General features: G+C 41.3%; 50 protein-coding genes, 1 tRNA gene and 1 pseudogene (1 of these 52 running past the window's edge). 20 read left to right on the top strand and 32 right to left on the bottom strand.

Annotated elements, in window-relative coordinates; genetic code table 11:
- The 3 genes in view from AC1DCD_RS04910 to dgt are tightly spaced (at most 43 nt apart) and all read right to left on the bottom strand, a layout consistent with a single transcriptional unit that may run on beyond the window.
- Positions 1-1,529: the 5' portion of an AAA domain-containing protein gene (locus tag AC1DCD_RS04910; RefSeq protein WP_464640591.1), read on the bottom strand. 1,879 nt of this gene lie to the left of the window's left edge; the window shows 1,529 of its 3,408 coding nt (coding positions 1-1,529); the start codon lies at positions 1,527-1,529; its stop codon lies off the left edge, out of view.
- 43 nt (positions 1,530-1,572) lie between these two features.
- Positions 1,573-2,559 carry a YqiA/YcfP family alpha/beta fold hydrolase gene (locus tag AC1DCD_RS04905; protein WP_464640593.1) on the bottom strand — a complete coding sequence of 329 codons (987 nt, stop codon included), beginning with the start codon at positions 2,557-2,559 and terminating at the stop codon, positions 1,573-1,575.
- 9 nt (positions 2,560-2,568) lie between these two features.
- Positions 2,569-3,906 (bottom strand): dGTP triphosphohydrolase, encoded by a 1,338-nt coding sequence (gene dgt / locus AC1DCD_RS04900; RefSeq protein WP_464640655.1) that lies wholly within the window; start codon positions 3,904-3,906, stop codon positions 2,569-2,571.
- 179 nt (positions 3,907-4,085) lie between these two features.
- On the opposite strand from dgt, the gene dut reads away from it, so the two are divergent.
- From dut to AC1DCD_RS04865, 7 genes are all read left to right on the top strand, one after another.
- On the top strand, positions 4,086-4,523 hold the full coding sequence (dut, locus tag AC1DCD_RS04895; protein WP_036855784.1) for a dUTP diphosphatase: 438 nt from the start codon (positions 4,086-4,088) through the stop codon (positions 4,521-4,523).
- A gap of 48 nt (positions 4,524-4,571) precedes the next feature.
- Complete coding sequence (locus tag AC1DCD_RS04890) at positions 4,572-6,293, top strand: tetratricopeptide repeat protein (protein ID WP_197053059.1); 1,722 nt, start codon at positions 4,572-4,574, stop codon at positions 6,291-6,293.
- A complete protein-coding gene (gene lolB1 / locus AC1DCD_RS04885; RefSeq protein ID WP_464640596.1) occupies positions 6,290-7,210 on the top strand; it encodes a lipoprotein insertase outer membrane protein LolB1 in 921 nt (306 codons plus the stop codon). The genes AC1DCD_RS04890 and lolB1 overlap by 4 nt, the downstream gene beginning before the upstream one ends.
- Complete coding sequence (locus tag AC1DCD_RS04880; RefSeq protein ID WP_464640597.1) at positions 7,211-9,184, top strand: murein hydrolase activator EnvC family protein; 1,974 nt, start codon at positions 7,211-7,213, stop codon at positions 9,182-9,184.
- 148 nt (positions 9,185-9,332) lie between these two features.
- On the top strand, positions 9,333-10,208 hold the full coding sequence (locus tag AC1DCD_RS04875) for a nucleoside phosphorylase (protein ID WP_060933314.1): 876 nt from the start codon (positions 9,333-9,335) through the stop codon (positions 10,206-10,208).
- An 80-nt stretch (positions 10,209-10,288) separates the two neighbouring features.
- Positions 10,289-11,632 (top strand): tRNA uridine-5-carboxymethylaminomethyl(34) synthesis GTPase MnmE, encoded by a 1,344-nt coding sequence (mnmE, locus tag AC1DCD_RS04870; protein ID WP_464640599.1) that lies wholly within the window; start codon positions 10,289-10,291, stop codon positions 11,630-11,632.
- Positions 11,633-11,663: 31 nt separating this feature from the next.
- On the top strand, positions 11,664-15,062 hold the full coding sequence (locus AC1DCD_RS04865) for a trifunctional glycoside hydrolase family 18/polysaccharide deacetylase/glycosyltransferase family 2 protein (protein WP_464640600.1): 3,399 nt from the start codon (positions 11,664-11,666) through the stop codon (positions 15,060-15,062).
- Positions 15,063-15,089: 27 nt separating this feature from the next.
- Here AC1DCD_RS04865 and AC1DCD_RS04860 read toward each other — a convergent pair.
- Together AC1DCD_RS04860 and AC1DCD_RS04855 are read right to left on the bottom strand one after the other, a co-directional pair.
- Positions 15,090-15,209 (bottom strand): annotated as a pseudogene (locus tag AC1DCD_RS04860) (site-specific DNA-methyltransferase); the annotation flags it as partial.
- A gap of 285 nt (positions 15,210-15,494) precedes the next feature.
- The gene (locus AC1DCD_RS04855) at positions 15,495-16,301 is read right to left on the bottom strand and encodes a gliding motility protein GldB-related protein (RefSeq protein ID WP_008450338.1); all 807 of its coding nucleotides are present in this window, start codon (positions 16,299-16,301) and stop codon (positions 15,495-15,497) included.
- 268 nt (positions 16,302-16,569) lie between these two features.
- Here AC1DCD_RS04855 and AC1DCD_RS04850 point away from each other — a divergent pair, with 268 nt between their 5' ends.
- The 3 genes from AC1DCD_RS04850 (at position 16,570) to AC1DCD_RS04840 (ending at position 18,193) form a co-directional block, all read left to right on the top strand.
- The gene (locus AC1DCD_RS04850) at positions 16,570-17,358 is read left to right on the top strand and encodes a Cof-type HAD-IIB family hydrolase (RefSeq protein ID WP_464640601.1); all 789 of its coding nucleotides are present in this window, start codon (positions 16,570-16,572) and stop codon (positions 17,356-17,358) included.
- Between the two features lie 53 nt (positions 17,359-17,411).
- Positions 17,412-18,059, top strand: a complete 648-nt coding sequence (locus tag AC1DCD_RS04845) for a cation diffusion facilitator family transporter (RefSeq protein ID WP_464640602.1) — start codon at positions 17,412-17,414, stop codon at positions 18,057-18,059.
- Positions 18,060-18,120: 61 nt separating this feature from the next.
- A tRNA-Lys gene (locus tag AC1DCD_RS04840) sits at positions 18,121-18,193 on the top strand.
- A gap of 92 nt (positions 18,194-18,285) precedes the next feature.
- Here the strand turns inward: AC1DCD_RS04840 and AC1DCD_RS04835 are convergent.
- Entirely contained in the window at positions 18,286-18,591 is a 306-nt protein-coding gene (locus tag AC1DCD_RS04835; RefSeq protein WP_008450522.1) for a helix-turn-helix domain-containing protein, read from the bottom strand.
- A 35-nt stretch (positions 18,592-18,626) separates the two neighbouring features.
- Positions 18,627-18,968, bottom strand: coding sequence for a type II toxin-antitoxin system RelE/ParE family toxin (locus tag AC1DCD_RS04830; protein ID WP_008450391.1), 342 nt, complete (start codon positions 18,966-18,968; stop codon positions 18,627-18,629).
- A 442-nt stretch (positions 18,969-19,410) separates the two neighbouring features.
- Between AC1DCD_RS04830 and AC1DCD_RS04825 the strand changes: the two genes are divergently transcribed.
- Together AC1DCD_RS04825 and AC1DCD_RS04820 are read left to right on the top strand one after the other, a co-directional pair.
- Positions 19,411-20,121 carry a DUF4468 domain-containing protein gene (locus AC1DCD_RS04825; protein WP_464640605.1) on the top strand — a complete coding sequence of 237 codons (711 nt, stop codon included), beginning with the start codon at positions 19,411-19,413 and terminating at the stop codon, positions 20,119-20,121.
- A 124-nt stretch (positions 20,122-20,245) separates the two neighbouring features.
- Positions 20,246-20,671, top strand: a complete 426-nt coding sequence (locus AC1DCD_RS04820) for a hypothetical protein (protein WP_464640607.1) — start codon at positions 20,246-20,248, stop codon at positions 20,669-20,671.
- Between the two features lie 375 nt (positions 20,672-21,046).
- On the opposite strand, the gene pyk is transcribed toward AC1DCD_RS04820, so the two are convergent.
- The 5 genes from pyk to AC1DCD_RS04795 form a co-directional block, all read right to left on the bottom strand.
- Positions 21,047-22,492, bottom strand: coding sequence for a pyruvate kinase (gene pyk / locus AC1DCD_RS04815; protein ID WP_008450246.1), 1,446 nt, complete (start codon positions 22,490-22,492; stop codon positions 21,047-21,049).
- A 20-nt stretch (positions 22,493-22,512) separates the two neighbouring features.
- Positions 22,513-22,869, bottom strand: coding sequence for a hypothetical protein (locus AC1DCD_RS04810; protein WP_464640609.1), 357 nt, complete (start codon positions 22,867-22,869; stop codon positions 22,513-22,515).
- Between the two features lie 25 nt (positions 22,870-22,894).
- A complete protein-coding gene (locus tag AC1DCD_RS04805) occupies positions 22,895-23,641 on the bottom strand; it encodes a hypothetical protein (protein ID WP_464640611.1) in 747 nt (248 codons plus the stop codon).
- Between the two features lie 76 nt (positions 23,642-23,717).
- Positions 23,718-24,812, bottom strand: coding sequence for a DNA polymerase IV (dinB, locus tag AC1DCD_RS04800; RefSeq protein WP_464640613.1), 1,095 nt, complete (start codon positions 24,810-24,812; stop codon positions 23,718-23,720).
- Between the two features lie 65 nt (positions 24,813-24,877).
- Complete coding sequence (locus AC1DCD_RS04795) at positions 24,878-25,402, bottom strand: histidine phosphatase family protein (protein WP_353586431.1); 525 nt, start codon at positions 25,400-25,402, stop codon at positions 24,878-24,880.
- Between the two features lie 82 nt (positions 25,403-25,484).
- Between AC1DCD_RS04795 and AC1DCD_RS04790 the strand changes: the two genes are divergently transcribed.
- The 3 genes from AC1DCD_RS04790 to AC1DCD_RS04780 all read left to right on the top strand — a co-directional run bounded on the left by AC1DCD_RS04790 (position 25,485) and on the right by AC1DCD_RS04780 (position 28,776).
- Positions 25,485-26,126, top strand: a complete 642-nt coding sequence (locus AC1DCD_RS04790) for an HdeD family acid-resistance protein (RefSeq protein ID WP_464640615.1) — start codon at positions 25,485-25,487, stop codon at positions 26,124-26,126.
- Positions 26,127-26,234: 108 nt separating this feature from the next.
- Entirely contained in the window at positions 26,235-28,253 is a 2,019-nt protein-coding gene (locus AC1DCD_RS04785; protein ID WP_464640617.1) for a transketolase family protein, read from the top strand.
- 82 nt (positions 28,254-28,335) lie between these two features.
- The gene (locus AC1DCD_RS04780; protein ID WP_008450458.1) at positions 28,336-28,776 is read left to right on the top strand and encodes an RpiB/LacA/LacB family sugar-phosphate isomerase; all 441 of its coding nucleotides are present in this window, start codon (positions 28,336-28,338) and stop codon (positions 28,774-28,776) included.
- A gap of 127 nt (positions 28,777-28,903) precedes the next feature.
- On the opposite strand, the gene AC1DCD_RS04775 is transcribed toward AC1DCD_RS04780, so the two are convergent.
- The 4 genes from AC1DCD_RS04775 to AC1DCD_RS04760 form a co-directional block, all read right to left on the bottom strand.
- A complete protein-coding gene (locus tag AC1DCD_RS04775) occupies positions 28,904-29,563 on the bottom strand; it encodes a four helix bundle suffix domain-containing protein (protein ID WP_008450369.1) in 660 nt (219 codons plus the stop codon).
- Positions 29,564-29,593: 30 nt separating this feature from the next.
- Positions 29,594-29,749, bottom strand: coding sequence for a hypothetical protein (locus AC1DCD_RS04770; protein ID WP_008450479.1), 156 nt, complete (start codon positions 29,747-29,749; stop codon positions 29,594-29,596).
- 27 nt (positions 29,750-29,776) lie between these two features.
- Complete coding sequence (locus AC1DCD_RS04765) at positions 29,777-30,670, bottom strand: RluA family pseudouridine synthase (protein ID WP_036855513.1); 894 nt, start codon at positions 30,668-30,670, stop codon at positions 29,777-29,779.
- 178 nt (positions 30,671-30,848) lie between these two features.
- The gene (locus AC1DCD_RS04760; RefSeq protein WP_464640620.1) at positions 30,849-33,317 is read right to left on the bottom strand and encodes a TonB-dependent receptor; all 2,469 of its coding nucleotides are present in this window, start codon (positions 33,315-33,317) and stop codon (positions 30,849-30,851) included.
- A gap of 245 nt (positions 33,318-33,562) precedes the next feature.
- Between AC1DCD_RS04760 and AC1DCD_RS04755 the strand changes: the two genes are divergently transcribed.
- Positions 33,563-35,230 (top strand): formate--tetrahydrofolate ligase, encoded by a 1,668-nt coding sequence (locus AC1DCD_RS04755; RefSeq protein WP_019035960.1) that lies wholly within the window; start codon positions 33,563-33,565, stop codon positions 35,228-35,230.
- Between the two features lie 132 nt (positions 35,231-35,362).
- Here the strand turns inward: AC1DCD_RS04755 and AC1DCD_RS04750 are convergent, their stop codons facing one another.
- The 10 genes from AC1DCD_RS04750 to AC1DCD_RS04705 all read right to left on the bottom strand — a co-directional run bounded on the left by AC1DCD_RS04750 (position 35,363) and on the right by AC1DCD_RS04705 (position 47,624).
- Positions 35,363-36,157 carry a pilus assembly protein N-terminal domain-containing protein gene (locus AC1DCD_RS04750; protein ID WP_464640622.1) on the bottom strand — a complete coding sequence of 265 codons (795 nt, stop codon included), beginning with the start codon at positions 36,155-36,157 and terminating at the stop codon, positions 35,363-35,365.
- Between the two features lie 15 nt (positions 36,158-36,172).
- Positions 36,173-37,063, bottom strand: coding sequence for a coiled-coil domain-containing protein (locus AC1DCD_RS04745; protein ID WP_464640624.1), 891 nt, complete (start codon positions 37,061-37,063; stop codon positions 36,173-36,175).
- Positions 37,064-37,118: 55 nt separating this feature from the next.
- Positions 37,119-37,967: a hypothetical protein gene (locus tag AC1DCD_RS04740; RefSeq protein WP_464640626.1), complete on the bottom strand. Its 849-nt coding sequence runs from the start codon at positions 37,965-37,967 to the stop codon at positions 37,119-37,121.
- A gap of 329 nt (positions 37,968-38,296) precedes the next feature.
- Positions 38,297-38,809 (bottom strand): isochorismatase family protein, encoded by a 513-nt coding sequence (locus AC1DCD_RS04735; protein WP_464640628.1) that lies wholly within the window; start codon positions 38,807-38,809, stop codon positions 38,297-38,299.
- 60 nt (positions 38,810-38,869) lie between these two features.
- On the bottom strand, positions 38,870-39,295 hold the full coding sequence (locus AC1DCD_RS04730) for a hypothetical protein (protein ID WP_464640630.1): 426 nt from the start codon (positions 39,293-39,295) through the stop codon (positions 38,870-38,872).
- Between the two features lie 18 nt (positions 39,296-39,313).
- Positions 39,314-39,796 (bottom strand): hypothetical protein, encoded by a 483-nt coding sequence (locus AC1DCD_RS04725; RefSeq protein ID WP_464640632.1) that lies wholly within the window; start codon positions 39,794-39,796, stop codon positions 39,314-39,316.
- Positions 39,797-39,961: 165 nt separating this feature from the next.
- Entirely contained in the window at positions 39,962-41,275 is a 1,314-nt protein-coding gene (locus tag AC1DCD_RS04720; protein WP_464640634.1) for a DUF4302 domain-containing protein, read from the bottom strand.
- A 20-nt stretch (positions 41,276-41,295) separates the two neighbouring features.
- Entirely contained in the window at positions 41,296-42,660 is a 1,365-nt protein-coding gene (locus AC1DCD_RS04715; protein ID WP_464640636.1) for a zinc-binding metallopeptidase, read from the bottom strand.
- A 31-nt stretch (positions 42,661-42,691) separates the two neighbouring features.
- Positions 42,692-44,290: a RagB/SusD family nutrient uptake outer membrane protein gene (locus AC1DCD_RS04710; protein WP_464656221.1), complete on the bottom strand. Its 1,599-nt coding sequence runs from the start codon at positions 44,288-44,290 to the stop codon at positions 42,692-42,694.
- A 22-nt stretch (positions 44,291-44,312) separates the two neighbouring features.
- On the bottom strand, positions 44,313-47,624 hold the full coding sequence (locus tag AC1DCD_RS04705; protein WP_480349040.1) for a SusC/RagA family TonB-linked outer membrane protein: 3,312 nt from the start codon (positions 47,622-47,624) through the stop codon (positions 44,313-44,315).
- 385 nt (positions 47,625-48,009) lie between these two features.
- Here AC1DCD_RS04705 and AC1DCD_RS04700 point away from each other — a divergent pair, with 385 nt between their 5' ends.
- The gene (locus tag AC1DCD_RS04700; RefSeq protein WP_480349038.1) at positions 48,010-48,777 is read left to right on the top strand and encodes a glycoside hydrolase family 25 protein; all 768 of its coding nucleotides are present in this window, start codon (positions 48,010-48,012) and stop codon (positions 48,775-48,777) included.
- A 27-nt stretch (positions 48,778-48,804) separates the two neighbouring features.
- Here AC1DCD_RS04700 and AC1DCD_RS04695 read toward each other — a convergent pair whose 3' ends face one another.
- The 6 genes from AC1DCD_RS04695 to AC1DCD_RS04670 all read right to left on the bottom strand — a co-directional run bounded on the left by AC1DCD_RS04695 (position 48,805) and on the right by AC1DCD_RS04670 (position 53,401).
- Positions 48,805-48,897, bottom strand: a complete 93-nt coding sequence (locus AC1DCD_RS04695; RefSeq protein ID WP_154648174.1) for a smalltalk protein — start codon at positions 48,895-48,897, stop codon at positions 48,805-48,807.
- A 40-nt stretch (positions 48,898-48,937) separates the two neighbouring features.
- Positions 48,938-49,435, bottom strand: coding sequence for an HU family DNA-binding protein (locus AC1DCD_RS04690; RefSeq protein WP_480349035.1), 498 nt, complete (start codon positions 49,433-49,435; stop codon positions 48,938-48,940).
- A gap of 440 nt (positions 49,436-49,875) precedes the next feature.
- Positions 49,876-50,331 carry a D-Ala-D-Ala carboxypeptidase family metallohydrolase gene (locus AC1DCD_RS04685; RefSeq protein WP_019035946.1) on the bottom strand — a complete coding sequence of 152 codons (456 nt, stop codon included), beginning with the start codon at positions 50,329-50,331 and terminating at the stop codon, positions 49,876-49,878.
- Between the two features lie 1,756 nt (positions 50,332-52,087).
- Positions 52,088-52,591, bottom strand: coding sequence for a gamma carbonic anhydrase family protein (locus tag AC1DCD_RS04680; protein ID WP_464640645.1), 504 nt, complete (start codon positions 52,589-52,591; stop codon positions 52,088-52,090).
- 302 nt (positions 52,592-52,893) lie between these two features.
- On the bottom strand, positions 52,894-53,028 hold the full coding sequence (locus AC1DCD_RS04675; protein ID WP_308532782.1) for a hypothetical protein: 135 nt from the start codon (positions 53,026-53,028) through the stop codon (positions 52,894-52,896).
- A 205-nt stretch (positions 53,029-53,233) separates the two neighbouring features.
- On the bottom strand, positions 53,234-53,401 hold the full coding sequence (locus tag AC1DCD_RS04670; protein ID WP_464640647.1) for a hypothetical protein: 168 nt from the start codon (positions 53,399-53,401) through the stop codon (positions 53,234-53,236).
- On the opposite strand from AC1DCD_RS04670, the gene AC1DCD_RS04665 reads away from it, so the two are divergent.
- The 3 genes from AC1DCD_RS04665 to AC1DCD_RS04655 all read left to right on the top strand — a co-directional run bounded on the left by AC1DCD_RS04665 (position 53,388) and on the right by AC1DCD_RS04655 (position 57,455).
- A complete protein-coding gene (locus tag AC1DCD_RS04665) occupies positions 53,388-53,627 on the top strand; it encodes a hypothetical protein (RefSeq protein ID WP_464640649.1) in 240 nt (79 codons plus the stop codon). The genes AC1DCD_RS04670 and AC1DCD_RS04665 overlap by 14 nt on opposite strands.
- 2,447 nt (positions 53,628-56,074) lie before the next feature.
- Positions 56,075-56,770, top strand: a complete 696-nt coding sequence (locus AC1DCD_RS04660; protein ID WP_008450500.1) for a hypothetical protein — start codon at positions 56,075-56,077, stop codon at positions 56,768-56,770.
- 478 nt (positions 56,771-57,248) lie between these two features.
- Positions 57,249-57,455, top strand: coding sequence for a hypothetical protein (locus tag AC1DCD_RS04655; protein ID WP_464640653.1), 207 nt, complete (start codon positions 57,249-57,251; stop codon positions 57,453-57,455).
- The last annotated feature ends 216 nt before the right edge of the window (positions 57,456-57,671 follow it).

Here is a 57,671-nt window from a genome sequence, read left to right as displayed (position 1 = left end):
ACACCTTCCTCTATCCCTACCTTACTTATTATCTGCTCCCTAATGACAAACGTTACCATACGTGTAAAGTAAGCCTTTTCTAAAGGAGTAAGAACATGAAGAGGATCAAGGGTGTTTGTCAACATTGGGAGCTTATATTCGTAAAAAAATCTGCTTGATAGTTTTTCTACATTGAGAGTTTCGGGCGTGAGATGAGGTAACACTTTTTCAAAACCATTCTGTGCTATCCAAAACTCTGTAGCTACCACTTGGTTACGATATTTTATAGCTTCAAAAGTAAGCTTTTGCAAAGACTCTATTTCTATAAGTCCATCGGGAAGAGGATATTTAGAATATAACAAGTGTATCTTTGTCTTGCGAGGACTCAAACTGAAGTTATGACTAAGTATGCCAAAATATAGTAATACTTGTACGTAGTGCTTCTCTATATGAATGGACCCGTATCTGTTACACATTCCTTTACGCTCTATATATATGTTCTTACCCGACTTCTGTTCTACAAGTAGCTGCATATCAGTGGTCATAAGGTCTACACGCCCCTGTATGCCAAGCTCCTCACATATAAAAGAAGGCTCTAAGATGGCCTTTGCTTTGTCTATACTATTAAAAAGCTCTTTTACTATTTGCTGCATATTAGCTACCTGCTGTGCTGCGTTTTGCTTAAACTCAGCACTGTCAAAATCGGTCGCGGTAGCAAAATCTAATGCCTTATCACGAAAGTTAGCGTATATGGTTTGTGATAAACTAAATGATGTTTTGTTAATAATATCATCTAAGGCTGCCCCTGCAAAATTACCCAATATGGTATATTTGTTACAAGGCCTGCTGGAAAAACGTTGTAAGGTGTATAGCAAGGGGTGATGACCATAGTCTTCAAAGCAATTGGCAATGGTAGAGATGTCTAATAGGTAATCGGGCTCTATTACTATATTACGCGGAAAGACTTTCTTCCCTTTTACATCACAATCTATTAAGTTAAGCTGCATTCCTTTACGTAATAATATAGCAAGATAAGAAAAGTCTATGTATTGTGGCGTATCCTTATAATCTACGGACAATAGTTCGTCTTCAGACTCTTGATTATGTACTGTAACATATATGAGCTTTTCGTTCCATGACCGCACGCTGCAACGTATATACTTATAGTTAGCTATGGGTAAAGAAGAGCATTGCTGTGGAGCATCGGGCAACCTGCCTGTAAGAAAATGGGGAATGTCTTGCTTAAAGATATAGGATATAAATAGTGCCAAAGACCTGCAATCGTATAGCAAGTCGTTAGGCAATATCGGAGCTATAGTGTTGCTATGGCGGCGCATACGCTGTATGGCAAGTGTCTCTTTAGGCGGAATATTATAATAACGGCATAAAGATTCTACTTGTGAAGACAGGTTGCCAAAGCTGTGGTGTGTATCTTTAAGCCCTTCGTGGCATGCTAATACAAGAGTTTCATGTAAGAGCTTATTCTGCTGCTGTGCAGTAGCTTGTAATATATCCGATACTTTTTTATATAGTTCGCCTGCATTATTCATAAACACCTATCACCTAACACGCATTCACACAAAACACTTTTTTTTACTGTCCTCCCATTCTTTCAAAAAACAAGATAATATCTTCCCATGTTTTAAAATCATCACTACCAAAAGCTATCGTTGTACCAAGAAAATTGTCCGTTTTACTTGTTGTAATAAGATAATCACCATATAGCAGTGGGATATGATTAGTAAACACCACCCTATTCCATGCAGGAGCACTAAAAACATCTTCTATCCATGCTCGCTGTTTATCTATAAAAGATATGTTATTAGTAGGAGCAGGCACAGTGAAAAAGATATTATAATATTCTTGTAGATATTCATATGCCTTGTGAAGGCTCGATTTTGGCTTCCCGTAATCGTCACTAAGAGTAGTATAATCTATAAATATTGTTTTACGCTCTCTGCCCTCTTGCCTGTCATCTATCTGCCTTATTATAGGTATTAGGTAATGATATACCACCTTTTCAAGTAGCTGATGTTCTCCATGAAAGTGTATAGCCTGCGGATAGTAATTTTCAAAAAGCTCAAAAGTATGCACCATAGGGTCCTTATCGCCAAAAAGCCCATATACGCGCGCTTGCTCTTTTTCATCAACATGCCCAAAACATTGCTGCGTCATATCACGATACTCTTTTACAAGACTCTTTGTAACAATAATTTCTTGCACACCATCTTGCCTTTTGTTAGCAAAGGTCTGCTTCCCTATCATATTGTTTTTACTCATAGTATCTCCCATCTGAAAGGCAGGATTCACTAAGATACGGTCATAGCCATATAACATCTCTGCATACATTCCCCCCATAGAAGTGCCTATGATAATATCGGGCTGCTCCTTTTTTACAAGCTCTTTAAGAAGTTCCATTGCTTCTAAAGGGTGCACAGGAAGGTCTGGAGCTATCACCGTAGCCTTAGGCATATACTCTCTTAGCAACACCGCTGTATGTGTGGAACCTGCTGAGAGAAAACCATGTACATATATTATCTTCTTCCCAGACATCAGGCTGGGATAACTTTTCTTTTCCATTCTTTTACGTTAAATAATAGGTAAACTTATTCCGTTTATCTTTTGATAAATATCTAAAGCATATATATCTGTCATACCACTTATATAATCGAGTACTGCCATAATACGTGTTTCTATATTATCGCTTTGTATGTCGTATTGTGAAGAGAAACGCCTTATAAACTGTTGGCTATGAAAATGATTAGGCTCTACCGCTGCTCCTATCAACGACTCCATCAACGTTTCCATTACCTTATAGCCCGAAAGCTCTACGTCTAACACTGTTTTGCTACGGTAAATCTTGCGCATAGACACCTCGCTACAAGCCTTATAAGCCTCACGGGGAAGCTCGTCTATATGCTCAATAAGCGAACCCTTAAAAGTGCCTGCTAATATCTTATCTTCATTTTCCACAAAAGCCCTCACACATTCTGCTTCCAATTTACCCACTGCACATGCACGAAAATATACCACTTGCTCGTTCTCATCGGTAAGATCGTCTTCCTTTATACGCTGCAAAATATCCCTTTTAGTCTGCAAATCGAAAAAGCCTAATAACAAATCTTTTGTTTCTTCAAAAGAAAGAAGTTTTAGCTTATGGGCATCTTCTATATCCATTATTTCGTAACATATATCATCGGCTGCCTCCATAAGATACACTAAAGGGTGGCGAGCATATACCACACCACTTTCATCGTCTTGCTTTTTTATAACGCCTAAATCGTCTGCAATGTGCCTATAGACTGGCTCTTCTGAAGAAAAAAAGCCAAACTTACCATGAGCACCTGCCTTTGTAGAGCTAAAAGGATACTTCACTATGCTTACAAGAGTGGTATAAGTCATTACAAAACCACCCTCCCTTCTCCCTAAAAACTTATGGGTAAGAAGCCTAAAAGCATTAGCATTACCCTCAAAATGGGTAATATCCTCCCAAAAACGAGTACTAACCTTGCCCTCTATAGACCTGCCATTACCTTCTGTAAAGAAAGACTGAATGGCTTTCTCACCACTATGACCAAAAGGAGGATTACCCATATCGTGAGCATAACATGCTGTTTGCACTATGGTACCTATTTCCTCAAATAATGTACCTATAAGCTCGGGGTGCTTTTCCTTTAAAAGATGAGCCACATCGTCGCCTAACGATTTACCCACACTTGCCACTTCTAAAGAATGGGTTAAACGATTATGTACAAAGACACTACCCGGAAGCGGAAACACCTGAGTCTTATTCTGTAACCTCCTAAAAGGAGCAGAAAAGATAAGACGGTCGCTATCACGCTTAAACTCTGAACGATCATCTTTACGCATAGTGTGCCTAACCTCTTGACCAAGACGCTTATTAGAGATAAGTTGCTGCCATTGCATGCTGTTTTGCATATTTTTCTTTTTATTTAAATTCCTATCTGAAGATGTCAAAGGACAATACAAAAGTAATTAAAATAGACTAAAAATAAGGCTTTTTGCTATTTAAAGTGCATCTTTTTGAGCTTTATTCCTTACTTTTGTACCTTATTAATAATATAAAACAGATTACTTTCTACAAAATGATAAAAGTCAGAATAATAAACAAAGGGCATCACCCACTTCCAGAATACGCCACTACACAAAGCGCAGGCTTAGACCTTCGTGCTAATATAGACACACCCATCACGATCCACCCTATGGAACGAAAAATAGTTCCGACAGGGCTTTTCATAGCTCTCCCTGTAGGCTATGAGGCACAAATACGCCCTCGAAGCGGTTTAGCTTTAAAGCATGGCATCACTGTTTTAAACTCGCCAGGGACTATAGATGCCGACTATCGTGGGGAACTGATGGTACTACTAATTAATTTTTCCTCTGAAAGCTTTACTATTAACGATGGCGAACGTATAGCTCAAATGGTAGTAGCCAAACATGAACAAGTGGCGTTTGAGCAGGTAGAAGTGCTCGACGAAACAGAACGTGGAGCTGGCGGCTATGGGCATACTGGCATAAAATAATATTTATTCTACAACATACTCTTTAAAATATTAGGACTAATAGCCATAATGATAAAAAGATATTTCATACACAGAGTAATGTTTTTTGTGTTCTTCTTATGTAATATTACATGCTTAAAGGCACAAGAAAAAGACAGCTTACAACACTATAACTATTTCTTTTTAGAAGGCATCTGCCAAGAGCAAAAAGGCTATCAAAGTGCAGCTTTCGACATGTTTAATAGAGCTTTAGAGCTAAACCCTAAAGCTGCAGAGGTCTATTATAAGCTCGCAAGCTATTATTTCCAGTTAAAAGACACCATTACTACACGCCAATATTTAGCCAAAGCAGCTAAAATAGACCCTCAAAACGACACTTTTCAAGAACGTCTGGCACAGGTATGCACTGCTCAAAAAGACTATGACGATGCCATAAATGCTTATGAACGCCTTTATGCCATTAACAAAACACGCATAGACGTATTGCAAGCATTGCTACAGCTATATGCACAGAAAGATAACAAGAAAATGATGATAGATGTGTTAAACCGTTTAGAGCTTGTTAACGGAACCAGCGAACAGCTATCACTAAGCAAAATGCAGATATATGAAGAGATGGGCGATAAGAATAAAGAATATGAAGAACTAAAAAAGCTGGTAGATAATCACCCATTAGAGCTAAACTACAAGGTAATGTTAGGTAACTGGTTTTTTAACAAAGGGAAAAGAAAAGAAGCACTTGCCATTTACAAAGCCGTATTAAAAGAAGACCCTCAGCAAACTGCAGCCAAGCTATCTTTGGTAGATTATTATAATGCCATTAAAGACAACAACAACGCAGAGGCTTTAGTAGAGGATATATTGCTATCTCAAAAGACAGATACTGATATAAAAATGGCTGTTCTAAGACAATATATTAACATCTATCAAACATCTAACACTAAAGACAGTAAAAAGATATTACACCTTTTTGATAAAGCCCTAACTCCACCACAGAGTAGTGCAGACATCTATATGCTTAAAGCGGCTTTCATGGATATTATAAAAATGCCAAACGATTCTATTGACAACATATACCAAAAAGTATTACAAATAGAGCCTGACAATGTGCCTGCACGAATCAATCTGATATACAATATATGGAACAAACACCTATTTGATAAGGTTATAGAGCTTTGTAAGGCAGCACAGCTATATAACCCTACAGAAATGGTTTTCTACTATTTCCAAGGCTCTGCCTTATATCAAAAACACAAAAACGATGAAGCCTTAGAGGCTTTTAAAAAAGGTGTTACACAAATAAAACCAGACAGCAAACCCGACATCGTGTCCGACTTCTATGCCATTATGGGCGACATTCTTTACGAAAAAGGATTAACCACAGAGGCTTTCAATGCTTATGACAGCTGTCTTAGCTGGAAGCCTGATAATTACCTTGCCCTTAACAACTACGCTTTCTACCTTAGCCAGACAGGTAAAAACCTATCAAAGGCAGAAAGCATGAGCTATAAAACCATTAAGGCAGAACCTAAAAACGGCATATACCTTGACACGTATGCGTGGATATTATTTAAGCTAAAAAGATACGAAGAAGCTAAAATATACATTGAACAAGCAATGAGAAACTATACAAAACAAGATAAAACAGTACTTGAACATGCTGGAGACATTTATAGCATGACAGGAAATACTGATAAGGCTATTGAGTTTTGGAAAAAGTCGCTCGAAGAAGGTAATAATAACGATATATTAAAACAAAAGTTACAAACAAGAAAATACATAGCAAAATGAAGTTTTACAAAATAATAATAGCTACCACTACGGTAGTAACGCTTTTTGCTTGTGGCACAAAGAAAAACATAGAAAGGCAAGCAAAGATCTTACCTGCCAACAGTAGCCATGCCACTACTAACGTTAAAACTAATCATGATGATATTAGCAGGCAAAGGTCTGTGAGCTTCCTACAAAAAGTTTATGAACAAAATCTGTATCAAAAAAATTTAGTTTCCAATCTTACCTTTACACTAACACGTAATGGCAACAGCATATCTGTACCGGGAATACTTCGTATGCGTAAAAACGAAGTTATAAGGCTACAACTACTTATACCATTACTACGTAGCGAAGTGGGAAGAATAGAGTTTACTAAAGACTATGTACTCTTCATGGATCGCATTCATAAGCAGTATGTTAAAGCTAACTATAATGATATAAACTTCTTACGTAATAATGGCATAAACTTTTACTCTCTGCAGGCTCTCTTTTGGAACGAACTCTTTATGCCAACAAATAAATATATAAACAAATACCATATACCAAACTTTGACGTAAAGGCAACTACTCTTCAAGCCCTACAAAGCACAACGCCCATTACTCTAAAAGACGGCAAAATTACTTATACATGGCTTATTTCGAACATCTCTAACCACATAAACAAAACACAAGCCATATACCATGGCTCTAACAACTCCACTTCTACACTCTCTTGGGAATACTCTTCATTCACTCCTTTTGGCTCAAAACTCTTTCCTGCCTTACACTATATCACCCTTAACACTACTATAGCTAATAAGAAAAACAACATTAACATAAAACTTAGCTTAGAAGGATTTAGCGATAAAAACAATTGGGACACAATAACAACACCTTCCTCTTCTTACTCAAGAGTAAAGGCTGAAGACATTCTTAAAACATTAATAAACCTATAAATGAAACGATTTTCAATATCTATCATATTTCTTACTCTTTCATTAATTGCTCTCTTTGCACAAAAAACACATACGCAAATAAAGCAAAAAACAACTAATGAAACATCGCAGAAAACACAAAAAAAGGCTATTAAAAAGATTCCTGCAGCACCAAAGCCTACAATAGAAAAGCTACATAACACCGAAAAAAAGGTAAAAAACATAGCTAAAAAAACTACAAACATTACCCTACGAGCAATATCAAAAAAGCCCGCAGAACAACATTCCTCCCTTAAAGCAAAGCCCACCTCTAACCACTTAAAGGGAAAGGCTGCAAAAAAGGAAAAACAAAATATCAGCCACGAAAAAGGCAAAAAGGCTAACATAAGATATATTACAACATCAGCCATTAAAGATTTGCGAGAGAAAAACCAAGCCATACAAAAAGAAATACAGGAAAACGAGTTGCAGGTAAAGAAAAAACAAAAAGACGTTGATCAGCGCTTGCAAAAGATAATGCTATTAGATACTGAAATAGGACAACAACAAAAGACCATTGACCAAATAGCTACCGACGTAAAAGGCATAAATGGCAACATAGAAGTGTTAAAAGGACAATTAAAGTCGCTTCAAACACAGCTAACAGAACGCCGCAAAAAGTTTATACTATCCATGCGTTATATGGCACGCCATCGTAGTATACAAGACAAGATAATGTTTATCTTCTCTGCAAAAAGCCTTTCACAGATGTATAGGCGATTGCGCTTCGTACGTGAATATGCTTCATATCAGCGCGCACAAGGAGAGCTCTTAAAAGCTAAACAAGCACAGGTAGATAACAAGCATATACAGCTAAAACAAGTACGGGTGCAGAAATACACCTTATTATATAAAGACAGGCAGGCTCATGCACAGATGCAAAGCAAACGCTTAGAACAGCAACAAGTGGTAAACTCTCTAAAAAAAGATCAGCAAACATTACAAACCGTCATAGCACAACGCCGCAAAACGCAGCAGACCATAAACGCACAGATAGACAAGCTGGTAGCTATAGAAATACAAAAAGCACGCATACGAGCACAAGCCGAAGCACGAGCACAAGCTGCCGCACGGGCTGCCGCAGCTAAGAAAAGAGCCGAGGATATGGCACGCAAAAGAGAAGCTGCCATAAAAGCGGCACAAGAGAATGCACGCCGCGTGGCTGAAGCCAAAGCACGAGAGGCTAAGGCTAAAGCTATGGCAGAAGCTGCTGCAAGAGCGGCTGAAAAAGAAAGAAGGGAAGCTGCCGAAAAGGCAGAGAAAGCACGACAGGAAGCTGAGAAGGCACGACAGGCTGCTTTACAAGAAGCATCTGCACGCAGAGAAGCAGCACGCAAAAAAGCTGAAGACGCCGAACGCAAAGCTAAAGAAGCACAGCAACGAGCAGAAGAAAAGGCAGCTGCAGAAAAAGCTTTTGCCTACCAGCAAGCACGTGAGGCAGAGGCTAACCGTATAGCTGCAGAGCGTAAAGCCGCAGCCGACAAACAACGCGCTGCACGCGAAGCAGAGGCTGCCCGAAAGGCTAACACCGCCGACAATAGCCTTACCAATGCTGACCGTGCCATGACAGGTAGTTTTGCTAACAACAGAGGACGCTTGCCCATGCCTATGACTGGCAAAATAGTTACACACTTCGGACAATATAACGTTGCAGGCATGAGTAATATTCGCCTCAACAGCAACGGTATAAACATAAAAGGAGCAGCTGGCAGCCCCGTACGTAGCGTCTTTATGGGAGAGGTAAGCGGAATATTCAATGCAGGAGGGTCTACTATAGTTATGGTACGACACGGCATTTACATCTCCGTTTACTGTAATCTTGCTAACGTTAGCGTACATCGTGGACAAAACGTAGGTACTGGGCAGACACTGGGAACAGTAAACTCTACCGGGGTGCTACACTTCCAGTTACGTAAAGAAACTGCAAAACTTAACCCAGAACAATGGATACGATAGCTTTACAGAGATTCCTTTACAAAAAAGGCTAACACTAATTGTGGAAAAAGTGATTAATAAATATGTTTTTTTATATGGAAATGTTATTGCCATATCAGATAAAAAATCTTATCTTTGTAAATTATAAATATATTAAAACCACATATCTATGAAAAAGAAATTTTTTGCTCCTTCCGAATTAATTATCAATGAAGACGGAAGTATTTTTCACTTACACGTAAAGCCAGAGGATCTTGCTGACAAGGTAGTCTTAGTGGGAGATCCAGGTCGTGTAGTGCTGGTGGCATCTCATTTTGAAAAAGTAGAGAGTGAGGCCAGTAGCCGTGAATTTCGTACAGTAACTGGTATATATAAAGGAAAACGCATTACCGTAGTAAGTACAGGTATAGGCTGTGATAATATAGATATTGTAGTAAATGAGCTTGACGCGCTTGCTAATATCGATTTTAAGACACGAGAGGAAAAAGACAACCTTCGCAGCCTTACCCTTGTAAGGATAGGTACATGTGGCGGATTACAGCCTAACACGCCTGTAGGCACATATATAGCTTCGCAAAAGAGCATAGGCTTCGACGGCTTACTCAATTTTTATGCTCGGCGCAATGAAGTTTGCGATTTAGACTTTGAGCGCGAATTTAAAAGACAAGTAAAATGGGACAACCAGCTTGGCAATCCATACGTAGTTAGTTCTAATACAGAGCTAATAGAAAACATTGCCAAGGAAGATATGGTACGTGGCGTAACCATAGCCTGTGGTGGTTTCTTCGGGCCACAAGGGCGTGAGCTTAGGCTACCACTACAAGACCCTAAGCTTAATGAAAAGATAGAGTCCTTTGAGTATAAAGGCTTGCGTGTTACCAATTTTGAGATGGAGTCGTCAGCCTTAGCAGGGCTTTCTCTATTAATGGGGCATAAGGCTTTAACATGCTGTATGGTAATAGCTAACAGGTTAGCAAAAGAAGCTAATAGCGCATATAAGAACACCATAGATGGGCTTATAGAAAAAGTGCTTGACAGAATATAACCCTCACTGCCCATTTAACACTTTGCATGCTGTTATAATATATAAAACACATATACACTTTCTATATTTAATATTTTAAAATGTATAATACTATCTGTGCCTTAGCCACTCTACCGGGAGGGGCTATAGGCGTTATTAGGGTATCTGGAAAAGATGCTATCATTATTGTAAACAGGATATTTTCTAAAGACATACTATCTATGCCTGCTAATACCCTCTGTTATGGTAATATTATAGATTTGACAGGAAAAGTTATAGACGAGGTAGTTGTTTCTGTTTGGCATGCACCCCACTCATACACAGGAGAAAATGCTGTAGAGATATCATGCCACGGCTCTGCTTATATCCTTAAAGAGGTGTTACACCTATTAATAGAAGCAGGCTGCTTTCAAGCACTTCCCGGAGAGTTTACACAGCGAGCTTACCTCAATGGTAAAATGGATCTTTCACAAGCAGAAGCAGTGGCGGACTTGGTAGCCTCTTCTAATAAAGCAAGCTACAAATTAGCACTTTCACAGATGAAAGGACATTTCAGCAACGAGCTATCCTCTTTAAGAAAACGCCTGCTAAAGATAACCTCACTGCTTGAACTGGAGCTCGACTTCTCTGAACATGAAGACCTTGAGTTTGCCGACCGCACAGAGCTGATAAGTCTAACAGATGAAATAGACAAAAAAGTATTATCACTACTCCACTCCTTTAAGATAGGACAGGCACTTAAAGAAGGCGTTGCCGTTGCCATTATCGGAAAAACAAACGTAGGAAAATCTACCCTCCTCAATGCCCTTTTAGGCGAAGAACGTGCTATAGTATCTAACATAGAAGGCACCACACGAGATGTTATTGAAGATGTAACAGAGATAAATGGCATATCATTCCGCTTTATAGATACTGCCGGCATTAGACAGACAACAGATGAAGTAGAAAAGCTTGGTATTGAGCGCACATACAAAATGCTCGATAAAGCACAAATGGTGATATGGGTAATAGATGATAACCCTTCCAGAAAAGAGTATGAAGACATAAAAAAGAAAGTAGGCGAAAGACCTTTCATCATTGTAAGAAACAAGGTAGACACTATAGTAAATAAAGAGGCTCTGCCTTCTTTCATTACCTTATCGGTCTCTGCAAAGGAAGGAACAAACATAGAAGAGCTTAAGCAAGCTATCTATAAAAAAGCTAACATTCCGGCTTTCAACGAAAACTCGGTCATAGTAACTAATGCTCGCCATTATGATGTGCTCACAAAAGCACACGAAGCCCTATGCCGTGTTCATAACGCCTTTAAAGCAAACCTACCTGGCGACCTTGTGGCTGAAGACCTTAAAGACGTCCTTTCCCTCCTTGGCGAAATAACAGGCACACAAATATCCTCGCAAGAAACACTTAACAACATCTTTAAGCATTTCTGCATAGGAAAGTAAAGCGATTTTTTTTTTGAAATATATTCAGGATATGGATAAGCAGATTTTTCAAACAGACTCACGTTCTCGCTGGAAAAAGTTCCTGTGGAGCATGAGAGTCATCGGGGCAATAATCATATTCTTCGTCATTGTATTCCTAACTTTATTCGCATTGGAAGGCAGTCCTAAGATACCCTTCATACACAACTATCACAAGGTGATGACCGCAGAAAAGCCACTCATGCGCAACAATGAGACGGCAAAAGAATACAAATCCTTCCGCCGCTTCTTTCACGAGAATAAGATGCACAACGCTTATGCAGAGGCTGCTGCCAAAAAGACTCGTTTTACAGGAAAGGGCAACCAGCTCAAAGAGAAATATCTCAGAGAGTGGAACGACCCGAGCATTGGAATACGAGCAGCATGGTACGTAAATTGGGACAAACGATCGCTGCTTTCGCTCAAGCGCAACATCAGACACATCAACCTGCTCATAGGCGAATGGCTGTTCATCAATCCGAAAACCGGAGCGTTAAGTACTCAGATAAATAAGAAAGCCCTTCGTCTGGCGCAGAAGGCAGGCGTGCCCGTTATGGCGATGCTTACCAACAACTATGGCAAAGACTTCAGAAGCGAAGCCATCGGCAACATCATGAAGGATGCAGGCAAGAGAAAACTGTTTACAGAGAAACTTCTCGCAGCTTGCATCAAATATAAGTTATGCGGAATAAACATCGACCTGGAAGACCTACAGATAAACGACAACGCCCTGCTAACAACCTTTGTGAGAGAACTCTCGGCAGTCTTCCATAAGAAAGGACTCTATGTTACCCAGGATGTAGCTCCTTTTAATGAAGACTACGACATGGAGCAGCTCGCCAAGTACAACGACTATCTTTTCCTGATGGCTTACGACGAGCACAACTCGACAAGCAAGCCGGGCGACATCTGCTCACAGCAGTTTGTAGAACGTGCCACCGACTGGGCAGCACGCAATATCCCTAACAACAAGCTCGTCCTGGGACTGGCTGCCTATGGCTACGACTGGTGCGAGAATAAAGATGGAGAAACCGTAACCTTCAACCAAGCCATGGCATCAGCTTTGAACGCTGGTACTCCGATAGACTTTAATGAAGATTCCTACAACCTCAACTTCTCCTACATCGATGGAGAAGACCAGACTCATCAGGTCTATCTCACTGATGCTGCCACATCATATAATATCATGCGCTTCGGAGCAGAATACCATCTTGCCGGATTCAGCGTATGGCGACTGGGTACGGAAGATTCCCGTATATGGAACTTCTACGGTAAGGACATGAGTTACGAAAACTCCTCCAGGTGGAACCTTCAGAAGCTGCTCCAGATAAGAAGTCTTGACGACGTGAACTTCGTGGGCAACGGAGAAGTGTTGCAGGTGGAGTCGGAACCGCAGCCGGGCTACATATCCATAGTGAAAGACAAGGACGACGGACTTATAGCCAATGAAACATACCGCAAACTGCCATCTAACTATACTGTAACAAAAATAGGACACTGCCACGCCAAAGACCTCGTCATCACTTTCGATGACGGCCCCGACAGCAAGTGGACCCCTCTGGTGCTCAGCATTCTGAAGGAACATCACGTACCTGCCGCATTCTTCATGGTAGGTTTGCAGATGGAGAAAAACCTGCCCATTGTGAGGAAAGTGTATGAAGCCGGACACACCATCGGCAACCACACCTTTACCCATCACAACGTGATAGAGAACTCCGACTACCGCACCTATGCAGAGCTGAAGCTCACACGAATGCTTATAGAGAGCATAACCGGACACAGTACCATTCTGTTTCGTGCCCCATATAACGCCGACAGCGACCCAACACAGTATGAAGAAATAGAGCCGATGATCCTTGCTTCACGACGCAACTACCTGATGGTGGGCGAAAGCATTGACCCTAACGACTGGATGCCGGGCGTAACAGCCGACCAGATTTACCAACGTGTTACCGACGGCGTACACCGCGAAGACGGTCACATCATACTGCTACACGATGCTGGCGGCGCCACCCGCAAGGCAACCATACAAGCACTGCCGCGCATCATCACCACCCTACAGAAAGAAGGCTATCGCTTCATCTCACTGGAGGATTATCTGGGAATGAAACGCGAAACACTTATGCCTACCATACAGAAAGGAGAGGCTTACTATGCAATGCAGATGAACCTCACACTGGCAGAATTCATCTACCATCTGAGCGATTTCATCACCGCGCTCTTCCTCGTATTCCTCGTTCTCGGATTTATGCGACTCATATTCATGTATGGTCTTGTCTTCAAGGAAAAACGAAAAGAACGCATACGCAATTATAACAACCTCGACAAGGAAGATATGCCTAAGGTTTCCATCATTGTACCAGCCTATAACGAGGAGGTAAACGTAGTGAACACGATTTACAATCTTATTGCACAAGACTATCCTTCGTTCAATATCGTAGTAGTAGATGACGGAAGCAAGGACAATACCTTTGCCATACTAAAAGAAAAATTCGGCAGCCACCCGAAAGTGGCTATCTTCACTAAGCCCAATGGTGGTAAGGCGGCTGCCCTGAACTTCGGACTGAGCCACACCGATGCCGACTTCGTGGTATGTATAGATGCTGATACGCAGCTGCGCCATGATGCCGTGAGCAAGCTAATGAGACACTTCGCTGCCGACAAGAAAAACCATGTGGGAGCCGTTGCTGGCAACGTGAAGGTTGGCAACTGCCGCAACATGCTCACCAACTGGCAGGCTATAGAATATATCACCTCTCAGAACTTCGATCGAATGGCATACGCTGCCATTAACGCCATCACCGTGGTGCCTGGTGCCATAGGAGCGTTCCGCAAGGAAGCCATGGAGAAAGCCGGATATTTCACAACCGACACGCTTGCTGAAGACTGCGACCTGACGATGCGCATCATCGAGGCGGGTTACGTTATCGAGAACGAAAACTATGCCATAGCAATGACCGAAGCTCCCGAAAATATCAGACAGTTTGTAAAGCAACGCACCCGTTGGTGTTTTGGAGTGATGCAGACTTTCTGGAAACATCGTCGAAACCTGTTCAGCAGCCGTTATAAGGGATTTGGCTTGTGGGCTTTGCCAAATATGCTCGTGTTCCAGTACATTATCCCGACGTTCTCGCCTATAGCCGACGTTCTGATGTTGGCAGGACTGTTCTCAGGCAATGCCTGGCAGATATTCATCTACTATCTGATTTTCCTCATTGTAGATGCAAGCGTATCCATCATGGCTTTCATCGTGGAAAAAGAATCGTTGTGGACATTGTTATGGATCATACCGCAGCGTTTCTTCTATCGCTGGATCATGTACTATGTGATTTTCAAGAGTTATTTCAAGGCCATCAAAGGCGAACTGCAGCAGTGGGGTATCCTGAAAAGAACGGGAAATGTAAAAATATAAAAACCACCAAGCTGGCTTACCTTTCGCCCACTCCCCCTTATCCACACACCACCTTACCACTCTGCAACGATATTCCACCCCATTGGAGAGAATATAAGGGGGAGGAGGCAAATATATCATGTCAAAATAGAAATCAAACTCTTTAAGGTGAGTTTCTTATTCATAAGAACTTTCTATACGTTTTAGTATTCTATATATATGCTTCTTAGGATAATGCCTTTCTTGAAAGTGTTTATGCTCGTCTTCCCAAAGATAATCAACAACGGCTTTAATATCTGCCTTTCTTTCACCAGTGTTAATGACCTTTATAATAGTTATTCCGTTACTTAATTTACCTGCAATAATTTTAGGTGATGTTTCGCCCTAAAAAAGATGACGTTTTACCCACGAAAAGATGATGTTTTACACATGAAAAGATGATGTTTTATAGCCTTAAATAATGCTTAAAAACGGGGAGAAATCGGTATCTTTTAAAAGATCCTCATATTTAATATACAAATTAGCCTTCATATACTTAGACACCATGTCTATATATTTGCCTTGATAATAATTTAAGCCAATAGCCTTATTTACCACCCATTGTATCTTTGCCATATAAACGTCGCGCTCAAACTGTGAACGTAAATCATAATTGGGAAGGGTAAAAATGCTCATAAGGTAAAACGTCAGACAGTCTGGCACAATGTCTTCACGCCTCATCTGAAGACGCTGCTGCTTATCATAAAAACGGCTATAAACAGGATAATCCTTTCCTAAATACTTATCTAAAGAGATGCCTATCTTGCCATCACCCGTTACGATGCTTTGGTCGAGAGCCGAAATCTGTGTATAAACACTTGGCAGCTTAATATCAGGAATCTGCTGCTTAAGCCTCGAAAAAGATATGTTAAGATCCTTTTGTATATCGTCTATCTTGCTAAACTTCGACTGCACTGAAGAGATTATCGTCTGCAACGTAGTGTCTTGATAAAACTTTAAAAACTTAGTGTTTATATCAGGATCGGTTATCTGACCTATCTTGAGCACCTTCTCTATTAAGGTGCGTGTCTCAAAAGGATACTCCATACCCATTTGCTGCAAAGCAGAATAATCGCCCATGGTAAGGTAACGATACTCTAAACGGTCGAAACGCTCTATTTTTATAGAAACACCACCCGGCTTACTCTCATCTGACCAACGCAGCTGGCAACCAACAAGAATAAGAAACAATAACAGCAATATGTAATAAGCCTTCTTCACTATCTACCTAAAAAGATTATTCCGTAATGCAAAAATACTAAAAAAATATATATTTACGCAAACTTTATATAAAAAATCTGCTCTTTTTTCTTAACTAATACTAAAAAAAGACTACCCCGCAGCGTCCACACCTCCGCTAAAAAAGGCTTCTTTAGCAAGAAATGTAGGGCAAAATGGTATTTAATAAAAATTAAGCAGTCTAACCACTACTTTTGATAACACTCAAAAAACTTTTTGTACCTTTGTAAATTAAACACATTAATATTATATGACAATAAAAGCAGCATTCTTCGATATAGACGGCACCTTAGTATCTTTTGAAACACACAAGATACAGCCCTCTACCATAGAGGCTATAAAAGAACTGAAAAGAAAAGACATCAAGATATTTATCTCTACGGGGCGGCCAAAGTCTTTTATTACCAACCTAAAAGATATAGAACCTTTCATAGATGGCTACATATCCTTTAACGGAGCATTAGCACAGATAGGCGAAGAGACAATATTTATGAAAGAACTGCCTAAAGAAGATATTAAAAAAATGATGGCTGACGCCACTTCGCATAATTACACCTTAGCAATATGCGGTAAAGACAAAGTGGCTATACACAATTATAGCGACATCTTTACAGAGCTTTTTGTAAAAGGCTTAGGCGTAGACTCTGTAAACATCAAAGACCCCATAGAGCCTCTGCTTAACGGAGCTGTGCTGCAAATGTCGCCCTTCTTCTCCGAGAAAGAAGAGCAGCGCATAATGCCTACCTTAACGGGCTGTGAGGCTTCAAGATGGCACCCGCTCTTTGCCGATGTCTCGCCAATAGGCATAAACAAAGGGCTTACGCTGCCTAAGGTAGCAAAACACTTAGGCATAGGCATAGACGAGTGTATAGCCTTTGGAGATGGGGGCAATGATAGAGATATGCTAAAGGTAGCAGGCATAGGAGTGGCTATGGGCAACGCTAACGATAAGGTAAAAGAACACGCTAACTATGTTACCACCTCTGTAGACGACGACGGCATAGCAAACGCTCTTAAACACTTTAACCTTATAGACTAACCTCTCTTAGCATACACAACACATGTAAAAGTAAAAAATAAAGAAAGAAGACCATGTATAATAACAATTTCTCACCTTATTATAAAGAGGAACGACGCACACTCTTTGTGATAGTTTTCACCTTTATAATAATGCTTTTAGAGATTATCATAGGGTACCTTTCCAGCTCTATGGCACTACTTGCCGACGGCGTACACATGGGTTCGCACGTGCTGCTTATAGGCTTAAACCTTTTTGCGTATTACTTCGTTCGCAAACAACAGAAAAGGCATAACAACACTTACAACGCCCAAAAAGTAATGCAGCTTTCTGCCTTCACCAGCGGCATAATGCTCATGGTGGCATCTATATTTATTTGCAGCGAGGGCTTTGAGCACATGGAGGCACATCACCACATGACAAGCTACCCCTTAGCACTAAGCATTGCCACTATAGGACTTATAGTAAACTTTATAAGCGCTCGCGCCCTACACTCAAAACACTTTGAAGACAACCCTAACAACCACGCTGCTTACCTGCACGTCATGAGCGACGTGTTAGTAAAAATAGGAGTTATCATAGGCCTCGTATGCTCCCACTTATGGGATATAACATGGATAGATGCTGCCCTTGCCATAATTACAGGCATCATTGTTTTGGTATGGGCTATTAACCTTACAAAGAAGATGGCGAAAGTTTTAACGAAAAATTTTACAAAATAATTTGGTCGTTTAAGAAATACTTATTACCTTTGCACCCACATAACAACTATAATATTTGGGAGACTCGCTAGCTCAGCAGGTAGAGCACAACACTTTTAATGTTGGGGTCATGGGTTCGAGCCCCATGCGAGTCACAAAGTACTAAAAAAAGAGGATTTCAGCAATGAAGTCCTCTTTTTTTTATGTTCAGACACACAGAGAGAGAAAGAGGGGGGGGCATCAATATTTACCAAAGAGCCACCTTGCCTATTTTTCCTAAATCAAGTGATGCCGTTGATACTCCAAGAGCCTTGAACACCCTACTCATAGTGGGAATGCTTATGCTGTACCCTTTCTCCAATCGTGAGATTTGGGCACGCTTCACACCGATGCGCTCTCCCAATTCCTCTTGTGTGAGGTTTTGCTCGATTCTTGCTTTCTTGATGATCTCGCCTATTTGGAAAGCGTGGACAGCATCGGTAACGTTCCTTTCATGCTCGTCCCGGTCTGGAGTACCGATAGTCCCCAATGCCTCATCGAGCACTTCACCCATTGAATACACTTTGAATCTTCCTACTTTTTCCATATCTATTCTCCTTTTTCATTGAAATACTCTATTCTTATTCTCTCCGCCTTGACAATTTCCTTTGGTGGCGTCTTCTGTGTCTTTTTGACGATACCGTGAGTTGCTATCACCAACGTTTCATCTTTCGTGTCCCAAAAGGCAAACAGGCGGTATTGTATGCCATTGTAAAGAGTTCGGAACTCCCAAATGTCAGAGCCTTCCAATTTCTTGAACAACTCTGCGTTCTGCTCTCCCGATGCTATTCTGTGAGCATTGTAGAGTACCTTCTTCATTGGCGATTGAGGAAGACCAAGAACAAACTTCTTTGCTTCCTCAAGCATTACTAACTCAAATCCTTTTGCCATATAAGACTTTATTTGTTGGTACAAAGATCGTGATATGTTTACATAATATGAAACATTTAGGTTTGTTTTTGCTCCGTGTTACTGATTTTTAACATTCAAAAAACTACTTATCAAAAGCTATCTGTCAAAGCGTGTCTGTGTAGTGAACGCTTAGAGCGTCATTAAATGCGTTTATTCGTCCCTTTACCTTGATGTTATTATGAACCTCGTCCTTTGTTTTTAACGTGACTCTTGCTTATTTCTGTAAAAAAGACCACTTGTCCCTAACAATATCTTCCAAACAATTCAAATAATCTTTTTCTTCCATATTGTTTAATAGTTGAAATGATTTACAATACAAAGGTAATGTTTTTTTAAAAAATATTGAGAGTTTACATTAATATGTATTAACTTTGCAGATATAAGTAAACCTCAAATTTCTTTTTTTAATACTAATCGGGTTATGAAGAAATTGTTATTGATGATTGCCTTAGTCATGGCAACAGTATGCGCAAATGCACAGATAATACGTTTAGACGAACTTGAGAAATATGCCAAAGAGAAGTATGGCGGGGAACGGACATTGGATGGCTATGTGGAGTGGACAGAAGCCGCAGAAAAGATCTCAAAGAATGTTGAGCTCGACAAAAACAAAGCCATGACCTTCGTTCAGATAATACCTTGTAATGGGCAGACGGCAAAGCAGCTTTACATAAACCTTAACTACTGGTTTACCGCTACTTTCAACGATGCCAACTCGGTAATAAAGCTAAACGACAAAGAAAGCGGCGTCATCATTGCCTCGGGCTATATGGCAAACATTGCGGAGCATGTTGGGGGCATGAACTCTTACAACGTAAGCATAAGACCCGTTATAAGAGTGGACATCAAAGAAGGTAAGATAAGGGTAACTTACTCTATAGACCATTACGACGTTACGATGCTTGAAGGAGGCGGCATCATGGGAGGTCTCTTTGCAGTTATACCAGAAAGGATAGAACAGAAATGGCTGCTCGACCAGTGCTATCCCTTTGCCAAGAAAGATACGCACCAGGCTAAGATAACATCGAGCAAGGCGTTTGTTATGTCTTACGCTTACTCTAACGTTTTGCTCGACAAGATAGAAGAGGCTGCCAAACACGGCTTAGTGGGTAATGAGAACGACAACTGGTAAAAAACACTGCATATAAAAAAAATTGGTGCTTTTGTTTTCCAATATCAATTAAATTATTATCTTTGCAAGCATATAAAGCTGTAAAAGAAAAAAGGAGCTGAGTAAAAACAATATTATATATATAGTGGAAAGGAAAAATATTTTATCTCTTATGCTCGTTGCCCTTACCATGATGGTAACCTTTAGTGCATGCGAGAAAGACGACTATATAAATGATATAGATGAACGTGCTGTAATAGGCACATGGGCTATAACCTCTGTGGAGCAATACGCCTACCAATGGCAGGACGTAAGCCTTTACTCGAGGTATGGTGGCAGCCTAACCTTCTATAGCGATGGCTCTTTCATGACAAAAGGCTCTTTAGGCTTCGTAAGAGGCACGTGGGACATAGACCACGGCGTTATAACTACCTTTGTAGGAGGAGCTTTTTATAAAGAGTTTTACCTTAGGTATTCAGCTTTGTACGGCGACATCTTAGAGGGTAAGATAAAATTATTTGGCATCTACTACCCCGTAAGTTTTAGAGCAAGGAAAATTAGAAATTGGTAATATAAAAGAATTGTAATTATTAAAAAAATAATAAGTAGAAGGCTGTGAAGCCTAATGGTCAGAATTTAATTGGTTTAATCTTATGATCTCATAAGGTTAGATAAAAAAAAACAAAAAAAGGCTGTGAAGCCTAACAGTTAAGTTTGTACATAGAGTCTCTCTATGTTTTTGGTAAATATAAAAACTTGATTATTTCATGTAGGATCGCTTACACGTGAGTGTAGGCGACTCTTTTTTTGTCTATTCTTTCTTCTACCCCTTAAAGCGATAATAGCTTGTTGCGATAAAACCTCCCTCAAGGAAAGAGATAAGTACGCTTTATGCGTAAGGAAGAAAATTTGTGTTACGCTCTTTCTAAAGGGAGGTAGAGAGTTTTTATTTTTTATCTTTTGCTTTATGGAACTTATACCTTGGGTCGAATACCTGCTTAAGTGTGTTTATCTCAAGATAGTTAGTACCTCCTTCGTGTGTGAGGTAACCTCCTAAGTAAGCTATCTTGTCGTCGAGCTTTATATATCCTTTCTGTCGTAGCATGCGCACGGCAGCCATAAACATGTGTTCGTTATCGGTGTGGTTAGCTAAGTGTACCGGTAAGACACCGTAGCTAAGGTTTAAGAGTCGCTGCACCTTATCGTTATAGCACATAGCCAGCACTGGGTTAGGACCACGGAAAGAGGCAAGGTGGCGCGCAGTGGCTCCTGTGGCACTGTCTGTAATGATACATTTCACACCTACCTGCTCGGTGGCTTCTATAGCACTTTTAGCAAGAAACTCTCTTTGGCTCTTGGTGTTGCTCACTGGCACGTCTATGTATCCTCGGCGGTGGTTGTCTTGCTCGGCAGTCTCGGCGATGCGTGCCATAGTCTGCACAGCCTCAAGGGGATACTTACCGCTTGCCGTTTCGCCGCTCAGCATGAGTGCGTCTGTGCTGCTATATATGGCGTTAGCAATGTCAGTAACCTCGGCGCGTGTAGGTCGTGGGTTTTCTATCATGGTGTGTAGCATCTGTGTGGCTACGATAACGGGTTTCTGTTTAAGAAGACATTTAGATATTATGTCGCGCTGAATGCCCGGTATCTGCTCTATTGGCACTTCTATGCCAAGGTCGCCTCGTGCTATCATGATGCCATAGGAAGCGTCTATAATCTCGTCGATGTTATCCACTCCTTCTTGGTTTTCTATCTTTGAGATAATCTTTATCTTAGAGTTGTGTGCATTTAAGATGTCTTGCACGGCGTGTACATCGGCAGCCGAGCGCACGAAGGAATGAGCAATAAAGTCGATATCCTCCTCTATGGCAAGCTCTATGTTAGCTTTGTCTTTCTCGGTGAGGGCAGGCAGCTCTATATGTGCTCCCGGCACATTAACGCTCTTATGCGCACCTAAAAAACCCTCGTTCTGCACCTTAGCTACTACCTTATTGCCTTCGATGCCTGTTATAAGCATGTCAAGAGCACCATCGTCGAAGAGCACATGGTTGCCCACCTTGACATCGGCAGCAAAATTAGGGTACGACAAGTCTATAACATCGTGGCAGGTATCTTTCTCTGGACAGCCCATGATGGTTACCTCTTCGCCGGTAAGATACTTAATGGGTGAAGGGCAGCCCGTTGTGCGCACCTCGGGGCCTTTGGTATCTATGAGCAGAGCCAGCTTATCTGATACGGCACGGGTATTGCGTATAATCTTACGTATACCCTCCTTACTGGCGTGGGCAGTGTTCATTCTTACTACGTTCATTCCTGCAAAAAACAGCTTACGAAGGAAGTCCACTTCGCAACGACGGTCGCTAATAGAACATACTATCTTTGTTTGTTTCATATCGTGAAAATATTATTTTATTATTTAGAAATTGCCGAAAATATTATATATAATAATGTATTACATAACAGTATCGCCACCATTAAAATAACGAAGACTATGATAACCTTTAATCTCAACGACCTTTTTTCAGGCTTTCCTATAATAAGTGGCTCTTGGAAGGTGCCTAAATTATCTACTAAAGGCTGCACGGGTACCTCTTGAAAGGCTTGCCCCCCTGCCCACTTACGGGTATCTGCTTCGCCCGCAAAGCTATATGGCGTTACTACTATAAGCTCCTTAGCACAGTAAGGACACTTACACCTTGTCTTAGAGCCTTTGTCTAAGGAAAGGGTAAAACTTCTGCCACATTGCTTGCAAACTACCTCATATTGCATCTTAGCTCACTCTTATATTAACCTTTTACCTTACATCGTCTATAAGCACCTCGCCATGGTCTATAACCACCTTTACGTGCCTAAACTCCGTCTGCCCTCCCTCAGACAGGCGCACCTTGTACCATGTGTCGTTAATAGGGGTTACCCTAAGGTTGCGTATAAGCTCCTCATCGTTAGGCGAAGAGTTCATCATACCAAACAGCCCCCACCACATCTGCCACGCATCGCCGTCGTTAGCCACCTCGCCTGAAGAGATGAGCTGCTGGCAATAACGCGTGAGATACTTAGTGTAAAAAGTAGGGTCGCCATAAGGAATGACGGCTTTTTTATAGAAGTCGGCTAAAAACCTGCACACCCTTTGCTGCTGCTCCTGCTTTTGCTGTTCAGCCCTTTTGGCAGCTTCCTGCTGTTCTCGCGCCCGGAAAAGGGAGTCTTGATGTGCCTTGCGGCTTTCTTGTAGCTCTTTTATAGCAAGCTCTTCATGTTCTCTCCACTGTAAGAAGGCAAAGCTTCCTGCTCCGAGTGCTACTATTATGATGAGCACTACTAAAAGCACCTTTGACGCCTTTGACCCCTGCTTCTTAGCTATGGGCTGCTCTGTGGGCATACCTCCCTGCAAAGGGGCTTCGCGCTGGGCAGGCTGTGCCACAATGGGCAAGCTTACAAAGAGCTCTTGCGAGCAATAAGGGCAGGTGCAATGCATCTCCTTACCGCCCTCGCCATTGATAAGAAAAGACTTTCCGCATTTATTACAAGTTACCTGATACTGCATAGCCTTGCTTTTTCTTGCAAATTTAATGATTTTCTTTCAGATTAGAAAACAAAAAGCACATTCCTTACGCTCTATTTTATCCCCATTCCCCCTCAAAGGGTAACCAGCCCTCTTTCCATAGATGTTTATCCTTAGGCTTAGGCTCTATGGGTGAAGACACGGTAAGCCCCATGAGTCGAATGGGTCGGGCTTCATAGTCGGTCTGGTGAAGGAGGTGTTTGGCAAGTGGTAGAATGTCGTCTTTAGAGAGAATGGCAGTCGGCTGGGTAAGGCTACGTGTAACCTGCGTAGTGGCGTCCCACTTTATCTTAAGGGTTAAGGTTCTGCCTTGAAACTGTGTGCGCTCTATGCGGCTGACAAGCTCAAGAATGATGTGATAAAGCTCTATAATAATCTTCGACCCTATATGTATATCCTCTAAAAAGGTTTGTTCACACCCCACCGACTTACGTTCTTTATCTGCCACCACCTCGCGGCTATCCTCTCCGCGAGAGAAGTCGTAATAAGTATTGCCTGCCTTTCCGAAGACCTCTACAAGGTGCGCCCGAGACACTTTGCGTAGCTGCGCCCCTGTGAAGATACCCATGAAATGCATCTTCTGGGCAGTCTTCTTGCCTACGCCCCAAAACTTTTCCACCTGAAGACAGTCTATAAAGTCTTGTGCCTTGTCGGGGTGTACGAGGAAGAAGCCATTAGGCTTTCGCATGTCTGAAGCTATCTTTGCTAAAAACTTATTATAGCTAACCCCTGCAGAGGCTGTCAGGTGTGTCTGCCGGAAGATGGCTTGGCGTATCTCCTCTGCTATATCAGTGGCATAGAGCATACCTTTCTTGTTATGGGTAACGTCGAGGAAAGCCTCGTCTAAGGATATAGGTTCTACAAGGTCAGTATATTCATGGAAGATGTCGTGTATCTGTGCCGATACGGCTTTATATACCTCCATGCGCGGACTGACGATATGTAGCTCCGGGCACAGCCGCTTTGCCTTTGCTATAGGCTGAGCCGAGCGTACCCCATAACGGCGCGCCTCGTAGCTGGCAGTAGACACCACACCGCGCGGACCATCAAAGCCCACTGCCACAGGCTTGCCCCTTAAGAAGGCATCATCTCTCTGCTCTACCGATGCAAAGAACGCGTCCATATCGATATGTATTATCTTACGCCATTTCATCTATATCATCTATATCCATACACAAAAACATCTCTGAAAGGAAAACATCTCTAAAGAGCGAAAGGTTATAAAATGAGCTTTCTAAGCTCTACGTTCCTCATAGGAGCTATCTCTGTCATAGGCTTTTTATAATATACGCTCTGCACAGCCTTGTTTATTATGCCATGCCCCACGGCAAGCACCTTCTTTTGTGGATATTGCTGCCTTACCCAAGAAAGGAAAGCGGAAGCCCTTAGCTTTAGCTCTTCAAGGGATTCTATATCTTTAGGCCAAAGGTCGGGATCGCTGAGATGAGCTAAAGAGGGTATATACATAGAGGTAAAGCTGCCCCAGTCTCTTTCGCGAAGTAAGGCAGTGGTAACTACTCGCTGCTCACCGCATGCAGCTGCAATAATCTTGCATGTGTGCAGACTTCTAAGCAAGTCGCTCGAAAGGAAGACGTCTATATGCTCAGAGGCTATGCTTTGAGCCATCTCTAATGCTTGCGAGATGCCTTTTTCGTTAAGCTGTCCCTGCGTTTGTCCCTGCATGATGTGTGAGGCATTGTCGAAAGTTTCGCCATGCCTAAGGAGGTATAACACTGTAGACATATAATATTGTTTTTTACAAAAGTACAAAAATATTCATGTTAAAATCCTTTGTGATAAATAATATTTTGTATTTTTGCACATTATGAAGGTATCTTATATTTCGGCTATCAGAGCCATTGCCGTGCTTGTTATCGGCATACTGCTTATAACTTATCGTGAGCAAATGATGACATGGTTAACCATAACCATAGGAGTGTTGTTTTTTATCTCTGGTCTTATCTCGTGCCTAAGCTTTTATCATGCCAAGGATAAAGAGAGGCGCATAGACGTAGAGGGAGTAGTTAAGCAAAAAGCCTCATGGAAAGCATCGGTGCCGCTAACCGCCTTTGGGAGTATGTGTATAGGCTTAGCCTTAGCCCTAATGCCTAACACCTTTATAAAGTGGATAGCCTACATATTAGCAGTGCTACTACTCATAGGTGCTATTAACCAGTTTATAAACATATCTACCACTCGCCGCTATGGCCACGTGCCCTTCTTTTACTGGCTCTTTCCTACGGTTACATTAGTGGTGTCTGGCTTTTTACTTTTCAAGCCCATCGCAGCGGCAGCTCTGCCCCTTATGATAATAGGGTATTTAGCTGTGTTCTATGGCATTATAGAGATAGTAATCTTGCTTCGCAGTCTGCGTGTAAAGCGCGTCTTTGAAAGCCAAAACCCCACTTATACTGCCACTCCTATAGAAGACGACATACAAGACGTAGAGGCAGAAGAGGTGGAATAAGCTACGAGGAAAGAAACGCTTTTTTTTAAATAAAACAGATATTTCGTTTCTGTGTTATCTTTTTTTTCTATATATTTGCACTAAATAAAAATTTAAATCAAGCCTATTATGAATTGCAAAGAGTTGATGAACCGTGCAGCGGACAACATCAGAATCTTATCAGTATCAATGGTAGAGAAAGCTAACTCTGGGCACCCAGGAGGTGCTATGGGTGGTGCCGACTTTATCAATGTACTCTTCTCGGAATTTCTTGTCTACGATCCCGACCAGCCATTATGGGCAGGTAGAGATCGTTTTTATTTAGACCCCGGCCATATGTCGCCAATGCTTTACTCTGCCCTTACCCTACAAGGCAAGTTTACCATTGACGATATTAAAAACTTTCGTCAATGGGGATCTGTTACTCCGGGACACCCAGAGCGCGACTTAATGCATGGGATAGAAAACTCTTCTGGCCCTCTTGGTCAGGGTCATGCCTATGCTGCTGGTGCCGCTGTGGCAGAAAAGTTTTTAGAAGCACGTCTTTCAAAGGCTATGATGCAGCATAAGATATACACCTACATCTCTGACGGTGGTATACAGGAGGGTATAAGCTCTGAGGTGGGCAGGCTTGCTGGCAACCTTGGGCTAAACAACCTTATAATGTTCTACGACGCTAACGACGTGCAGCTATCTACGGCTTGCGGTGCAGTGTCATGTGAAGATACAGCAATGCGTTACAGGTCGTGGAACTGGAACGTTATAACCATCGACGGTAACGATGTGCAAGAGATACGACAGGCTCTCACTAATGCTATTAACGAGCCAGAACGCCCCACACTGATAATTGGCAATACCATAATGGCTAAGGGAGGCGTTAAAGCAGATGGCACAAGCTATGAGGGAAGTGTGAAGACACATGGAGCACCCTTGGGAGGTGAAGCATACCTTAACACGGTAAAACACTTAGGTGGTAACACCGAAGATGCTTTCCAGATATTCCCAGAGGTGAAAAAGCTATACGACGATCGTAAGGAAGAGCTGCGCCGCATAGTAGCCTTACGTCATAAGCAGGAGGAAGAATGGCGGAAACAAAACCCAGAGCTATCGGCACAGATGGACGAGTGGTTCTCTAAGAAAGCCCCTAAGATAGACTGGAGCTCTTTAGAGCAAAAGCGCGACATTCCTACCCGAAACGCATCGGCAGCTTGCCTTGGGATACTTGCCCAGCAAGTGCCTAACATGATAGTAGCCTCTGCCGATCTTAGCAACTCTGACAAGACAGATGGTTTCCTTAACAAAACCCACTCCCTTGTAAAAGGCGACTTCAGTGGTGCTTTCTTCCAAGCAGGAGTATCGGAGCTTGCTATGGGCTGTATGTGTATAGGAATGATGCTTCACGGAGGTGTGATATCGGCAATGGGTACTTTCTTTGTTTTCTCAGACTATATGAAGCCCGCAGTGCGTATGGCAGCCTTAATGCAAGTAGCAGTAAAGTTTGTGTGGAGTCATGATGCCTTCCGCGTTGGCGAAGATGGTCCTACACATGAGCCTGTGGAGCAGGAAGCACAAATACGCCTTATGGAAAAACTTCAGAACCACAAGGGTAAAGACAGCCTTAGGGTGTTCCGTCCTGAGGATAGCGATGCTACCACCGTATGCTGGCAAATGGCTATGGAGAACATGGAAACGCCTACAGCCCTGATCTTCTCACGACAAAATGTTAAGAGCTTGCCACAAGGTAACAACTATGACGATGTGCGCAAAGGAGCTTATATAGTGAAAGGATCTGATGAAAAGTTTGATGTTATACTCTTGGCAAATGGCTCTGAAGTATCTACCCTTGTAGATGCTGCCACCCTGCTACGCAAGGAAGGCTATAAGGTGCGTGTAGTAAGCGTTCCTTCAGAAGGGCTTTTCCGTAGACAAAGCAAGGAGTATCAGCAAGAGGTATTACCTTCTGACGCTAAAATATTTGGTCTCACGGCAGGCTTACCAGTAACCTTAGAGGCATTAGTAGGCGCGCAAGGAAAGGTATATGGACTAAAGAGCTTTGGCTTTTCGGCACCATTTAAAGTGCTTGAGGAGAAGTTTGGCTTCACCCCTGATAATATCTTTAAAGAAGTGAAAAAATATATTTCTAAATAATATTTTTATAAACCTGAGCTTTTCTTTTTAAGGCAGACTAACCTCTAACCTTTTAAAGAAAGCTCATAACACCTAACAGCTTATGGAAATAAAGACTATCGGAGTAGCTTGCGACCATGCAGGTTTCCCATTGAAGGAGTTTGTTATTCAGTATTTAGAAGAACATAAATATGCTTATAAAGACTTTGGTTGCAACAGCGACCTAAGCTGCGACTATCCCGACTACGCACACCCACTGGCAGAAGCATTAGAGAAAGGCGAGGTTTACCCAGCCATTGCTATCTGCGGTAGCGGCGAAGGTATGGCTATCACTATGAATAAGCATCAGGGCGTCCGCGCTGGCTTAGCTTGGAACAAAGACATTGCAGAACTTATACGACAGCATAATGATGCTAACGCCATAGTATTACCTGGCCGCTTTATAGATAATAAAACTGCCGAAAAGATACTTGATGCTTTCTTAAAAGCTACTTTCGAGGGTGGTAGGCATCTAAGAAGAGTAGAAAAAATAGCTATCAGATAAAATTTTTCCTTTTCCTATAGCTACTAGGAAAACTAGTAGCTATAGGAAAACTAGGACAACTAGTATTACTAGGACAACTAGTACTACTAGGACCACTAGTACTACTAGTCCCCCCAGCCCCCCACTACTAACCCTTTTTCTCTTTCAAAAGCTCTTTTAGCCTTTTTATTTCTTCCTTTAAAGCAGCATTTTCGCTTTTTAGAGCTTTCATCTGGCTATCTATCTTTTGTCTATAGCCTGTGCGGGCAGCATACATACGCTCTTTAAGCCCTCCTTGCTCTATAAAACGCTTCTGAAGGTAATCTAAATAACTACACATCATCTTATCTGTGATATGACACACCGAAAGAGCTATGTTACAAAACTCTTCATCTGTACACTTCTCAACGATAGGAGCATAGTCAGCATAAGCGTTATGCAAACGACAAAAACTTAAAAGAGCATCATAGCGTGGGTGAGCAGAACCCCATGTAACAAGCCTACGTGTGTTAAGATAGTCTTCATAGTCTTGACGCAGCTCTTGCAAGCTGCTACGAGCCACATTCAAAAGGCGAAGTTCCATCTCTGTAGAAGTCTTGCCGTCTTCAGAACCCTCTACAATGTTCTGTTTGCCAGAGCGAGCAGCTTGCACCATCTGGTCTACAGTACGGTCGCCATAAGGAGGAAGAAATCGCTTACAAAACACAAAAGTCATCTGATAGAGTGTGTCCGCCTTCTGATAAAAACGTAGCTTCTTCCAGTCTATACCATCATAAAACACCTTCTGCCTGTTATTGTCTGCTTCCATATAGAGTTCCCCCACCTCTTTTGTTTTTTGTTATACCACTCCTAAAAAGTGTATAGCCCAATAGCCCATACCAAGCATTATAAGTCCTACTATAAGACGAAAGATACACCCTGTTATCTTCTTTATTAAGATAATGCCTACCACTAAGGCTATAATTAAGGCAATAAAAGTTTCTATACTTTCCATAATCTAACAATATAGAGAAAGACCTCTTTACTTTAACAAATGACGGAATAATGGCGGGATAGGCGTTTCAAACTCCATGCGCTCATGTGTTACCGGATGATAAAAACAAAGCATAAAAGCATGAAGACAAAGCCTTCCTATAGGATCGTCGCCGTTACCATACTTTGTATCGCCACACACAGGATAGCCCATATCGGCAGCATGCACACGAATCTGATTCTTACGACCCGTCTCTAACTTAAACTCCACTAAAGAATAGCTTGCCGTTGTGTCTATAGTAAAAAAATGGGTTACGGCATACTTTCCACCATTATCCACAGCACTGCTATAAGTAACATACGACTTATTGTCTTTTAACCAGTTTGCCACCGTACCCTGCTGCTGCATCAGCTCACCACTCAACACAGCTACATAACGGCGGTCGTACACTATGTTGTGCCAATCGTGCTCTAAAAGCTGCTCGGTCTGCATATCCTTAGCATAAACCATCAGTCCCGATGTATCACGATCTAAACGATGCACCACGTGAGCCCTGCAATGCTGCTTGCTCTTTTGAAAATAATCGTCTAAAACACTCTTAACATTCAAAGACGAATGGCCTGCTGCCATAGACAAAATACCTACATTCTTTTCTATTACTACAAGATACTTATCCTCATAAACCAGCTTTACATACCTGCTTTTAAACTGATCGTTCTTCTTGCTCTTGCTAATAGATATTTTGTCGCCAGCCTTGAGCTGATAATCGTACTGGGTAACAACCTTACCATTTACCTTAATGCCTCGATGCTTAAGTGTAGACTTTATCTTTGTCTTTGTCCTTCCACCATTAGCTTCCAACCATTCTAACAAGCCCATAGGGGCTTTTACCATAAGATGGTCGTATTTATCTTGCATATATGTTTTTACCTGCTTTACCATAATGCAAAGGTAAGGAAAAAGAAACAAATGATAATAAAAAGAAAAATAAAAGAAACATATCTCCCCCTTACTAAAGCAAAAGGTGATGCTTTAATCACTAAAGCATCACCCTTCTGTAATCAACAATTATCAGAGAGAACTTTAAAAAACTTTTGTTGATTATAACGTGTGTGTGTGTTTATAATTTTATACTAACACCAGCATACCATGTAGCACCATAAACAGGAGCATACATAAAGGCTGCATCATCAAGGTGTTTTTCATCCTGAATGTAGCTAAAGATATTCTTACCACCTGCATAGATAGTGAAAACACCTAAACGCTTAGAAGCGCGGCAATTAACTAAAACAAATGGTGAGGTAGTCTTTATCTTAGAGTTTTTATCATCGTCTTCAGAATTGTAGTCTATGTACATCTTGCCCTGAAGAGAACCTATAAGAGAGAATGACCATGTGCCAGGAGTATAATCGATATCAAAATCGCCTGTCATCTGTGGGAAACGAGAAAGATACTGGCTTTCCTTAGCATATTTTAAACGTCCCTCGTTAGCCTTTACTGACTCATCTTCCTTATCGCTCCACTCTGCACGCTCATGATTAAACTTGCCTTGGTTAAAGGTCCAGTTCATAGAGGCAGTAAGGTTACGTACAGGATTCCACTTAGCACCAAGCTCTATACCCTCTACATAAGCATCGTCTACATTTTTCCATTCATAGGTATAGCCAAATTTCTTTACCTGATCGCTTGCTGGTGCAAACTGTATCTTGTCCTTCAAGTTAGTACGGAAGATGTTGAAAGACACCTGATAACGCTTGCCATAGTAGTCGGCAGAGAAGTTATAACTAACAGAACGTTCACCCTTCAGACTTGACGACTTCCATACTCGAGGCGAACCGCTACATAGGTGTAAGTCTTCAGAGAAACCATAAGGAGCACGGAAGCCTGTACCTATGTTAGCACGTAAGACAAAGTTCTTAGCAACTTCGTACTTAACAGCAAAACGAGGATTGAACGTTGTAGCAGAGAAAGAAGTGGAAGGGAAAGCACTATTTTGCTTTTCAAAAGATTTATCAGATAGCTCCTTGTCTATATCATACTTCTCACCAGAAGAGTGGCTGTCTAAACGCAGACCAGGCACTACGGTAAGTTTTGGTGTTATGTTCCATTCGTCTTGTACAAACAATCCCCACTCATTAGCATGCTTCTTACTTGTAGAGAAATATTCCTTACCATAAAGAGGGTCATGCTCCTTCTTAGAGTCCTCATCAGAAACAATGTAAAGACCCGTCTCATGCAAGCGAGTAAAGTACCCTTGCACACCTCCTAACAAGGTATGAGTGCCAAGATGAGTGGTAAAGGTAAGAGATGGGGTAAAGGTGTTTTCCTTAGCCATATAAGGACGCATCATATCTACAGGAGGAAGAGCACCATCGTGAGAATCTTTATATCCACCTAAGAAGGTATCATTAGTAGCCTGACGTCTGTGGAAGACGTAAGCAGTGGCAAAGTTGAGCTCTGAACGCTCACCTATAGGTAATGTATAAGCCAAAGTAGAGGTTATACGGTTAGTACGGATATTCTCTGTCTGCTCGGTGTAAGGATTTAAGAACGCATCGTTTTTCATCACTCCACCATAACGAAGCTCATCAAGCACCTTTGCTCTAATAACGAGCTTATCGTTTTTAGCAAACGGAGTATATAGGAAAAGACCAAAACCTAAATTGTTAGACTTGCTATACACACGATCCGAAACACCATCGGGCTTATTTACCTCTTCACGTTTATTACCTTCGCTTGTCTTATCTAAAGCATCAGCCTCAAAATGCTGAGCATCTACAGATAAGCCAATATTACGCTTACGAATAGAAGCAGACCCCTTATATATCTTAAGACCATAGCTGCCCATTTGCACATCGGCATTTAGCTGTGGCTCAAAGGCAGGCTCCTTGCTTATTATGTTAATGGCTCCTGCTACGGCACTACTACCATAAAGAGCCGAACCAGCACCTTTTACTATCTCCATACGGTCGACATCGTTAGTAGAAAGCTGCTGCAAACCATACACACCTGCTAAGCCAGAATAGATAGGCTCACCATCTAACAACACCTGTGTGTGCTCTGCACCTAAACCCTGCATACGCACTTCAGAGAAATTGCAGAACTGGCATTGCTGCTCTACCCTAATGCCCGGTAAACCCTCTAAAGCATCGTAAAGGTTTTGAGCGTTCTTACGCTGCAAAGCCTTTGAGGTAAGCACCTCGGTACGTATAGGCACGTCCTTTACAAAGTGTTCGGTGCGAGTACCCGTTACTACTACCTGAGAAAGCTCTAAAGCGTCAATATCTAAAGTAAAATAAGCCTCAGTAGCTTTACCTGCTTTCATCTCAACTACCTTTTGCTGAGAGCCATAACCTGTGTAAGAAGCTATTATAGTTTGCTTACCAACAGGGAGGTTAGAAAGCTGAAAATGCCCAGAAGCATCGCACACTGTGCGTAGGTTAGTACCCTTAACGGTTATCATTGCGTTAGGGAGATGCTCACCCGTTGCACGATCTTTCACATCACCAAAGAGCATGGCATCTGTGTTTTGAGCCATTGCTGCTATAGATAATAATGATGAGAAAATAAAAAGAAAAAATCTACTCATAACTTTAATTATTAGAAATTTTATAACCTATTTGATATCTTTTCTTAACATGCAAAGGTAAAATGTTATTTTCCACATCACAATACTTAAATCTTGGTAAAAAACACATTTACATAAAGGCATATTTATACCTAATTATAAGTATATAAATATATAAAAAAAAAAGCACTGTTAAATGTTGACTGATATAATATTTATAACTATCTTTGCTGCTACTAAAGTATAATTTTGTATAACAAACTATTATGAAATCTGACATTGAAATTGCACGCTCATGTAAGCTGCATCGTATCGAGGAGGTAGCCTCTTCGATAGGTATTGATAACGACAGTATAGAGCAATATGGTAAGCACATTGCAAAGGTAAAGCTCGATGTTATTGATGAAAAGAAAGTGGCTAAGAGCCATTTGGTGTTAGTAAGTTCCATCTCGCCTACTAAGGCAGGAATAGGCAAAACCACGGTAAGCATTGGGCTTTCGATGGCTCTGAACAGTATGGGGAAGAAGTCTGTCTTGGCTTTACGCGAGCCCAGCCTTGGCCCATGCTTTGGCATGAAGGGAGGAGCTGCTGGCGGTGGCTACTCACAGGTAGTGCCTATGGAGAAGATTAACCTCCACTTTACTGGCGACTTCCATGCCATTACAAGTGCTAACAACACCATTGCGGCATTACTCGACAACTACATCTTTCAACGTCGTAAAGAGGGATTTCGCCTAAAACAGATATTATGGCGTAGGGTCATTGACGTTAATGACAGGAGCTTGCGCAGCATTGTATCGGGCTTGGGAAGCTCTGTAGATGGCATTCCTGAACAGACAGGGTTCGACATTACACCTGCAAGCGAAATAATGGCAGCCCTATGTTTAGCAGACAGCTTGGACGACTTGCGACGCCGTATAGAAAACATCGTCTTAGGCATTACCTTCGATGACAAACCCTTTACAGTGAAGCAGCTCGGAGTAGCCGGAGCTATAACAGTGTTACTGCTCGATGCCATCAAGCCTAACCTTGTGCAGACCTTAGAGGGTACGGCTGCTTTTATACATGGTGGTCCCTTTGCTAACATTGCACATGGCTGCAACAGCGTTTTAGCTACTAAGATGGCAATGACGGTGAGCGATTATGCTATTACAGAAGCAGGCTTTGGTGCTGACCTCGGAGCAGAGAAGTTTATGGATATTAAGTGTAGAAAGGCAGGTCTTCACCCCTCGGCAACAGTGCTTGTAGCTACTCTTCGTGGACTACGACTACATGGAGGCATAAAAGAGGGAGCTACACCTCAAGAGACTACACAAGCTATGATAAAAGGGTTTGAAAACCTCGATAAGCATGTAAAGAACATGCAAGCCTTTGGTCAGCCCGTAATAGTAACCCTTAACCGCTATGGCGACGACTCTCAGGAAGACATATCCCTCTTAGCCGAACATTGTAAGGAGTTAGGTGTGGGCTTTGCTGCCAACGACGTGTTTGCCAAAGGTGGCAATGGAGCTAAGGAGCTTGCACAAGTACTCGTAGATACCATAGAAAGGCAAGGGGCTAAGAAGGTAAACTTTGTATATGACGACAACGACACCATTACCGAAAAGATAGAAAAGGTATGTAAAAACATATATGGTGCTAAGGCTATAGTTATGGGGAAGAACGCCAAAAAGAAGCTCGAACGCATCAAGTCGTGGGGCATGGAGAGCCTACCTGTGTGCATAGCAAAGACACAATACTCCTTTAGCGAAGACCCTACACGCTATGGCGTGGCAAAAGACTTTGAAATAAACATACGCGACCTTGTTATAAACGGCGCTTCTGAAATGATTGTTGCCATAGCAGGAGATATTATGCGAATGCCGGGATTGCCTAAAGTGCCACAAGCACAGCACATAGACCTTATTAACGGCGAGATAGAAGGATTAGCCTGAAAAGAAAGAAAACTTTCTTAAATAAAGAAAAGTATAATAAAAACCCCCTTTTTAAAAGAAGTGCCTTACCTTATATATATATGGTAACCTTCTCTTAAAAAGGGGATTTCCTTTTTCCCGTCTTTCTCAGTCTTATTTCACCACTACCGTTATCTCACCGATAGCACCTACCTTATCATATATCTTTACTATAGTCTTGCCTTGCTTAACGGCTGTTAGCGTTATGCTCGAATCCCAAACATCTACCTTTACTATAGCAGGATCATAGTTATATGGTGTGTAAGGGAACCTGCCCGACTGCACGTTTAACGTTTCTTTTGCCTTTCCGCCCATTGTTAGCTCTACCTTAGACTTGCTTAACCTCAAGGGCTGAAGCTTAGGCTTACCATTATCTACCACTACAGTAACCCTTGCCTCGCTTTTATTCTTATCGGTTACTATAATTTCTGTTTTACCCTCTTTAAGACCTGTAACAGCAAACGATTTTTTATCTTCAAGTAATTTTGTTTGAGCTACTTCCTTATCTACAACATTTATATCGTAAGGAGCTTCACCGTTTTCTATAGTTACATTTACAGTTTCCATAGATTTCAGCTTCAACGATACTGGGTTTAGCATCATCGGCTTCTTCTTTTCAGGCTCCTGACTGCCTTCGGGTTTTTTCTTCTCTGGTTCCTGACTGCCTTCAGGTTTTTTCTTTTCAGGTTCCTGACTGCCTTCAGGCTTCTTCTTTTCAGGTTCCTGACTGCCTTCAGGCTTCTTCTTTTCAGGTTCCTTACTACCTTCAGGTTTCTTCTTCTCTGGTTCCTGCTGCTCTTTGTCGCTTCCCGGAATATTTTCTATTTCCGATTTACCACACGAGGTAAAAAGAATAACAGACCCGCACAATAGGCTTAAAGCCAACTTTGATAATTTTATTGCTTTCATTTCCTTTCCCTCCTTTTATTCTACTGTTACCTCTACTACTCCTGTCTTACCTTTCGCATCGGTTACTGTTATTTTGGTTTTGCCTTGTTCTAAACCTATAAGAGAAAAATAATTCCCCCCATTATTAATTGTTATACCTATTTTAAAGCCATTCTCAGCAACTACTTTATAAGGAGCTACACCATTTCCTATATTTACATTTTTTGCGATAAAATCCCTTTTCAGCGTTAGTTTAGACGGACTTAATGTCAATTTCTTTGCTGCTTCCTCCTGCTCTTTCTTCTTTCTTGCTGCCTCTTCAGCTTCTTTCTGCTTTTGTCTTCTTGCAGCCTCTTCAGCTTCTTTCTGCTTCTGTCTTCTTGCAGCCTCTTCCTGTTGCTGCTTTCTCTTTAGCTCTTCCTGCTTTCTTCTTGCAGCTTCCTCAGCTTCTTTCTTCTTTCTTGCAGCTTCCTCTTTCTTTCTTTGCTCTTCTTTCTGCTTTTCTAACTGCTTTTGCTTTTCAGCTTCCTCTTGAGCCTTTTTCTTCTCAGCTTCCTCCTGCTGCTTTTTCTTCTCAGCGTCAGCTTGCTCCTGCTCTTTCTTCTTCTTTTCAGCATCAGCCTGCTCCTGCTCTTTCTTCTTCTTATCTGCATCAGCCTGCTCCTGCTCCTTCTTTTTCTTCTCTGCATCAGCCTGCTCCTGCTCCTTCTTTTTCTTCTCTGCGTCAGCTTGCTCCTGCTCTTTCTTCTTCTTATCTGCGTCAGCCTGCTCCTGCTCTTTCTTCTTCTTATCTGCATCAGCTTGCTCCTGCTGCTCTTTATCGTTGCCTGGAATATTTTCTATTTCCGATTTACCACACGAGGTAAAAAGAAGAAAAGATCCACATAATAATAATAATGCTAATTTTGAAAAATTGATTGTCTTCATCTTGTTTAATTTTTTTTTAATTGTATATTAATACTTATATATAGCAAACCCTCTTTTATTGCACAGTAACCTCTATTACTGCTACTTTACCCTCACCATCAGTAACCTCTACCTTAGTGCTTCCTCTTGTAGAACCTGCTATTAATATGCTATCGCTACTAAAACTTACTTGTAAAATCTGTGCCCCAATTATCTTATGCTTATAAGGACCCTTACCGTTAAGGATTCTTACTTCAACAATGTCTTTATAAGGCACTGTTATCTTGTTTTTACCCACCTGTAAAGGGCTTGGATTTTCCTCTATTATTGTTACAAATAATAATTTTTTCCTACCTTTACTATCTTCCACCATTATATTACCTGAGCCTTTAAATATTCCTTCTACTGTGAAAAAATTATCTTTCCCATAAATTCTTGAAACAACTGGAGTCATGTTATCAAACACCTTATAAGGAGCATCACCATTTAAAATCTTTACAGTTTTTCTCTCTCTTATTTTCACTGTCAGACTTTCTACACTTAATTTAAGCTCTTCTTGCTTTTCTTGCTGCTTTTTCTTTTCTTCCTCCTGCTGCTTTCTCTTTGCTTCTTCCTCTTGCTCTTTCTTCTTTCTTGCAGCCTCTTCAGCTTCTTGCTGCTTCTTTTCAGCTTCTTCTTTCTTTCTTTGCTCTTCTTTCTGCTTTTCCTCCTGCTGCTTTTTCTTTTCAGCTTCCTGCTGCTCCTGCTCTTTCTTCTTCTTATCAGCTTCCTCTTGAGCTTTCTTCTTCTGAGCTTCTTGCTGCTCTTGCTGTTCTTTATTGTTACTTGGGATATTTTCTATTTCCGATTTACCACATGAAGTAAAAAGAAGAAAAGACCCACATAATAGGATTAATACTAACTTTGGTAAATTGATTGCTTTCATTTCACTTATTAATGTTTAAAAAAAAATTGATAATAGCTTGTTATATTCCGATAAAAGTTCCCTTTATCATTACTTAGGGAGCTTGCTTGCAGCACACTTCTGCGGAACCTCTAAATCTAATTGCGGCGCAAAAGTAGTTATTTTGTTTTTATTACAACAATGATTAAATGTTTATTCTTTTTTATTTAGTTTTTTGCACACTTTTAACCCTTTTGTGTACAAAAACCGAAATAACGAACACTATAAGTGGGCTTTTTACCAAAAACAGCACTCTGTTATGCTAAAAAACCTTTTATTCTCAAAGCATCATACAGCCCCTACCAGCTGCTCTATGCTATCTTTGGAGAATACTTTTCTAACACGTTTATCATATCTTTGCCAAGCAAAGAGCTTAAATCCTTAGCCGTATTATATACACAAACATCGCCTGCTAAGCCACACACATCTATCTTATCTATCTTTAATGCCATTATAAGCCTACTTAACACAGCAGCACCCCTCACGTTTCGCATTATAGAATATTCGTCCCTCTCTATGCTATCGCCCTTATATAACAACGTAAAGCCACCACGCACCTCGTTAAGAGCCTCGAGTATAGGCTCATAAAGGGCAGCACCTACAGAATGTTGCACACAGTGTCTTGGCCACTCACCACCCTCAGGCTTAAAGGAAGAATGATGATAAGGGTGCCAGTCGGCTGTTACTACGCGCAAGACATAGCTATCCTCTTGCTCACGGATATAGCTCGCAAGACTATTCATAGCCTCTACAGCACCGGGAACGGGTAACGACCCCGACACAAAATCTATCTGAGGATCTACCACTAACAACATCTTTCTCATATCCTTCTACCTACTAAAGTTATTAATCCTTTATATATAACACACTACCCATCGCTCTTCTCACTCCACCTTCTCTACCTTAGGCACACTAATATCTGGCACTACCATGTCAGCCTTAGACGCCGACTGCTGTGAAGGCTTTACCTCGCCCTTATCCTCATCAGGCACGCTCGGTACGATAAGATCTTGCGCATGCTCGCCCTCTTCCTGCTTCCTTATAGCTTCCTCGCGCTTAGCTTTCTCTACACGCCTTTCCACCTGCTGCTTTATCTTTATAGTGTCGGCATCGGTAACATCGGCTTTCCTTACAGGCTTAGCTATACCTATAATGTCGCCACTGGTGTTAACAACATATTTCCTGGGAGGCATCTTAGGACGTGTTTCCATAAGATAACCCAGCAAAACTGCACCAAAAGCTAACGACAAAGCACAAGTAGAAACTACATACTTATACGAGGGGCGAGGCTTGTTACTTTTCTTTTCCACTGCTTTATATATATCTCTCTATTCTGTTATCTGTACACAATAAGGTAATGGCTGATGAAGGGTGAGAAAGGTAAAGGTAGGCTCGCCGTCTAAAGTGCAAACCATAGGGCCTGCACCGCTCTTTACACCACTGCCCATATCATAGCCCAACGCCTTTACCTCAGAGGCAAGCTCTTTAAAGACTGCCTTGTTAAACACATATATATATAGGGCAGAGCCGTCTACTGAAAACATAACATAAGAGGAAGTACCCTTAGAAAACCTTGTGGGAAGAAAACTTGCCGTAAGGTCCATATTACGCACATAGTTATAACACTTACCATAACTATCAGAAGAAACACCCTTATATACATAGCCCAACTTTAGCAAGCTACCTCTTACAGCCACACTGCTTTTCTGCTTAAAGATACGCGCTGCCTCACGCATAGATACTACACCACTTTGAGCTGACAACAACATACTTACAAAAGCACTAAAAGCAAAGAGCACTATTCTTTTCATATCTTAAAAATAAAATATTTCTTATTAACCTTTTCTCTTAAATGCAAATATAAAAATTATTTTCCACTACTACAAAAAAAACACATTAAAAAAGGCGCATATACAAGCCTTTAGCTTTATATGCACCTTTAAAAAAAAAGAAATATCTAAACTGCCTCTTCTTAGTTACCTACCAAAAGGAAATTCCACTGCTTTGGCACTTAATACCACTACATTCTTTGTATTATCTTTCTCGGTAAACGTTAGCACAGTAGGCTTCTTAACATTATCTGCTGTGATAACCCATTCCTTAGTAAGCAGCTTTGGAGCTGGCTTACCATCTGCCATCTCTATAGTACCTGCAAAGATATATGGCATAAACATATAAAATGTGTTCTTAAAATACCACTTACCATTACCATCACCGTCATTAGCATAGGTGAGCTTAATGCCATCTTTACCTACATACTCATAGTCCATATACATAAAGCCACCATACTTACCTGATCTGAAGCAAATAGCAAACTTATTATTCTTAGAATCTCTCGTAACACCAATAAATTTTAATGCTTCACCACCTAAATCGGCTTTCGACCTTGGTAACAAGCTTGCAAACTTCTGAGGTAAGCCACCACACTTTGAAGGGTCTATATACCACTCGCCCTCTGTAAACTGCTCGTTTAAAGGCAATACAAACTGCTTTAAGGTAACGCCCTTATCCTTAAACTCGGCATACTCGCCTTCGCTGTTTTCAGGATATTTAAAGCCTGTAAGCACCTTACCATTAATGGTGTAAGGCTTGTAGAAGTGAATGCCGTCGGGCTTAACGATGTAAGGCATTAACACGTCTTTATGATTACCGTCCTGAGTCTTCTCAACAAGGGTTATGGTATGATTTAAGCCCTTTGCACGCTGCGTATCTTTACCTGCAGCATATTCATACCATTCGGTTATCATATCATCAGCTACCTTATGCACTTGGGTAAGATAGTCTTTCCAAGAAGTCTTCTCGTCCATGCGCACCATAACTACCTCTACCTCGTGCTTCTTACCTGCAAGGAAGATGCTGTCTGGGGTTACACGCATTACACGATACTCCACCTCACCAAGCATTCCGTCGTTATCAGGAACAGGTGCAGAAAACTTATGGAACACCTTATTATAAGTATCGAACGACAAAAGCACACCCTTACTCTGTGTTACAACGTAATGGGAAGTGGCACTCTCCTCTACGCTCTCCTCGAGCTCGCTTGAGGCAGTAACCTTATTGTCATCGCCAAACTTTAACAACACGTTATATCCACCAAGAGCACTCTTACCAAAGAACTCCAGACACCAGCCGTTTTTAGCTGAGGTAAGCACGTCTTTAGTGTGTTTTATCTCTTCATTAATACGCTCGGTTGCCGACTTACCGAAAACATTATCCTCCTCGTTCTTACAAGAAGAGGTAACAGCAAGAAACGCTACAAGCGCAAAGCCTAAACTATATAATTTTTTCATATTACTTATCCTCCCTATCTTTATGGTAATTTGGTTAAATCCATCGTCTCTGCTTCTTTCGACTTTCTTAACACTGCCGCACGTATCTTGTCAAGGTCTAAGCCCCAGCTATCCTTTAGATAAGAACGGATAATATTGAGCTTCTTTAGTATAGCCTCCTTACCAGAAGCATCTACTACAGGCAACTTCTCATATTCAAACACTGGAATCTTATAATAAGCATAAACAGGCTTGCCATGCTCGTCGTAAACAGGTTTACCTGCTTCGTTCTTCTCATATTCAAGATCGCCTTCGGTAGGCTCTGTGATAAGCTTAGGTTCGCCACTCTTGTCGAAATAAGCAGCCACTACCTTGCCGTTCATATATCCGTACACTACCTTGCCCTGGTCCTTGTATACAGGTATCTTCTTGCCACCTTCTGTCTCAAAGTATTTATAGCTGCCGTCAGGGTTTTTCTCGTAAATGATATTACCCTTAGCATCTCTTGCAGGAATAAGATCTCCTGTTTTTTCATCGGTAGCATAAATCTTATTACCCTTTTCGTCCTTAGCATATACAAAGTTGCCATCCTTATCGCGCTGATAAACAGGCTGATTGGCTTCGTCCCTCTTAACCACTACACCATGATTAAGAACGTCTTGCCATGCCTTTTCGGTAAGGGTAACGTAGGTAGAGTATATCTCGGCAATATCCTCTCGAGGCTCCATAGAAGCATATCCGGTAACGAAACCTTCTTTAGGAGAGTCCTCGTCCTTTACGTTTACCCAGTCTTGATTATGATACTTACCGGCAGAAATGGTCTGAAAGTCGGTAGAGTAATTCTTAGTCTGGTTAAGAATGTGCATAAACTCGTGATGCATGGTGTGGAAATACCAGAAGTTAAGGTCGAGCGGAGTACGTTCTTTAGGCTCGTAATGGTTGTCCTGATTAATGTAAACCTTCTTAGGGTCGAGCTCGTTTACACGATACAGCGTTACCATAATACCACCCTCGGCAGTACCTAAGGTAATAGAGCCGTTCTCTTTTACCTGTGGCGAACCTATGAGATGGAACTCGCGGAAACACTTCTGCTTAAGGAAATCCTTTCCTGCTACCTCTTCATAAGCGTCCATCCATACCTTCTTTATTAAGATGGCAAGAGCCTTCGACTTCTCTTCATCGGCTGGCACAACGTTATACACAGAGTGTGCTAACTTGTCTACATATCTATAATTAAACCTAATGTTATAAGGCTCTGTGTAGTTTTTTTGCAACCATTGTCCAAACTCGGAACTATCCACATCCGTGTCGGTAGTAACTACCGACTGTTCGCTAAGAGTTTCCTCACTACAAGCACATGTAAGTGATAAGAGACCTGCGAATAATAATATCTTTGGAAATTTCATAATTTATCTTATCTTAATATGTATAACTAAATTATCTTGGATTAGCTTCCAATGCTCCCGTAGTAGCTCTTAGAACGTCTTCAGGAAGCTGAAGAGCCAAACGCTTATCACCAGCCTTAATAACTATAGGGTCCTCACCGTCGCGCTTGTGGGTGTACTCTATACCGTAACGCTTCAAGTCCATAAAGCGAAGACCTGTCTTCCAAGTTTCTATGCGGCGCATGTGTAGCACGAGCTGTATGAAGCTTGTTTGCTTACCAGCCTCTACGGTAAAGCCTTGTGGGTTTAAGTGCTTCTTTAAGTTGCGCTCAAGAGGAGTTTCTGGTGTAACAGCCGATTCTGGAAGTTCGTCCATAAACTTCACTACGCTCTCCTCTGTAAGCACAGGACGCTTTATTAAAGCACTACCGCCTAACACCTTTGCCGACTCGGCACAGTGAGCACCTATCCAATAGTTCATATCACGCACAGCAGCAGCATAGTCTTTTTTCATTATCTCTGCCTCTGCACGCACTAATAACGTTTCGTCGGTAGAGAATGCTACGTTTACTATATGAGGAAAACCTGTCTGGTTAATCTTATCAGTTACCTCAAAGATTTCCTGCATCTTAGGGAAATTAGTGTTTGGTGCAGCACCAAAGATTCTTCTCGACTCGTAAAGAGTACTTTTCTGGTCGTTAGGCATTTTACCTTCTTCCCAAGGAGCTAAAGCCCAGAAAGTTTCATATTTTAATATTTCCAAGTTATGAGCATAGCGATCGTAAAGGGATATACGTCCCATGAAAGAGTAAGCCGTCTGAAGCATGAGGTTAGCCTTCTCGCCAGAGTTGATATACATATTAGATATATCCTTAAGACCTGCTAAGCTTTTATAATTGTCCATCTGTCGTAGTGATGCAGAAGGGTCTACACCAATAGCCTCTGTGGCGTACTTTATAGCTTTATCATAATTGCCATAGTAAAGGTTAAACCGAGCAGCAAAAGCGTATGCAGCCTTACGGTTAAAGTGATACTTAGGCACTGCCAGATAGCCATCGTCTACCATAGGCAGAGCAGCCTCTATGTCGGCATTGATGTTTTCGTAAAGCTCTTTTAATGTGCCACGGCTGCTTACCTCCTTATCAGCCACCTTAGGATAAGGCAAGCCAAGATATTTATCTGCCTTTGTAGGATCGTATGCCATACAAAAAGCATTCGATATTGAGAACACGCCATAAGCACGTTCTAACAACGCTTCAGCACGCAAAGCATCTGCCTGCTTGCCCGTTTTATCTTCTAAAGCCTTTAGAGCTTGGTTAGCAGTACCCACAGCCGCATAGGTAGAGTTCCAAAGAAGAGCAGGGTCGTCGTTACCACGACGGTTGTCGTCTTTAAAGCAATACATGTCCTGCATAGCAGGTGTGTAGTTATACGCCTTACCATTATCGGTAACATTGTCAGAACTCATGTACATAAGCATACATGGTAGCTTAGTGCTCAAACCTGTAGTAAGCGTAGACTGTATCTTGTCTAAGCTGTTAAGGTTTGCACGATCGTCAGGAAGCGTATCGAGATAGCTATCGCAAGAGGTAGACAGTGATAGCGTACCTAATGCAAACATACATATTGTTGTTAATTTTGTTATCTTCATAATTGTCTTTCTCCTTTAAAATTTATAATCCAAGACGTAAGGTAAGAGTAAACTGGCGAGCCATAGGCACTGCCACACCACCTACGTTAAAGAACTCAGGATCTTGTCCGTTGAGCTTAGAGTCGGAATAGATCAAGAAGAGGTTTGTAGCCTGAAGCTTTAAGCTTGCAGAGCTTAGCGATACCGCTCTTACCCATGTGCGTGGTAAGTCGTAAGCTAAAGAAATTTCTTTCATACGTATAAAGTCGCCTTTTGCTACACGCTCTGAAGACATATTATAAGCATTGTAAGCTATTCCTAATTTACCATAGTTCTGAAGAGAACGCAAGTCGGCTATAGCAGGAACATTTGTAAAGGCTTCATCACCACCTTTTTCCCAACGGTTAGCAAACTCCTTAGGCATAGCGTCTAAGTCGGAATAATAAGAAGAGAAGGCAGGGTTAAGGCGCACCTTATTGCCAAAGGCATAGGTAGCGAAAAGGTTTAAGTGCCAGTTCTTATATGTAAAGGTGTTACCAAGCGAACCTGTTATGGTAGGATCTACCGGGCCTTCATATTTTAGATGTGAAACATCGGTAGACTGGAAGTTGATTTCGCTAACTGTCTTTTCGCCTTTCTCATTGATAAATGTAGGTATACCCTGAGAGTTGAGCCCTTGGAAGTCTAAAGAGAACAGTGAGCGGTAAGCATAGCCCTTCATAGTGAAACCAGAACCAGAGATCATACGCATGATGTTAGCACGGCTGTCAAGATCGGTAACCTTTGTATTGACGTGTGAGAAGACAAAGTCTGTACTCCACTTAAAGTCCTTACCATCTATATTCTTAGAAGATATAGCAAACTCCTCTCCGTGAGATTTCATAGAAGCAATATTCATATATCTTGTTATGCTGCCCGATGTACCATTGGTAACCTTAGGACCTATAAGGTCGAAGTTGTTACGCCAATAAATATCGAAGGTAAGGTTAAGACGGTTCTTTAAGAAGCCAAGGTCGAAACCTAAGTTAAACTCATGCTTCTTCTCATAAGTAAGGTCAGGGTTAGCAAAGTCTGCCACTTCCAAAGCCGACTCCTTATCTACTGTGAAAGGACGCCAAGGGTTAACGCTCTGAATGATTACCAAAGCATTAGTAACGGCAGGCTTATCTCCTGTAAGCGAGTAAGAAGCCTTTAAGGTAGCGTGAGTGAAGTAATCTTTAAACACCTTATGGAACCAAGGCTCTTCATGAGCATTCCAAGCACCGGAGATGTTCCATGTAGGAAGCCAGCGTGCTTTTCTTGCCTTACCTAAGCGGTTGCTACCCTCGTAACGCACAGTACCGTTAAGGGTGTAACGACCCTTCCAAGAGTAAGTGGCTGTACCAAAGAACGATGCCTCACGGCTGTAACCATTAGCAAGGTAATAGTACACATCGTTTTGCTCTGAAGCCTGCTTAAAGTAGTTATAGTCGTAAGCTCCTAAGAAGCCCATCTCGTACTGCATACCTACACCGTTAAAATAGCTCTGCGAACGGTCGGTAGAGTTTATCTCCATACCTCCAAAGAGGTTTACTATATGATCATCGTTATACACATCGTTATAGCTTACTGTAGCACGAACGTCCCAAGAGTTCATCTTATATTTTGTCTCACGGTAGAAACCACCCTTAGGAAGCACCGAGAAAGGCAAAGAGTTAGGTTTGTCAGGGTCTGTATATAGCCATGGGTTGTTGTTACGTATGGTAGCATCGTCCATAGCACGGAAAGCCTGAGCCATGTTAGAATTTTCCCTTATCTGTGAAGCCTGTGTAGTAGCAGACACCTTATAAGCACCTAAAAGAGCCAGCTCTACAGTGCGTACGGGCTTATATTTCAGCTCTGCTTGGAGCTTTAAGTCCATAACGTCAAAGTCTATAAAGTTGTTAGCAAGCTCGTTATGAATGTTAAAAGGAGCATAGTTTCGTGTATAGAACACGTTAGGATCTAACGTTCTGGAGCTGTTTATAGCGTAAGAGTAAGGGTTGATGTCGAAATCTCTACTTACAGTACCTGTTACTGCGTCTACACTCTGGCTTGTTGTGCCGGGAGCTTTCTGCTTACGGTAAGAAGCATTAGAGATCATGTTTAAAGACAACTTTTTGGAAAGGTTTACCAAACCGTTAATACTTGCAGTATAACGATTTACCTTAGATGCCTCCGTCCAGCCCGGATCGTTCATAAAGCTAAAAGAAGTATAGAGCTGTGCCTTCTCATTACCTGTAGACAAACTTATAGAATGGTTTGCCGAGATGGCTGTGCTGAAAAGCTCCTTAAACCAGTCTGTATTACGATACTCTGCTGCTTTTAAGTAATCTGCCCTGTCTTTAGGGGTGTTAGCAAGCAAAAACTTACCCGTCTTAGCATCGTAAGTGTTCATAAGCTGATACATCTTACCATAAACACCACTACTTGAAGCACGGAAGGTACGACTGAAGCTAAACAGACCTGCCTTCTCCATCTCACGGTAAACAGACATCTGCTCCTGAGAGTTCATAATGTTAAACGTGCTATAGCTTGGGCGAAGACGCATGGTAAACTCACCCGTATAATTAACACGGGTAGAACCTGCCTTACCCTTTTTTGTAGTAACAACGATCACACCTGCCATGGCACGAGCACCATATATAGAGGTAGCAGAACCGTCTTTCAACACCTGAAAGCTCTCTATGTCGTCTGCATTCAAACCTGCTATGGCAGAAGAGATTAATGTGGCTGCATCACCTGAAGAAAGACGATCGGCGTCTACCTCGGTAACGTCCTCCATGATAACACCGTCTACTACCCATAATGGCTTAGAACTACCATAAATAGACGTAGCACCACGAACACGGATCTTTGGAGCAGTACCAAACGTTCCTGAAACGTTCTGCACACTGACACCTGCTACACGACCCTCTAAAGAACGACTCACGTCGGCTACACCGTCGAGCTTTGACTTTTCGCCTGAAACCTTTGTTGCTGCACCAGTGAAAAGACGCTTGTCCATCTTTTGCAAACCTGTTACAACCACCTCCTGAAGGTTAGTTTCGTCGCCTGACAAAGTAACCTTCATGCCGTCTTTAGCTATCAAAGTCTTACTCTGCATACCAACATAGCTCACTACAATCTTCTTGCCTGAAGGCACATTAATAGAAAACTTACCGTCAATGTCGGTCTGAGTCCCTGTTTTTGTTCCCTGCACGACAACTGAAGCACCTATTATAGGCTCTCCATCGTCCTGCGATACTACGGTACCCCGTACTAAAGGGGCTTGAGCCAACACTGCACCCACAAAAAAGAACAGTGAGACTAATAATAAAGAAAATCTTTTCTCCATAGAATCTTTTTTAATAATAAAAAATATAATTGTTATAAAAATAAATACTCTATTAGCCAGTTCCTATTATAAGAAAAAGCCTTTTAATGCCGATAACATACTATAACGGCACTTTTGTAATGTTAATCCGTGATAAAATCATAATGTTATTAAACAATCTGTAACTAATAATTGGGTTAAAAATAATACTTATCCTCCTCTTACATCTGCAAAAGTATGTATTATTTTAATAAAAACAAAATAAAATAGATATTTTTTAGCTAAAATGTTTGATTTTATTTACAAGAATCAAAAAATCGGTATTGTTTCAAAACTATAACTTACATAAAATTTATTATCTTTGCATTATATATAATAGGCTTAACACAACGTAACAAACTTTAAAATGAAAAGAAAAAAAAAGAAAAACTCCATACGCACCACTTCTATAATAGCTTTCTGGATAGCAATAACAGCTTTATTCTTTATAATATCTAAAAAAACATGGCAAAAATATTCTTACCCCACTAAAAGTAGTAGCTGGCCCTTTAAAGACCTTACCTCTGGAGAATATGCTACCTGCTTTGACGGTATAGACATATCAAGGCATCAGGGAAAAATACACTGGCAAGAGATAAAAGACAACACCTCCCTGACCTTCGTCTACATAAAAGCCACTGAAGGAAGCAGCATAAAAGACCCATACTACAACGAAAACATAAGACAGGCAAGAAGGCAAGGACTGAAAGTGGGATCGTACCATTTCCTTACATCATACACCACCATGGAAAGACAAGCCACTCTCTTCCTTAACACCATAGACACACAATGGCAAGACCTGCTGCCTATGGTAGACATAGAAGAAGACGGCACTAAACAGTGGAAAAGAAATACTATACAAAAAAACCTTGCCAAGTTTATCTCCATTATAAAGAAGAAAACTGGCAAGGCTCCTATCATATACACCAGCGAAAATTATTACCTTAAAAACCTATACCCGGAATTTAATAAATACCAGCTCTTCATAGCCAATTACACCAAAGAACCCTCCTTGAAAGACGCACAATACGATATATGGCAATCTTCTAAGCACGCAAGAGTGCACGGAATATGGAACTGGACAGACATTAACCACCTGAGAAAAGGCATAACCTTAAAAAAGATATATTGGTAATAACTCTACCTGAACACCTATCTAAGCTCATCTGCAAGATGCTACACCAAGAGTAGTAGCTAAAGCAGTAAGAACAGATATCACTATCTGAAAAATTGTTTTCCAAGTATCTTTCTTCATAGTAACAATATTTTTTCTTTATATTAAACTCACTTTTTTTTTATAACGTCCCGTTATCAGACACTACACCTGCCGAATGGCCACCTTCTGCAGCTTTTGGCTTAAGACCCGGTGCATCTGCACTGTCCTGCTTATAAGTGGAAAGCTCTGACACCTTCCAGCCCAACAGCATGGTTTTGTATCGACTGTTATCACCTGCACGAGCTGTCTCGGGCAAAAAGATGATGCGAGGATTATATATATGAGTGGCTGGCTTAAAGTCTTTAAGCTTTTCTACACCCCTTGAACGGAAACTTGCCTTGAAAGAGCCTAAGCCGTTTATAAGAACACGCTTGCCATCTTTTAAAGCATAGCTCATCTCGGTTACTAACGCACTTATTACTGCTAAGATGTCGCTCTCGGTAACTGTGCAAGTGTTACTTATCCTGCCTGCCAAATACTTAATGTCGGCTAAGCCCTGAATGTGAGCTCGAGCATACCAATAACCCTTTTTAGGACTCTTTTTACGATTGTCTTGATACATTTTAAAGTTAATCATAGTGTTAAATTACCTCTCCAAGAGCAGTAAAGCCCATGGTCTTTTGCGAGGAATAGCTTTTAAAAATTAATAATAATACTTCTCTACACCATAAAAAGAAAGCCGTAAGTGTGCACCCTATATAGCCCTTTAATGGTTTAGACTCTTTTTTCTTCTAACGCTATAAAAGCAAAAGAAGATATGTGTTTTTCATAGTATGTTTTTTTTTGGCGCACCTACACCTTATATATATATATACCACGGAGCAGAACGCAGCCATAACAACCTGTCGTAGAGGAAACGAAATAATAACATCATACGCCTTAGGTTATACTTAGATATTAAAGTTATGTTTTTATGTTTTTATGTTTTTATATATTTATCTTTATATATTCTTATATCTTTACTTGCTTATATTTTTATGCTTTTACGTTTTTCCTTACTTTGTCTTCTTCCTTTCTTTATAAGCCTATTACCTCACGGCGGTTTTTATGTCGGCGCGAAAAGCTTACATGAAGCCAATGTTTTGTCTTGGAGTTTAGCGGCTCAAAGATAAGCTGATCGAAGTCGGTATAGCGCATAATGATGTCGGCATATTTAGCACATTGTGCCGCATCGGACACATATATGTCGGCAGCCTCGCCAAAAACGTGCTGAGAGTCTGGCACACCGTTCACCAAAGCGTTAAGCTCCTTATTGCGGTAACCGCTCGTTATTATTATCCTGCCCACACGCTGGCGCAAAGGCTCCAACACCATTTTGCAAAGATTCCTAAGGTTACGCCTCACATCAGCAGCAGTAACATTAGTGTTTTCTACGTCCTCTGGCTCGTTATTTATACCAAAGCGTATTGCAACGCCAGACTGTAACATCTCACCTAAAGAAAAGTGCGGTGATAATTGCTCTAACAAATTCATCGTTTTAGTCGTTTTGTTTAATTTGATTTATATGTTATTTGTCTCTTTAATTTTCTAAAACCCATCACCTTTAGACTAACCTCTTTCTATAGTTTTCACACCAGAGAATGACTACCCTATAATGAAAGATTTCAGATTAAATATCCCTTGTCGGACAACAATGCAAATATAATACGAGAAGAAAGCGATTGCAAGTTTTTTGCAAATTATTTTTTTCTGGGCTTTCGCAAAATCTTTGTATCTTATTATAAATGAGAACGATACAGCGACGAAAAATTTTCAAAAAATTTCCCTTCTTTTACCTCTACCTCTTTTTTTGGTAAAAAACAGTGTGCAATATATGTTCAATTTTGGCACTTTTAAACGTTAATAAACCTTTCACACATCATTTTTCGCCCCCAAACTCCGCCCCCTTTCCGCTCTTTCGGCAAGCTCTTAGAAAGGCGTCAGCCTATCCATTCGCCGCCAAGTCTGCCCCCTTGCCTCTATTCATGCAAACTCTTAGAAGGCGTCAGCCTATCCATTCCGCCGCCAAGCCATGCACCGCCTCTATTGCGGGCAAAGTCAAGAAAAGAAAGAAGAAAAGAACAAGAGCGAGAAAGAAAACATCGAAAAACTTAGACTATCATTATCTATCCTATTATAATAGATTTTTTAAGCACTCATAACACACTAACACACAACCTTTAGCCCCAACACAAAGCGACAAAAGGGGAACTTACCACCGACAAACACGTAACCTCACTCCGACAAACACGTAACCTAACCACGACAAACACGTAGCTTCCTACACCCTAACCGCGACAAATAGGGAGAATAACAGCGACAAAAAGGGAAGTAGAACACATAACTTTTACTTTTTCTTTACAAAACTGCACATTTTTAACGCTTTTTCCTTTTCCTGAAAAACAAAAGACCGCTAAAAAGAACACTTTAAGCAGACAACCACAACTCTATAAAACACTATAAGCCACACATCTACAAACGCGAGCGACAAAAAGGGAACTTACAGCAGCAGCTCATACATCACGTTCTGCGACAAATAAGTAGTTTTTTGAAAATAATTAAACTTTACAGTTTTTTGTCGCACCTCCCTGCCCCTCGCCCCTAAAGCTACACCAAAACAAAAAGCAAAACATCTCCCCCGCCCACCTTCGCTACACAAGGTTAGCCGTAGCCTGTTTTCTCTCCCCCTTATCCTCCACCCTCCTCACTGCAACACATCGCCCTATAACGCCCATTAACCACCAACCTCGCTATACCGTCCCCCACCATTCGCAAAAATAAGGCACACAGGGAGCAGGCGCATGGCAGGCAGGGGAATAAAAAAAAGGTAATGCCCCGAAAAGAAAGACAAGGCGCGCAAAAAGGGAAAATACACCACCGCTGCCCTATCGTTCTATTTATATACAGGCACAAGGCAGGCAGGGTGCAGGCACAAGGCAGGCATAATGAAAGGACGTGGCAGGCAGGGGAAAGTTCCCTAAAAAGGAAACACGCAGAAAAAATAAAAAAAAGAACTATCTTCCAAAAAACAACCTTTCTAAAACATCAGCTTTTACCCTGTAAAACATCAACTTTTATGCTGTAATACATCAACTTTTATGCCGCAATACATCAACTTTTCTGCTGCCGCCACACAGCTACCTAACAACTTAATATTCAGAACTTTTACACGAGCCATAAAAGTAGGCAACAGCAAAATCACCCCTTTGTGGCGACAAAAAAGGAACTTTCCTACCTTTCCGCCATTCCTTTACTCGTCCTCATACCAGCCTTTTGCCACCATATAATGGGCTGCATACGCTGCTGCCTTCTCCTGTGGTACATCTTTTAGTTTACGGGCAGGAACGCCGCCCCACAGCTCTCCCTGACCTATCTGCGTGCCCTCCAAGACCACAGCACCTGCTGCCACTATACTGCCCTGACCCACTATAGCCCTATCCAGCACCACAGCATTCATACCTATAAGAGCTCCTGAACACACATGAGCACCATGCACTATTGCACCATGCCCTATGCTGACATCATCGTCTAACACTGCCACACAGCCACCACTCTGATGCACACAAGCCACGTCCTGAATATTTACCCTATTGCCTATACGTATGCCATCAACATCGGCACGCAACACAGCACCATACCACACCGACACGTCATCGCCAATAACAACATCGCCCAGCAACGCCGCATTCTCCGCTAAAAAACAACCTTTACCCCAACGCGGACTCTTACCCAACACCTTACGTATTATAGCCATACCAATATTTTTAATTTAAAAAAAAGTCTTTCCACTCTTGCATTCTCACACTGGAAAAAGCATTACACTTCCTGCACAGAAACACAAGAAGAGAAAAGAAAAATGTTTTCTTCACACCTACAAAAATACAAATAATAAAAAATTTATTCCCTTAATTGTAGGCACATTAATTCCGCTAAGCGTGAAATTTTTACGTCATGCTCCAATAAAAACCTGTAGAGCGCATCTTGAGACGGTTTTATTTTTTGTACCTCCATATATCGTTGTAGCTTTATTTTTCTGCAAAGGTTATAATTTTTTGCTTAACTAACAAATACTTTTTTCTTCACTTTGCTACCATACTGCTTAACCTCTTCGTGATGATAATTCCCATATATAGCCATTTCGCTGATGTTACCATAAAGGTAGCAATTAACTATTGACGCAGAACGCCTCATTATAAAAGTTTACGAGAGGCAGCCGACCAATGCTTATAAAATCAGCAGTTACACACTGACAAGCGCACAAGTGTTATACTATTTTGTAAGAACAAGAGGACTGGAGACATTTCGTCAGCCTCTTATTCTGCACTATTTTTTTTTGGTATGGTAACGAATTGTCATCAATATTTTTATTAATCTCTTCCCTTTTTGTCGCCGCTGCTCACGAGATGCGATACATATCTGCTACACTGTGCCATTTCTCTTTCAGATTACCTATCAGCCTTCTGCTACGCGAAACCATGCCTACGCGCTTTCCACGCCTAAGATTACCCCACCATACAATGTCGGCAAACAGAAAAAAGATGCCAGCAACGATGAAACCGAACATTTTTACACTCTCCTTTTTTATCACACCACACCATACACTCCTTCGTATTCCTGCTCATAACCCACCCCCTCGCAGCTTTACCCCTACTCCTTGCAACCCTCACTCCCTACACTTCCCTGCTCCTACCCCTGCCATCACAACTCCGCCCCACTACCTCACAACCCTAACTCCCTACATTTTACTGCTCCACCCCTGCTCCTTGCAACCCCGCCCCACTACCTTATAACCCCAACTCCCTACATTTTACAGCTCCCACCCCTGCTCATCACAACTCTCACCCACTACCTCACAACCCTCACTCCCTACACTTTACTACTCTCCACACTACTTCGCAGCCCTAACAGCCTGCACTTCACAGCACTCACTCCCGACACCTCACAACCCCGCCCCACCACCTTGCAACTATCACTCCCACCACTTTACTGCTCCTACCCCTGCTCCTTGCAACCCCGCCCACTACCTTGCAGCTTTACCCCCACCCCCTACAGCCTTCACTCCTAACACTTCCCTGCTCCCGCCTCTGCTCCTTGCAACTCTCACCCACTACCTCACACCCCCTCACTCCTAACCCTTCCCTGCTCCCACCCCTGCTCCTTGCAACCCCGCCCCACTACCTTGCAGCTATCACCCCCACCACTTCCCTGCTCCTACCCCTGCTCCTTGCAGCTTTACACCCACCCCCTACAGCCATCAAAATCAACCATTTCCCTGCTCTCCCCACCACCTTGCAAACTCCACAGCCAATCCATCACAATCCGACCCCACCCCTTACAGCCCTCAATCTCACCCTTTCCTGCTTCCACCCCTGCTCCTCACAACCCTAACCCACCACCTCGCAGCTTTACACCCACCCCTTTCCTGCTCTCACCCCTGCTCCTCACAACCCCACACTCACAACAGCTCAATACACTACACCTGCTCATCGCAACGATAAACCCCACTTTGGTGTACCCTCATAAACAAGAGGAAAAACCCACAAGAAAGAGCACTGAAAAAGGAAGCGACAAGAAGCCCCTTTAAAAGCTATAATACATAAGTAAGCAGCCAAAAATAGATTAAAAAAGTAGGATAAAGCATTGTTTGTAAAAAAAATGTCAAATCTTACCAATTTGTCGCACATTGTAGAATTTTATTGTACAATTAATCCTCCTAATTTGTCGCGTTGTAAAAATATAGAATTAAATAAAAATCGGTATAATAGTGTTTTACGCGCTTATAAGAAAGCGCAAGAACCTGATGCGAAGTAATGAAATTTTTAGCCCTTTTCATACTCTCCAAAACTCATCGGCGACAAAAAAAGGAAAAATATCCCTATTTTGTCGGAATAATTACATAAAAAAACGTATTTCTTCCATATTTGTCGGGGCATAGTTCCCTAAAAGTCGCAGTAGTAAAGGATTTGCTCCGTTTTTGTCGTGAGATAGTTCCTTTTATGTCGCAGTCAAGTTCCTTTTATGTCGCGGGTAAGTTCCCTTTATGTCGCACAACGTTGTTGCAACTCTCTTAGAGTAAGTATGTTACCAAGTCGCTATATAAGTCTATATAAGTGATATATACTAATGATATCAAAGTAATGAAGACGAGAGCTTTTTCTTTTATTTTTTATTTAGGAAAGTGGGCAGTGATGACTTTTAAAAAAGGGCTTTTTTAGGCGATGCTCCCTAAATGTCGCAGCAATGTTTTTTTAGGTTTTCTCTTATAGTTTTTATGGGGTTTAGGTGGTGTTTCTTTTGTTTTTTTTGTGGGAAAAGGGGGCTTTTTGGGGGGCTTTTAAGGCGTTTTTAAGGGGCATAAAGGTGCTTTTTGGGGTGTTTTTGGTAGTGTAGAGAGAGGTTTTTTGTGCGTTTTATGGGTTTATATATGTGTGCTTTTATAAAAATATATATTTATATACGAATATAAAAATACAGTTGTATTCACTTTATTTTGTATTAATATTTATTTATATATTTATATTTTTATGTTTTTTGGCGTATATATTTCTATTTAAATAGTTATGTTTAGAGCGGTGTTGGTATAGGATTTTTTTGATGGTGGAGGTTATTTAATGGGTGGAAGGTTTTAGTATGGTTTGCGTTTTAGTGTGGATAGTGGTTTTGACGGGAGCAGTTTTTGGTGTAGGGCGCGTGCAGGTGTTTGGTTTTTTATATATTTATATGTTTATATACATATAGTTTTGTTTTGATAGTTTATATATTTACATAAACTTTTATATAAATATATATTTCCACTTCCCCACCCTACTTCTTTTTTATAGCTCTGGTTTTATCTTCGTTTTGTATGTTATATTTAACTGATTTATAAGTTATTATATTTTTATACATTCATACTTTTATATATTATATGCGGAATTTGTTATACAAATATATATTTATACGTTTATATTTATTGCCCCGTTTCTTTCTTTTTGCGCGTTTTATATAAATATATATATACGCTTTTATAAAAAGAATTGCTAATAAATATATAAATATATATGTATGTGTATAGATGAATGTATAATTGTATATATGCTTAAATATCTTTTTATGGTAATATGTTTTTATAGTAATGCTTAAAAAGATAAAAGTATATTTTGTTATTTAGATAAATAAGTGTATATTTGCATATATAAAAAAGTATTTATGCTATATGTAAGCGTAAATATAAAGATATGTTTTTATATAAATATATATGAAGATAAATACATTTTTAGTTAATGGCTTACAGAGTGAGGCTTTCTCTTGGAGCTTGGGGCTGTATGGTGCGTCTAAGATATTGGGCGTATTAGATGGCTGGGTGAGCGAGGGTGAGAGTGCTCACGTTGGGGGTGTCTTGCAAGGAGCTATGGAGGCTTTTCAAGGATCGGGAGCTATGCTTGATGCTTCTCAGGGAGTTTCTCCGGTAACAATCGCAGAGGGCGTTATAAGTTTGGCGGCTTCGCTTACGATGTGGGGCATTTTAAGTAGGTGTTTTTTTAAGCGTGGCAGAGTGTTGAGCTTTGTGCTGCTGACAGTGATAATGGTGCTTAGCTTTGTAAAGGTGGTGTTAGGCTTGCCTGTATGGGGCTTTTTAGGCAGAGGGTTTGTAAACGTTTCAGCGTTGTGTTGCGGTTATGCTGGGAGTTTTGCAGCTTTGGCAATGGTGTTTTTAGGCATAGTAATATCATGTAGCTATGTGGGCAAGATGCGCATCTATGGTTTGTGGCTTGCTTTGTCGCCAGTGTTGCTGGGCGGTGTGAGCTTGTTAAACTATTATTTATATAATGTTGCAAGTGGGCTTACCTTATCAGAGATAGCCACTTATGTTAATATGGGTAGCATTGCAGGTTTGGTTTTAACGGTGCTTCCTATGGCTTTGCTTCGCAGGGCTTTAGAGAGAGCTTATTAGTGGGTGCGCCTTTGGTGTAATGAAGATTCATACCAGAGGCTTAGAGCATAGAGATAGGCAGCATAACCCCACCCCTACTCCACCTCATCGCCGCAGGCAGGGGGCAAAAATAGGGGCGGACTTTAAGGTAAGAGCGCGGAGATGAATTTTTCAGAGCGCAGAACTCACCCCACTCCACCCCATAGCCGCAGGTAGGGGGCTGAAACAGGGGCGAACTTTAGGGCAAGAGCATAGAGATAGGCAGTGCAGAACGCATAAACGAGGATTACAGATTTCTCAGCCGCGCTTTTTAGAGCATAGAAATAGGCAGCATACCCCTCACTACCCTACCTCATAACCACACGCACGGGGCAAAAACAGGGAGTGGATTTGTAGGGTAAGAGCGCAGAGATAGGCAGCGCATAACTCACCCCACTCCACCACATCGCCGCAGGCAGGGGGCAAAAATAGGGGCGAACTTTAGGGTAAGACCGCAGAGATGAATTTTTCAGAGCGCAGAAACGAGCAGCGCACGATTCGCTTAAAGCTATTTTTGGGTGATAGCAGACTAAAAAGCAGATGTGAGCAAGAAAAAGAACTCTTTGAGGTCTGGAAAATTTTAGAATATCACTCGGGTGGTAGGAGAAAAGGAAAATATCCGAAAAATGAGAGTTGTAAAAGCAGCGCAAACCTGTTAAAACGTTAGAATAAGTGCGTTAAAAGGATAGAATTGGAGTTAAAAACGGTTAGAATGATTATTGAATATAACATTTATCGGTTCTTCGCAATGCTTACTTTTTTAGCGAAAGAGATAAAAAAACTTGTCCGCTTGGCGTTTTATCCATCTTTCTGATGGTTTGTAAGCATAATTGCAGCGAAACATGAATATAAAAATAAATAAAAGTAATAATATATAAATGTA

The sequence above is a fragment of the Prevotella sp. C0209C1 genome (assembly GCF_056583855.1).
The sequence above is the reverse complement of the archived record's forward strand: the minus strand, read 5'-3'. Positions and strand labels throughout refer to the sequence as shown.

Bases quoted from the DNA above. Each gene is read 5' to 3' on its own strand.
- AC1DCD_RS04780 (WP_008450458.1), top strand. From the start codon at position 28,336: ATGGAAATAAAGACTATCGGAGTAGCTTGCGACCATGCAGGTTTCCCA.
- AC1DCD_RS04670 (WP_464640647.1), bottom strand. From the start codon at position 53,401: ATGTTCGGTTTCATCGTTGCTGGCATCTTTTTTCTGTTTGCCGACATT.
- AC1DCD_RS04790 (WP_464640615.1), top strand. From the start codon at position 25,485: ATGAAGGTATCTTATATTTCGGCTATCAGAGCCATTGCCGTGCTTGTT.
- AC1DCD_RS04850 (WP_464640601.1), top strand. From the start codon at position 16,570: ATGACAATAAAAGCAGCATTCTTCGATATAGACGGCACCTTAGTATCT.
- dut (WP_036855784.1), top strand. From the start codon at position 4,086: ATGATAAAAGTCAGAATAATAAACAAAGGGCATCACCCACTTCCAGAA.
- AC1DCD_RS04865 (WP_464640600.1), top strand. From the start codon at position 11,664: ATGGATAAGCAGATTTTTCAAACAGACTCACGTTCTCGCTGGAAAAAG.
- AC1DCD_RS04760 (WP_464640620.1), bottom strand. From the start codon at position 33,317: ATGAGTAGATTTTTTCTTTTTATTTTCTCATCATTATTATCTATAGCA.
- AC1DCD_RS04740 (WP_464640626.1), bottom strand. From the start codon at position 37,967: ATGAAAGCAATCAATTTACCAAAGTTAGTATTAATCCTATTATGTGGG.
- AC1DCD_RS04745 (WP_464640624.1), bottom strand. From the start codon at position 37,063: ATGAAGACAATCAATTTTTCAAAATTAGCATTATTATTATTATGTGGA.
- AC1DCD_RS04905 (WP_464640593.1), bottom strand. From the start codon at position 2,559: ATGGAAAAGAAAAGTTATCCCAGCCTGATGTCTGGGAAGAAGATAATA.
- AC1DCD_RS04775 (WP_008450369.1), bottom strand. From the start codon at position 29,563: ATGGAAGCAGACAATAACAGGCAGAAGGTGTTTTATGATGGTATAGAC.
- AC1DCD_RS04765 (WP_036855513.1), bottom strand. From the start codon at position 30,670: ATGGTAAAGCAGGTAAAAACATATATGCAAGATAAATACGACCATCTT.
- AC1DCD_RS04755 (WP_019035960.1), top strand. From the start codon at position 33,563: ATGAAATCTGACATTGAAATTGCACGCTCATGTAAGCTGCATCGTATC.
- AC1DCD_RS04810 (WP_464640609.1), bottom strand. From the start codon at position 22,869: ATGCAATATGAGGTAGTTTGCAAGCAATGTGGCAGAAGTTTTACCCTT.
- AC1DCD_RS04750 (WP_464640622.1), bottom strand. From the start codon at position 36,157: ATGAAAGCAATAAAATTATCAAAGTTGGCTTTAAGCCTATTGTGCGGG.
- AC1DCD_RS04890 (WP_197053059.1), top strand. From the start codon at position 4,572: ATGATAAAAAGATATTTCATACACAGAGTAATGTTTTTTGTGTTCTTC.
- AC1DCD_RS04770 (WP_008450479.1), bottom strand. From the start codon at position 29,749: ATGGAAAGTATAGAAACTTTTATTGCCTTAATTATAGCCTTAGTGGTA.
- AC1DCD_RS04720 (WP_464640634.1), bottom strand. From the start codon at position 41,275: ATGAAAAAATTATATAGTTTAGGCTTTGCGCTTGTAGCGTTTCTTGCT.
- AC1DCD_RS04660 (WP_008450500.1), top strand. From the start codon at position 56,075: ATGAAGATAAATACATTTTTAGTTAATGGCTTACAGAGTGAGGCTTTC.
- AC1DCD_RS04795 (WP_353586431.1), bottom strand. From the start codon at position 25,402: ATGTCTACAGTGTTATACCTCCTTAGGCATGGCGAAACTTTCGACAAT.
- pyk (WP_008450246.1), bottom strand. From the start codon at position 22,492: ATGAAACAAACAAAGATAGTATGTTCTATTAGCGACCGTCGTTGCGAA.
- AC1DCD_RS04825 (WP_464640605.1), top strand. From the start codon at position 19,411: ATGAAGAAATTGTTATTGATGATTGCCTTAGTCATGGCAACAGTATGC.
- AC1DCD_RS04735 (WP_464640628.1), bottom strand. From the start codon at position 38,809: ATGAGAAAGATGTTGTTAGTGGTAGATCCTCAGATAGATTTTGTGTCG.
- AC1DCD_RS04830 (WP_008450391.1), bottom strand. From the start codon at position 18,968: ATGGCAAAAGGATTTGAGTTAGTAATGCTTGAGGAAGCAAAGAAGTTT.
- AC1DCD_RS04700 (WP_480349038.1), top strand. From the start codon at position 48,010: ATGAAAAGAAAAAAAAAGAAAAACTCCATACGCACCACTTCTATAATA.
- AC1DCD_RS04715 (WP_464640636.1), bottom strand. From the start codon at position 42,660: ATGAAATTTCCAAAGATATTATTATTCGCAGGTCTCTTATCACTTACA.
- AC1DCD_RS04785 (WP_464640617.1), top strand. From the start codon at position 26,235: ATGAATTGCAAAGAGTTGATGAACCGTGCAGCGGACAACATCAGAATC.
- AC1DCD_RS04725 (WP_464640632.1), bottom strand. From the start codon at position 39,796: ATGAAAAGAATAGTGCTCTTTGCTTTTAGTGCTTTTGTAAGTATGTTG.
- AC1DCD_RS04690 (WP_480349035.1), bottom strand. From the start codon at position 49,435: ATGATTAACTTTAAAATGTATCAAGACAATCGTAAAAAGAGTCCTAAA.
- AC1DCD_RS04845 (WP_464640602.1), top strand. From the start codon at position 17,412: ATGTATAATAACAATTTCTCACCTTATTATAAAGAGGAACGACGCACA.
- dinB (WP_464640613.1), bottom strand. From the start codon at position 24,812: ATGAAATGGCGTAAGATAATACATATCGATATGGACGCGTTCTTTGCA.
- AC1DCD_RS04705 (WP_480349040.1), bottom strand. From the start codon at position 47,624: ATGGAGAAAAGATTTTCTTTATTATTAGTCTCACTGTTCTTTTTTGTG.
- AC1DCD_RS04665 (WP_464640649.1), top strand. From the start codon at position 53,388: ATGAAACCGAACATTTTTACACTCTCCTTTTTTATCACACCACACCAT.
- AC1DCD_RS04680 (WP_464640645.1), bottom strand. From the start codon at position 52,591: ATGGCTATAATACGTAAGGTGTTGGGTAAGAGTCCGCGTTGGGGTAAA.
- mnmE (WP_464640599.1), top strand. From the start codon at position 10,289: ATGTATAATACTATCTGTGCCTTAGCCACTCTACCGGGAGGGGCTATA.
- AC1DCD_RS04655 (WP_464640653.1), top strand. From the start codon at position 57,249: ATGAATTTTTCAGAGCGCAGAAACGAGCAGCGCACGATTCGCTTAAAG.
- AC1DCD_RS04695 (WP_154648174.1), bottom strand. From the start codon at position 48,897: ATGAAGAAAGATACTTGGAAAACAATTTTTCAGATAGTGATATCTGTT.
- AC1DCD_RS04875 (WP_060933314.1), top strand. From the start codon at position 9,333: ATGAAAAAGAAATTTTTTGCTCCTTCCGAATTAATTATCAATGAAGAC.
- AC1DCD_RS04675 (WP_308532782.1), bottom strand. From the start codon at position 53,028: ATGAGGCGTTCTGCGTCAATAGTTAATTGCTACCTTTATGGTAACATC.
- AC1DCD_RS04685 (WP_019035946.1), bottom strand. From the start codon at position 50,331: ATGAATTTGTTAGAGCAATTATCACCGCACTTTTCTTTAGGTGAGATG.
- dgt (WP_464640655.1), bottom strand. From the start codon at position 3,906: ATGCAATGGCAGCAACTTATCTCTAATAAGCGTCTTGGTCAAGAGGTT.
- lolB1 (WP_464640596.1), top strand. From the start codon at position 6,290: ATGAAGTTTTACAAAATAATAATAGCTACCACTACGGTAGTAACGCTT.
- AC1DCD_RS04710 (WP_464656221.1), bottom strand. From the start codon at position 44,290: ATGAAGATAACAAAATTAACAACAATATGTATGTTTGCATTAGGTACG.
- AC1DCD_RS04880 (WP_464640597.1), top strand. From the start codon at position 7,211: ATGAAACGATTTTCAATATCTATCATATTTCTTACTCTTTCATTAATT.
- AC1DCD_RS04835 (WP_008450522.1), bottom strand. From the start codon at position 18,591: ATGGGTGAAGTGCTCGATGAGGCATTGGGGACTATCGGTACTCCAGAC.
- AC1DCD_RS04805 (WP_464640611.1), bottom strand. From the start codon at position 23,641: ATGCAGTATCAGGTAACTTGTAATAAATGCGGAAAGTCTTTTCTTATC.